Source organism: uncultured Shimia sp., assembly GCF_913054185.1.
Lineage (GTDB): Bacteria > Pseudomonadota > Alphaproteobacteria > Rhodobacterales > Rhodobacteraceae > Shimia.
The window spans coordinates 1-43,858 of sequence record NZ_CAJXIV010000024.1; the positions used below are offsets into that span (position 1 = coordinate 1).

Genomic DNA, 43,858 nt, shown 5'->3' on the forward strand with positions numbered 1-43,858 from the left:
AGCACCGGGCGTTCCGCAAAGACCGATCCGTCGATCGGAGAAATACACGTCAACATGCCGCTCATGGCAACACTCCATCCAGAGGGGGCACGCGGCCCCGCTTTTCTTAGTTCACTAGCCTGCCGGTGGTGCGAGGGGCGTACCCCGCGCGCCGGTCTTAGGCCCGCTCAAATCCGCGGGCAATTTCCCAATCGGTCACAACCGCCTCAAAGGCTTCCTGCTCCCATTCTGCCATGCGCACATAGTGGTCAATCACATCGTCCCCCATGGCGTCGCGCAGCATCTTGGACCCACGTAGGGCTTCCGTGGCACCTTTCAACGTGGTCGGGATCTCTTCGTTGCTGTTTTCATAGGCATCCCCAGTCAGTGGCGCACCCGGATCACATTTTTCTTCAATGCCCTTGATACCCGCAGCCAACATCGCCGCAATCGCAAGATAGGGGTTCATGTCTGCCCCGGGCACCCGGCATTCAACCCGTACCGCCTTGCTGCCATCACCACACAGACGGAACGCCGCCGTACGATTGTCCACCGACCATACTTTGGCAGTGGGCGCAAAGCTGCCTTTTTGGAAGCGTTTATAGCTGTTCACATAAGGTGCTAGGAAAACGGTGATGTCGTCTGCGTATTTCAGCAACCCGCCGAGGTAGTGCCGAGCCAACTCAGACATGCCCAGCTCTGCCTCTGGATCGTAAAACGCTGGAACGCCGTCTTTGGTCCAGAGCGATTGATGCACGTGGCTTGCCGAGCCAACCTTGTCGTGACGCCACTTGGGCAAGAACGACACCGCGTGCCCCTGCTGCCAGCCAATTTCCTTGGCAGCATGTTTGGCCACGGTGTGATTTTCCGCCGCATCCATCGCGCTGCCATAGCGGATGTTAAGCTCTTCCTGCCCAGTTTCAGCCTCGCCTTTGGAGCCTTCAATCGGAATGCCTGATGCATAAAGCGTGTTGCGCATTGTGCGCATCACACCCTCTTCTTTGGTGGTCTGCAGGATGTGATAATCTTCATTATAGCGGCTGATCGGGGTCAAGTCGCGGTAACCGCTCTTGGCCAGTTCATCAAAGCTCTGCTCAAAGATAAAGAATTCAAGTTCGGTCGCAGACACAGCTTCAAAGCCCATCTCCGCCAACCGCGCAATCTGCTTCTTCAACATGCCCCGCGGGGAATGCGCAATGTCATGGTGTCCGTGGTGATCCATCACATCACAGATCACAAGTGCCGTGCCTTCCAACCAAGCCGCTTTGCGCAGCGTGGTGAGGTCCGGCTTCATCAGATAGTCGCCATATCCGGCAGACCAGCTGGTGGAAGCATAGCCTTCTACCGTGTGCATCTCCAGATCGGTGGCCAGCAAATAGTTGCAGCAATGGGTCTCTTCCCAGGCGCTGTCGACAAAATGCTGCGCCAAAAAACGCTTGCCCATCAAGCGGCCTTGCATATCCACAATGCAGGCCAAAACGGTGTCAATTTCGCCGCTGGCGCTCAGCGCGCCCAACTCTTCTAGGGTCAAATTGCCCGACATCTGATGCACTTTCTTTTGGTGTCACCGAAGCCCCAGCGATCAAACCGGGGCTTCGAATTTCTCATAATTAGGAGATCTAAGCCTTAGCGGTACGGACGGCCAGCCGCCTGCATGTCCGCGTTGTACTTTTTGAAGATCTCAACAACCTTGGCCTTGGTTGGGCTCTCAGCTGCAATCTCATCCCAGAACTTCACAGCCGCAGTTTCCACGGTTGCCCATTCATCATCAGGGATCGTGGTCAGCTGCATCTTGTCGCCATTCACACGCAGGTTGGCTTCGCCACCCCAATACCACCACTGACGGTAGTAGTGCGACTGGTCACAGCACACGCGGAACAGGGTTTGCAGATCTTCTGGCAACTCATTCCAACGGCCTTGGTTGGCAAAGAAGCTGCCCGCCCATGCGCCGGAGATGTTGTTGGTCAGGAAGTAGTTGGTCACGTCAGCCCAACCCACAGTGTAGTCTTCGGTGATGCCGGACCATGCGATGCCGTCCAGCTCGCCAGTCTGTACCGCCACTTCGATGTCTTCCCATGGTAGGGTCACTGGCACCACGCCAAACTGACTCAGGAAGCGGCCAGCAGTTGGGAACGTGAACACACGCTTGCCTTTAAGGTCGGCCAGCGAGTTGATTGGGTCTTTTGTGGCAAAGTGGCACGGATCCCAAGAGCCTGCGCTGATGTGCTTCACGCCAACCTTGGAGTACTCTTCGTCCCAAATCTCGTTCAGGCCGTACTGGTTGAACAGCACAGGCACGTCGAGGCTGTACCGTGAGCCAAACGGGAAGTAGCCGCCAAACACGGTGACTTCGGTTGGGGACGCCATGGAGTCATCATCGGACTGCACCGCATCAATTGTGCCCTTTTGCATGGCACGGAACAGCTCACCAGTTGGGACCAGCTGATCAGCATAAAACAGTTCAATCTGCATGCGGTCGCCCGCAATTTTGTTGAACATTTTGATCGCTGGATCAATCACATGTGCGGCCAATGATGGACCTGCATAGGTCTGCATACGCCACTTGATGGTGCTGGATGCCAGCGCCGGTGTCGCCAATGGTGCGGCCATTGCCCCAACACCAGCGGTCTGAAGAAACTTACGTCTAGTTGTCATCTCTTACTCTCCTTGTTGCGTGTGGCCCCGTTGTTGCGGCGCTCTTTAGTGTTTTTATTTTCCGTAAACATAGTTTGGCAGCCACAGTGCGATCTGCGGGAAGATCATGACCAACGCGAGGGCCACAAACATCACCCCAACAAAAGGCACGATGCTGCGATAGATGTCTTTTAGCGTGATCTCTTTGGGCGCCATGGCTCGCATGAGGAACAGGTTGTAGCCAAACGGCGGTGTCATATAGGCGATCTGTGTGGTGATCGTGTAGAGCACACCATACCAAATCAGATCAAAGCCCAGAACCTGCACCAGCGGCACATAAAGCGGCGCCACAATCACCAGCATGGCGGTGTCATCCAGAAAGGTGCCCATGATGATAAAGCTCAATTGCATCAGGATCAGGATCATCCACGGGTCCAGCCCCAACTGATCGGTGAACAGATTGTCGATGGCTTTCACCGCGCCCAGCCCATCAAACACCGCGCCAAACCCAAGCGCCGCCAAAATAATCCACATGAACATGCAGGATATGCCAAGCGTGCTGCGCACCGAGTTCTCAAACACAGTCCGGTTCATGCGCCCTTTGAGCACAGCTGCCACAAAAGCGGTGATGGCGCCAATCGCAGAGCTCTCCACCAGCGAGGTCCAGCCATTCACAAACGGGATCATCATGGTGGCAAAAATCACAATTGGCAGCAGGCCGGCGCGCAACAGACGCATCTTTTCAGCGCGGGTGATATTGCGGTCGGCTTCCGGCAACGCCGGGCCTAGTTCCGGCTGTATACGACAGCGGATCACCACATAGAGGATGAACATCGCGGCCATCATCAGCCCCGGAAACACCCCGGCAAGCCACAGCTGCCCCACTGGCTGGCGTGCAATCATCGCGTAAAGCACCAGCACAACCGACGGCGGCACCAGAATACCCAAACTTGATCCCGCCTGAATAACCCCCGTGACCATGCGTTTGTCGTAACCGCGTTTGAGCAGCTCCGGCAGCGCAATCGTGGCGCCAATTGCCATGCCAGCCACACTCAGACCGTTCATCGCCGACACCAGCACCATCAACAGAATGGTGCCAATGGCCAAACCACCTTGCACAGGCCCCATCCAGACGTGGAACATCTTGTAAAGGTCGTCGGCAATTTTGGACTCGCTGAGCACGTAGCCCATAAAAATGAACATCGGCAGCGTCAGCAGCGGATACCATTTCATCAGCTTCATCGCAGCCGAGAAGCCAATATCGGAGCCCCCTGTGCCCCACAGCAGCACCGCTGCCAGAACCCCAACAAAGCCGATGGCTCCAAAGACACGCTGCCCGGTCATGAGCATCAGCATCATGGTCGAGAACATCAGAATGGCGATCATTTCGTAAGACATTAGTAGTCCACTCCGCGGATGCGCGCGATATCTTTGAGAAGCTCAGAAATCGCCTGCAAGAGCATAAGAATAAAGCCAAAAACCATGATGAGTTTGATAGGCCAAAGAACGGGGCGCCAGGCCGTAGGGCTGCGCTCGATGTATCCAATGATCTCGCTTGCGGCCTCTTTGCCGCCGGTGATGTAGGCCATCACAAGATCTTTGTAGAAGGTGTATGGCTCCACGCCAAAATGCCCCAACGAGTACGCGCTCGAACCGACGGCGCCATGGATCAGGATCACCAAGTAAAATCCCAAGAAGAATACCGTCATCGCGTCGACAATGGCGCGTTGGCGCAAAGTCCACTCGCCGTAAAACAGGTCCATGCGCACGTTGGAGCCCATCTGCACAGAATACGGCCCGCCAAGCACGTAGTAGGCCACCATGGCAAACTGCGCCATTTCCAGCGTCCACATTGACGGCGTCAGGAAGGTCTTGGAGAAAGACGACCACAGCAGGATGCCCATCATGACAAAGATGCCATACATGACAAACCGCCCGACCTTGCGATTAAACCAGTCCACCCCGTGGATGTAGTAGCGAATGATATTTGGCATCACGCAATCTCCCCGGCTTGGCGCAGCTCCGCCATACCTTGAGCAATCGCTGCCTCTAGCGCACCCGTGACTGCTGCGGCCTTGGCATTATCCGCGAGCAAGTCGTTGCGCACTTCCAACATCACGTTGGGCAGCTTGTTGGGCAGAGCATAGGCTCTCAAGGAATGAGTCACACCGTGCTCGGGACCATATGGATCATTGCGGCGCGTGTTGAACGGGCCATCAGCCATGGCACGCAACATCTTATCCGCCAGCCGCGTATCTCGATCATGCAGAATGCCAACCTCTACCGCGCGCTGTTGGCCGTGATACACAGGCGTAAACGAGTGCACAGTCACAATCGCTTTGGGGTGCACCACCTCAATCACTTGCTGCACCGCCTCTTTGAACGGCTGATAGATCTGTGACACGCGGGCCTGACGATCTGTAGCGGACAAATCCACATTGCCGGGAATATCAAACACTTCACTTTTGGCTGGTACGGCATCCTGCGCCTCTGGTGGTCGGTTGCAGTCATACAGCAGGCGCGACACGCCGCCTGCCACAAGTGTACAATCAAACCGTTTGGCCAGCGCGCGTGTGAGAGTCAGCGCACCTGGATCCCAGGCCACATGACTGCGACGCACCTCTTCTGTAAGGCCCAGCTCTCCAAACTCTGTCGGAAAATTGCTGGACGCATGTTCGCATACAAACAGGATATCACAGGGCGCCACTGCGCCCTCAATCACCACTGCCTCTGAATCGTCTAGAGTCATGTTGTCCCTGTCGTGCCATTTTGCATTTGTGAACAAACTTCTTCAGAGTCACCCGTCCTGTCAATAATTATTCTGAAAATTTTTCTTCTCAGACGATTGCTTTGAAACTATGCTTACATTTGTAGCAGTTAGTAAGTGAGCCCTCCGTGAAAGACACCGCACAGGAAACCATAAACAAAATTTATGACAGTTTGACCCGCGCCGAGCGTCAGCTCGCTGGGGTGATTTTGGAGAACTACCCCATGTCCGGCATGGGCTCGATCACCCGACTCGCGGAGAAAGCATCGGTTTCGACGCCAACCGTGGCCCGCATGGTGCAAAAGCTGGGGTACTCAGGCTTCCCCGAGTTTCAGGAGGCACTGCGCCAAGAGGTTGAGGCGCGCTTCTCCAATCCAATTGCCAAGCATGAAAGCTGGGCACAAAGCGCTCCAGAAGCGCATATTCTCAACCGCTTTACCGATGCGGTGATGAGCAATATCCGCCAAACCCTGGCCAACATCGACCCCGCTCAATTTGACGCCCTCACCGGCCTTTTGGCGGATGAAAACCGCGCGCTCTATATCACCGGCGGCCGGATCACCCACGCGCTCAGCGAATATTTGCACCTGCACATGCAGGTCATCCGGGCCCGCGTACGTCACATCCGCTCCACGTCAAATGCCTGGCCGCACGACTTGCTGGATATCTGCGAAGGCGATGTGGTGCTGATCTATGACATCCGCCGCTATGAAAACTCCACGCTGCGGCTTGCAGAAATCGCCAAACGACGTGGTGCAAAAATCGCCTTGATCACCGATCAATGGCAAAGTCCCATCAGCCAGTATGCCGACGTCTCTCTTAAATGTCGGATTGAAGCCCCGTCAGCATGGGATTCCACTGTGGCCATGATGCTGTTGTCGGAAACTCTGATTGCCGCCGTGCAAGAAGCGCGCTGGGACCAAACCGAAAGCCGCATGCATGCGCTTGAAGACATGTTTGACCAAACCAAAATCTTCCGAAAGTTTGTCTGACAATTGCCTAGGCGCGGATGGGCTCAAGCACTCTCCTTAAGGGTGATCTCGACGTACCCACGCCGAATTCTCGCCGCATTCCCAACGCCATGGCTGGTTTTGGCCTTAATAACTTAGGTTAACAATATCTTAATTTTTCCCCTTGGCAGACCATTGTCGCCCCTTTCTCACCGCAATCTCCCAACATACTGGTCCACGTAAGACCGGCGCAAAGTGTCGGCATAGTGTGTGACAGAGCTAGGTTGGTTGAGGACATAGAAACAGCGCCAGAAAGGGCTGGGACAATGAAAATTTTGGCCGTTGATGACGATGAACACATCTGCGAACTGCTGTCCGAAGCGGTTGCAACCAAAACTGAGCACACCATTGTCACTGTGACCTCTGGCCCCGAGGCAATCCGCACAATCGCGAAAGCCAAAATCCCATTTGATTGCTTCCTTCTGGACGTCCAAATGCCAATTATGGACGGCATCACACTGGCCAAAAAAATTCGCAAAACCAAGCCTTACACTCGAACGCCCATTCTGATGCTGACAGCCATGTCACAAAAGAAATACGTCGATGCGGCATTTGAGGCGGGGGCAACCGACTACGTCACCAAACCGTTTGATTTCCTGGAGCTGTTCACCCGAATTTCAATCGCAGAACGTCAGATTGTGGAGCACAAGGAACTGATCAGCACCGTGTCCGAGATGGCGTCCCTTAAAAGAGACCTGATCTTCAACACGGCCCACAGCCTGGGTGAACCCATCGAACTCACTGGCGTGACGCAGCTTATTGGATGTATGGCTTTTGACGCACATGTTTTGGCCATGCCGCGCCGGCAGCGCATGCGCACGCGCGCATTCGGTGTTAAAATCAGCACCATCGAAAGTGCGTACAAGACACTCTCTGCGGTTGCCTTCCGGCACATGCTGACCGACATCGGCAGTGAATTGCTGTCGGTGATGGCGCACACCGACACGCAAGTCACCTACAAGGGTGCTGGTGTATTTGTCGGAACCCTGCCCCGCAGCGCAGGTTACTCCGGCGCCCGTTTGGAAGCTGAATTGAACAGCCGCCTCGACTATGTTCCCTCAACGCACATTGACGGGCTGCAAAATGCAGTTTGCTTTGGGGAAGCTGTGGAGCTGCGCACTCTCACTCGTGGTGGTGCCCTGCATGCGCTGCAAAAAGCCGTCACAAATGTGCACACTCGCGCACAAGCCCCACGCAGCAGTGGTACCGATCTGCGCAAAACCATGCGCCAGCATCCCGCAAGCGGGTTTCAGACAGAACAGGAGCGCCGCGCGTATGAATCGCTTCTGCACGACGCCCTGCATGAAGACAGCCAAACACCCCAATCGGCCGCGACATTTGGCTAACGTCAGGCGCACGCTAGTGGTGCGTGCGTGACAAATCCATACGCGCGACCTGGACGGGCGCGCCATCAACCAGCATCACCGGACCTGCAGCCTCTGCAAACAGACCCAACCGGCGTATCCACCGAGGCCAAATTGCCGGCACCAGACCAAGCACTTGTTTGGTCTCCATCTCTCGGGCAGTGTCGATCAACTTTTTCATCAGCCGCGTTTGCACTTCGGTGCGGTCCTCTGCGGGCACATCCCGCGCCACAAAAACACGGCTCGCATCCAGAATATTTGGATCGATTGGCGCTTCGTCATACAGCAGAGTGGTTGGAATCGACTCGAGCATGCCCTTTTGCGCATCTCGAATCATATAAGAATACATGCCGCACCGCGCGGTGGTTGGCGTCAGCCGCACCCCCGCCAGGACACGCTCTCCTTGATGAACCGCAATCCAGCTGGACGCGGGTGTGTCGTATTGGTCGTACTCCATGCCTGCCACTTCGGGCAGGTCCCAGTTGTTCTGCACTATGAAGGACTGTTTACGCGCCCTCAGCAGATTGACCATCAATTCGCCATGCTTGTGCATGTTCTCGAATGATAGAGTAGTCGTCAGCATTTCCCCAATTTCTCCGGATACTCATTGCCCCAGGTACCAAATGAACTCACTCACACAGTGACACGGCCATTCTGGCCCGCGCCGGATACACACCAAATTACTCTTCACCACACAAAACACGCACAGGAAGCCAAGGCCACCTGCCCACAATGCAGGCTCCCACGAACCATTTTACATCAACCGGAAAACCATACCTGGACCCCAAGCGCCTTCACCGACACAACCTAGCCGCGCACCAGCTCTTAGATCCAAATTCACGCTTAAATCGATTGAGACACAATTTTTAGCTAAACTCTACAAAAAATGTTTACCTTTCAGATTTTGTCGATTGTTTCCGCTCCTAGAACACAGTTTTTACACTTTTAAATGAATGTTATGCGAAAAATTTACTCTCTATCAACCAATTAAGGCGAAACCTTTATTAACGGCGGGAGTCGTTAACGAATAGCTTCGCGAAAATTCCCAGCCCCAAACACCAAAATGCCACCTTGTGACGCCAGGCTTGCACAGAACTGTCACGCGTCACGCTTGAAGGACACCAGGGATTGAGATGCAGCCATACTTCCTAAATTTTCACGTTAAAGGTGAAATCGCCCACACCTTGCTTCTGTCAGAACCAGAGCCTCGGCTTTTGATTGATATCTCGGCCAGGGCTGCAACCGATGCTGAGGCGCCGGGATTTCGCTATCCCCAGCGGGTCTGCTTTACTGTGACAAATAAGGACCTGATTGCCCGGTTCCGCGACACTGTGTCACCAGGCGACGTGATTGAGGCGACGGGTACTTTTGACCAAACCGGGTATGTGCCACACACGCGTGGTCACATCGACACCACGTTTGAGCTGCTGGATTTTGTGCGCAGCGAAGCCAGCGGCAAACTTGAACATGATGGGCGTGTGTTCCAACCCGACACAAATGCCCGTCCCAGCTAGGAAAATCGTTTTCCTGCCGAAACCCGACCATTTTTGAGCCACATTCTGCTGCTTTCTTAAACACAACAGCACCAGCTGCCATTGGTGCGCAAACCGAATACGTCCGGATGTCGCAGAATGCACATTGAACAAACGAACCGCTCCCGGTCAGACACGCCGATACTGCGCCGTATCGCCCGTCGTTTTCGGGTGGTGTTCCCCCGCCGCCAACCGCCGGTGGAACACTCCCGACGCCTTAAGCAACAAATGCATGATTTTGCCAGCGGCGGGGCCGCGTTGTTTTGGCAACGCCAAGGCATTTACGCCGGTGCCGGTTTTCTGTGTGGCTTTTACTTTTCCTGGCCGCTGGCCGCGCTGTGTTATCTCCTCATTCAAGTGGGCGACATCTTTGACAGCATTGTCTGTCACAGGGTTATCAACCGCACCGATCATTCGTTGCGGCACAGCCACAGGCTGCTGAAACTGCTCTTTACTTCAAATGCAATATCAGCGGTTTCCATTGCGACGTTCACTCTTTTGTTGGCCCGATTGGAAGGCCCGGGTGAACACTTCACCTCGCTGTTTTTCCTGTTTGCCGCAGGCCTTTTTGCGGCGGTGAACAATCATCAACTCAAGCAAGTGCTTGCCTTACGTCTGATCACCTACGGGGCGTTGTTCATCTACATCCCCGCGTCAGACATACTTGCGCATGGGGCACCGTTCACGTCCAAGTTGTGGCTACACTTCGCAACCTCCCTTTTTGTGCTGTATTTTGTCCTCGAATGTTCCACCATCTTTTTGCGCATGTACCAGCGCACACTGGATCAGATGGACGAGCTGCGCTCGGAGCGCGACAAGGCGCGTGAAAGCTATGAGATCAAGTCGCAGTTTGTCTCTGTGGTGAGCCACGAATTGCGCACCCCCCTCACGTCAATCACCGGCTCGCTGACTCTCATGCGTGAAACCAACTTGTCCAAAGATCCGGAGAAAGCCGACCGGATGCTCGACATCGCCTATAAAAACAGCAAACGCCTGAGCAAACTGATCAACGACCTGCTCGACATTCAAAAAATGGAAGCCCGCAAGATGGTTTACCACTTTGCACCGGTTGATCTCGGCCAACTGCTCAACGACGCCGCTCAGTCAATTACGCCTTATGCGGATCAATATGAAATTGTGGTGCGCACCGATCCGCCCCCCTTCCCGCTTACCATTCGCGCCGACCATGAGCGCATGATGCAAGTGCTGGACAACCTTTTGTCCAACGCTGTTAAGTTCTCTCATGAAGGCGGATATGTGGAACTCAGCGCCCGTCTGGTAGACGGCTGCGCAATGCTTGCGGTGCGTGACTATGGAGTTGGCATTCCAAATGGCGAGCGCCACCAAATCTTTGGCAAGTTCACCCAGGTCGACAACTCCGACTGTCGCAATTTTGAGGGCACGGGCCTCGGTCTCTCCATTGCTCGTCAGATCATCGAAGACCACGGTGCTTCAATCGATTTTGACAGCACTTTAGGCGAAGGCACCCGTTTTTACGCCATTTTTCCCCTGTGTGACACCGAAGACAACATCAGTATCGAATTGCCACAAGCGAGCGCGCCATAAAGGAGCCAACCATGTTTCCAGATGACCATCAGGACAAATTTGATCGCCTGCGCCGCCACTTCATGTCAGGCCTGCCGCAGCGAGAAGCTGAAATCGAAGAGTACACAGCAACACTCCTGGAACACGGCGCGGACCGCCCTGCTCTCGAAGGTCTGCACCTTGCGGCCCACAAACTGGCCGGTATCTGCGCAACCTACGGGTTGCACCAATTGGGTCACCTAGCGGAGAAAGCCGAAGCTCTCTTGGAACGCGGCACAGCTCACGAACCATGTGACGCCTCGATGCAGGACATTCTTGTTGCCACTGACATGCTGACTGAAGAACTCGGCAGCGTGATTGAAACTGCCTAAATGCGCTCAGCCAGCCTGAGCGACAATGGCCCTTAGTTGATCTGGTAGAGCCACTGGATCAAATGGTTTCTGGATGGCGCCGGCGGCACAGTCCGTGATATCAGAATGGTGCTTGGACGTAACATCCTTGGACGTCATGAAAATCGCAGGCACATCGGCCAACGCGTCTTGCCTTCGCAATTTGGCCAGCGTCTCCAATCCGCTCAGCCCTGGCATCATCACGTCCAGTAACAACAGATCCGGTGCAAACTTTGCGGCATTTTTGATCGCGTCTGTGCCATTGGCACATTGCATCACTTCAAAGCCGCCAAATTCAGCCAAGGCCAAATAGGTGATCTCGCGAATGTCCGCGTCGTCTTCGACGTGCAGTATTTTTCGGATTTCCGTCATTTTTTGCTCCCCTAACATCCCTATGAATTTGACCGTATAGTCAAGATGTATCAAAGGGAAGCACAAGCCCAATACTCGCCTGAAGGGTGAAAATTTGGTGACGTCGCGTGTCAGCTCTCTCCAGCCACTTGAGCCTGTGACCACAACGCCTAAGCTTGCTGAACAGATGGCCATTAGGAGACCCCATGTCGGACCAACCTCTTCTGTCAGAACGCATCGACAATGCGTTGGTGCTGACACTCAACGACCCCGCCCGTCTCAACCCGATCCGCGTGGCCACCCGCGAAGCTCTTTCCAAAGCCCTGGAGCAGGCCGAAGAAGACGCGTCCATCCGCGCCGTGATCTTGACCGGCGCGGGCGGCAACTTCTCCTCCGGTGGCGACATCGCGGCCATGGACGCCCCGGCCCGTCTCAAACGTATCAATTTTGAACACGTGAAACACATGGTGAACCAGATCACCGGCGGCTCTGTTCCGGTGATCGCAGCTGTGGAAGGTTGGGCCGCGGGTGCAGGCCTCGCCGTCGCCATGATGTGTGACACCGTGATCGCAGGCAACTCCGCCCGCTTCATGGCCGCCTTCCCCAAAATTGGCCTGATGCCGGACTACGGCTTGCTGGCCTCTTTGCCCGCTCGCGTCGGCCAATCCCGCGCCCGCCAGATCATGCTCTATGCCAAACCCGTCAGCGCAGAGTGGGCTGAAAGCATCGGCATGGTGGACGAGTTGGTTGAGGACGGCAAAGCGTTGGAAGCAGCACTTGCACTGGCCAAACATGTCGAAACGCTGGGGCCCGAGGCCCTACGCGCCATCAAGGCGTTTGACAGTGGCCGCATGGATCGCGCGATTGATTATGAGCGGGATTTGCAGCCGCTTCTTCTTGGCAGTGACAACGCCCAAGAAGGCCGCGCCGCGTTCTTTGAAAAACGCCCGCCAATCTTCAAACCCAGCTAAGCAAAAGGCCCGCCACTCCAGCGGGCCTTTTTTGTCTAGGCAAAATCGATGTGGTGATAGAGCGGCAATTCGCGAATGCGCTGCCCAGTGGCCGCAAAGATCGCGTTTGCCAAAGCTGGCGCCGCAGGAGGCACCGGCGGCTCGCCAATCCCCCGCACCTGATCGCCATTCTCCAGCCCACGCACCAAAATCTCGGGACATTGCTTCAGGCGCATACCCTCCGCATCCCAATAGTTGGCTTGCTGCGCCATGCCATCCGAATAGGTGATCTCGCTGTTCATGGCATGGCCCAGCGCAAAAATAACACCGCCTTGCACAAGGTTCTCGAAATTCACCGGATCAATCACCGTACCCACGTCGGCGGCCACCCAAACCTTGTCGATGGTGATGCCATCCTCAGTGTTGGTGACCTCAATCACTTCAGCGGTTGGCACGCCAAAGCTTTCAACAAAAGCCACACCGCGCCCCTGGTTTGGTCCCAGCGGGCTGCCCCAGTTGGACATCTCGCCAACGGTTTCCAGCACCTTGCGGCTCACGTCATGCTGCATCAGGCGGATACGCTCTTCCAACGGATCGGCCCCCGCCTCATGGATCAGCTCGTCCAGCAGGCTGTCAAAGAAGAACCCACCGGCCGAAGCCCCAACTGACCGCCAGCTTGAGACCGGTGCCAATTCCGGCACGCGATAGGCCCGCATGCGGAAGTTCTCCAACCCATAAGGGTTGTTCCAGGCCCCGGCCGCAATCTGCATGTCCGGCCCCGGCACATTCATCCCAGCACGACCCATTTGAGATCCAACCACCGATGGCATGGCCACCTGCAAATCGATCGCCGTGACTTTACCGTCTTTCACCGCACCACTGCCACGCGCCATGCCAATGTGGCGCGGGAAATCATGCGCAAAGTCTTCTTCGCGGCTGTAAGTGAGCTTAACCGGCGTGCCGCGCATCTGATTGGCGATCTCCGCCGCCAACTCGATATGTTTGAACTCCAACCGATGCCCAAAGCTGCCGCCCATAAAGTGGTTCACCAGATCAATCTGATCGGACGTATGCCCGGTGACCTTCGCGACCTGATCCTGCAACATGCGCGGGATCTGATGCCCGGTCCAAACCGTGACCTTGTCATCCTCAACCAACACCGTCGCGTTGAGTGGCTCCAACGGGGCATGCGCCACATATGGCACACGGTATGCCGCCTCCACCGCTGTGCCGCCCGCCATGGCAGCCGTCACATCCCCTTCATTGCGCCACTCTTTGTCGAGTTGCTCTTCAGTAAAAGAAGCTTCGATCGCGGTCCAATGGCCATCCTGCTCAGCAGGATACGGCGCGGCGCCCCAGTCAAAGTCAATCGCCTGCACCGCTTGAATGGCGCGCCAGGTGTTGTCAGCTACGACAGCGACCCCGCCACTGACATCCACAACTTTCTGCACGCCGCGCATGCCTTCGGCTGCGCTGGCGTCATAGCCATTCAGCGCCCCGCCCTGGCGTGGGTTACACATCACCGCCGCATGCACCATGCCGTCAATGTCGACGTCAATGCCATAGTCCAAAGTACCGGTGGATTTTGCCACCATATCAAGCCGTTGCATCGGCTTGCCAATCAAGCGCCATTCGGACGGCTTGCGCAGCGTGATCTCTGTCACCGGCTCGACCTTCGCAGCCTCGCCTGCCAAAGCGGTATAGGTCAACTCCGTGCCATCTGGCAGCTGCACCGCGCCATTGGCGGTCTTGAGCTGTGCGACCGGTACGCCACTCACATTGGAAGCCGCCAGTTTCAACGTTTCCCGCGCCACCGCGCCAGCCTCACGCAGCTTTTCATAACTGTCCGGCATAGCAGTGGAGCCACCGGTGATCTGCATGCCCAAAAGCTTGATCATGCCGCCCATGAAACTGCGGGTCGCCTCAGCTGTAAAGCTCTCATCCGTCGCCATAAACGGAGCACCATCCCCCGCCAGCGCGCGGTTCCAATACGCTTTGTCCGGCTTGCCAAAGTCGATCTCAAACTGACCAAACTCGACATCGAGTTCCTCGGCAATCAGTGCCGCCTGCGCATGCGCGACACCCTGCCCTTTGTCGCCATGCGGCGTGATCAGCGTGATTTTCTCACCATCGATCACCACCCAGGGGTTAAACGTGGAGGCCCCATCTGCCAGCCCGTCTTTCAACGGATTCTCAAACGGTGTGCGCACTTTGTAGACCCCAAAAGCCACACCACCCGCCACGGCAACGGCGCCAAAAAGGAACGTACGGCGCGCGATTTTTCCAACCTTGCCCATGCCTTACGCCTCCTGCATTTTGGTGGCCGCGGTTTTCACCGCAGCGCGAATGCGTGGATATGTGCCACAGCGGCACAGGTTGCCACTCATGGCTTCGTCAATCTCCGCATCTGACGGCATCTTGATCTCCGTGAGCAGTGATGCCGCCTGCATGATCTGTCCGGATTGGCAGTAGCCACATTGCGCCACTTGGTGCTCCACCCAGGCTTCCTGCACCGCGTGCAACGCCTCTGGCTGTCCCAATCCCTCAATGGTGGTCACCGCCCCGTCCACATCTGACACTGGCGACTGGCACGACCGCACCGCCACACCGTCAATATGCACGGTGCACGCGCCACAGGCCGCAACCCCGCAGCCGTATTTCACCCCCTTGATACCCAGTTCGTCCCGAAGCACCCACAGCAGTGGCATGTCCTCTTCGACATCCACCTCATGGGATTTTCCATCCACGATCAGTTGCATAAGCTGCCTCCCGTTCTTTGGCGCCATTTGCGTTGTTGAGGATAGGATAAACCCTCATACAAATACTCCACTCGCAGATCGCGCCAAAATCCATGCAAGTTACGCCAGCTCTTTGGCAAGAGGCCAATCCGCTACACCGTAGGGGGACGCTAGTGAAAAGTTTTGGTCACTCCAACACCCACCACAGTGGAGTTACTCCCTGGAAAGTAGGAAACGATGCGCGTCGCCGCCGACCCACCAAACCCATTTGTCGCAACCAAATCCAACGCCCACCCTTTACCGAGATTGGTCCGACCGCCAACCGTCCAGATCGCAACCTTCTCAAAGTTCCCGCTTGAGGCAATGGCGTTGGTTCCGCTGATCGGCACATTATAACTCCCGTAAAGCGAAAACAAAGGGGACGGCACATAGGTAAACCCGAGATTGGCGCCGACGATTGTCCCCGCACCAATTTTTGCGTCGATATAGCTGGGCATCACCGATATTCCGGGGGCCACGTGCAGATCCAAGTCAGATGAGGCGGACCAGGTGATCGGAATATGCGCCGAACCTGCCGGAACAAACTTGACGCCAATAATCTTCTTGGCTACCCGCTCAACCCACTTCAACCGGTCCAACGTCCCTGCGAAACCGATCTTCAAACGAGGACGGTCAACCAACTTATATTTGGCGCCCACCGAGTAACTCATCAAAGTGGTTTTACCGAAAAACTTGTTTGTTACTGTACCTGGCCCGTGCAAATGGGCGTTGCCGCCTGCTGATAATTCCAAGCGGTCGGTCACCCCCCATGCGATCCCAATCCGGCCAAACGTCAGGTTCTCGTCCAAACGCGGTACGCCGGTCCGCGGGTATAGAACACCGGCCCTCAAGGACACGGCTTTCTTGGGCAGTTGGTAGGCACTGCCTAGATGTAACTGACCGCCGTCGCGGTGAACATCAAATTCCAGTGTGCCTTTGGATTGTTGCGCTTGGCTTTCAGACATTCCACCGACCAGGTAGAGGCACGCCAGGGCGGCAAAGGCAAACCGTTTTGCAGTAGTGCCGGATGCGCGCTCCCGCGCAACTGCGCAATCAACATCCTGCCGCTGAATGGCTTTATCTTTTCGCATCTAAATGATTCCCCATGTCTTCTCCTCCCCCCCAAATCATGCATTTGTCACGCCCTGTTGGAGTAAGGCTGGCAAGAAATACCCTACTCCCAACTCAAATTCCAGCCGTTAGCGATACCGGCAGCGGAACCGATAGCGACACCGCCGAAGTTTAACGCTAACATCCTAATTTTTATCGGGTTTTCACCTTTCTAAAAGACATCTCCCCGTCTATAGCCAAGACCATATTTCCACCGTTCAGAGCAGGACAGGAGCTCTTCATGACTGTTACCGTCGGTATCAACGGATTTGGCCGCATTGGTCGTTCCACCCTCATGCACATTGCCGAAGAGGCCCGCGAGGACGTGCGCGTTGTCAAAATCAACGCCACTGGCCCGCTGGACACCGCAGCACACCTGATCCGCTATGACTCTGTACATGGTCGTTTCCGCAACGAAGTGATTGCTGGCAACGGCACCATGGATGTGGGCCAAGGCCCAATGCGCATGTATTCTACCTACGACATGGACGAGCTGGACTGGAGCGGCGTCGATGTTGTTCTGGAATGCACTGGCAACTTCAATGACGGTGAGAAGGCGAAAAAGCACCTGGAGCGTGGCGCCAAAAAAGTGCTGATCTCTGCTCCTGCCAAAAACGTGCAGAAAACCATCGTGTTTGGCGTGAACGACGCACAGCTCGAAGCCAACGACAACATGATCTCCAACGGCTCCTGCACCACCAACTGCCTCGCTCCGGTGGCCAAAGTTCTGAACAATGCGTTTGGCATCGAAGAAGGCATCATGACCACGATCCACGCATACACCGGCGACCAGCCAACGTTGGACCGTCGTCACAGTGATCTATACCGCGCCCGCGCCGCCGGCATGTCGATGATCCCAACCTCCACCGGTGCTGCCAAAGCATTGGGTGAAGTGTTGCCGGAACTCAAAGGCAAACTTGATGGCTCCGCGATCCGCGTGCCAACGCCAAACGTCTCCGCTGTGGACCTGACCTTCACCGCATCCAAAGACGTGACCATCGATGACGTAAACGCCGTTATGGCCGAAGCCGCTGCTGGCGAGATGAAAGGTGTGTTGGGCTACAACGACCTGCCGCTGGTTTCCGTGGACTTCAACCACACCACACAAAGCGCCACCTTTGCCGCTGACCAGACCAAAGTGCTGGGCAAGCGTCTGGTGCGTGTGCTGGCATGGTATGACAACGAGTGGGGCTTCTCTGCTCGCATGGCTGATGTTGCCGGGTTGATGGGCCGCATCTAAGCACCTTACAACTCACAATAACTTGCGCCCTCGGATGGGGTCGGGCATATCTGGTCCGACCACGACACATCCGGGGGCGCAGTGCGTCATGACCAATCAAATTGCCATTTTTCTATTTCTGTTTCTTGTGGCATTGCTTGGGATCGACGTGGTGTTCAACGACAGCGCGGTGTTCCTCCTGTTTGCCAAGAAGTTTTTTGAGCTGATCGAATGGATGGCGTTCTGGCGCTAAGCTCTGCGGTGGCGCCTTTGCCTTGCTCTAACCAACTCCCCGGACATTGTGTGTCAGAAAAAGACTGGCTCAGCTTTTCAGTCGGTAGCCTGTTTTGAGCATCGCATAGGCCACCGCAATTAGCACCGCTGTCACCGACGCAACCACCACCAACCCCAGCAGTGGCACACCATCAGACACACCAATCATGCCGTAACGCGCGCCATCAATCAGGTAAAAGATCGGGTTCACGCGCGTGAAGTTTTGCAAGCTCTCCGGCAGTGCTTCCACGGAATAAAATGTACCCGAGAGGAATGCCAACGGCGTCACAATAAAATTGGTGATCGCCGCCATCTGGTCAAATTTATTGGCAAAGATCCCGGCCACAATACCCACAGCCCCCATCATCGCTCCGCCCAACAACACAAACGTCAGGGCCCAGATGGGATGCGCCACACCCTGCCCCAAAACCAAGGCCAACGCGATAGTGATCGCCACCGCCACACAAAGCCCCCGCGCCACGGCACCGGCAAGGTAGCCCAACACCAACTCCATCGGAGACAGCGGTGGCATCAACGTATCCACAATATTGCCCTGCACCTTGGTAATCACAATAGACGACGACGTATTGGCAAAGGCGTTCTGGATCACCGTCATCATCATGATGCCCGGGATCAGGAAGGTCAGGAATGGCACCCCCATCACCGCACCACGGCTGGGCCCAATGGCGATGGAAAAAATCAACAGGAACAACCCGGCAGTGACCAGCGGCGCCAACAAGGTCTGGGTCCACACCGCCAGAAACCTCAGAACCTCGCGTTTGGCCAACGTACCAAGCCCCAACCAATTCACCCGGCCAAAGCGCCGCACACCCATTTCTGCTGCCTGATCCTGTGCCATCGTTGCCATTTTCCCCAAGTCGCTGTGGTTTTACCTCCCCAGTCCGGCAATTGCCGCGCACCGGAGTGATTCTTCGCCTTGTAACTCGGGCTGGGGTGATTAGAATAGGTGCCTGACCAAGAAATGCAGAGGCGGCCTTTGTTGAGGCCGCTTTTTAGCTGAGGAAGTGACGGATGTCCTGGACCGACGAGCGCGTAGAGCTGTTGAAAAAAATGTGGGGCGAAGGCCAATCGGCCAGCCAGATTGCCAAGGAACTGGGCGGGGTGACCCGCAATGCGGTGATTGGCAAGGTGCACCGTCTGGGTCTGTCCAACCGCGCCACCGGCGGCGCCAAGGCAGACGCCAAACCTAAAGCGGACGCCAAGCCAAAGGCGGCGGCCAAGCCCAAGGCACCGCCCAAAGTCAAAGCAGCGCCCAAAGCGGAGCCCAAGCCGGAACCCAAAACCGAGCCTGCTGTGGCGCCACGGACGGCAACGTCGCTGCGCAAGCAGATCATTCCTGCGGGCCAGCCGCTGCCGCCGCAGCCGTCCGCCAATGAAATCAGCCCGGAAGCCTTGGCCAAGGTCAACGAAGTTGAAAAGACCGCCAAGAAGCTGTCGTTGATGGAGTTGACAGAGCGCACTTGCAAATGGCCTGTGGGTGACCCGGCCACCGATGAATTCTGGTTCTGCGGCCTGCCGGTTCAAGCTGGTAAACCATACTGCGAAGCCCATGTTGGCGTGGCGTTCCAGCCAATGAGTGCCCGTCGCGACCGCAAACGCTAAGGGTAGTAGAACCCAATTGATTTTAGCCCCGACGTCGATTGCGTCGGGGCTTTTTTTGATGCCAATTCCCCGATAAACTACTGCAATAGACCGCCATAGCGATACCAACCCCGCCACCTTTAGGGCTCAAACCAGTATGTTTTCAATTTTTGAAATGGTGACGCTCACATTGATTGGCCTTGTGCACGTGGGGTCTGCGCCGTTTTATCATCATCGCCCATCCGCTTCGCGCTGGCTTCTGGACTTCTCCTCCGGTTTGGGGCTTGGCTATGCCTTTCTTTATCTGTTGCCCAAAATTGGTTACATGACAGTGGCCGTGTCCACACGTGTTCCGGATGCACACCCGCTGATCACCCAGCGATTGTATCTCTATATGATGCTTGGTTTTCTGGTGTACTATCTTGTGGATTTCAAAGGCAGCTCCGCCCGGCCCACCCGCGTAGGTCTTGTGGTCAACACCATCGGTTTCTCGATCTACAACGCACTGGTTGGCGGCACGATTGTGCATCTCAACCACAGCAACGCATTGGTGTACTTGGTCGCCGCGTTGGTATTCTGCCTGCACCTCTTTGGTGTGAATAGCTTTCTGATCCGCATGTATCCCAAGTATTTCGCCCGTTGGATGAAGTGGCTCTTCGTTTTGTCTGTTCTACTTGGGGCCATCGCTGGCGGATACACGGAAAAACACGGCCACTATGTTTCTGTGGCAACCGCTTTGGTTGGCGGCATCATCATCATCCTTTCGGTCCGGCTCAAGCTTCCCGCACGCGCGCGGGTCAACGTCCGATCCTTTCTGGCGGGCGTTGCAACTGCTGCAAGCGCCTCAGTTGTTTACAGTCTCTTGGGCGCCTTCTAAGCAGATCGCGCTGCCTCGCTTACCACCATTTGCGGCGCAAACTGCGCCTGCAATTCACTGGCCCGCGCAAAAAACGCTTCCCGCACCTCAGCCGCATAAGGATTGGCCACCTCAATCGCATGTAACACCGTGGGTGGGTCATCCTGCACCATGCCCACCGCCTCACGTAGCAAGTCAAAGCTCGCCGTGGTCATACGCTCCGGCAGCGGCCCCAAATCCGTGAGCACCTTACCAATCAAATGGGTCAGCCCCTGCACCATCGCCAGTTCCCGATCATGCTCTTCCGCAGTTGTGACGATAACTTCGAGCCCACGCGCCTTCAGGAACGCCGCCACCTTACGCCACAGCTCGCCGCGCTCTGGACACAGCGCAATCTTGCGCCCCGCCACGCCGTCTTTGGCGCTCTGAGGCCCAAACAGGGGGTGCGTGCCCAGGATCTCCACATGTGGCGGCAATAACTCTCGCATGTCGCGCATCGGCGCAACCTTCACCGACCCAACATCCAATACCAGTGTGCCCGGTCGCAAATGCGGCGCCAAAACCCGGCACACATGCGCCATCCGCGCCACCGGCACCGCCAAGATCACGATGTCACATTGCGCGACCTCGGCGAGCCCCTCCATCGGCACCCGCCGCCCATCCGGCAGGCTGGCCCGCGTGTAGCTGGGATCACAGATACGGATTGGACACTCGGCCCAAAGCTCCTGTGCAATCAAGCGGCCAAAGCCGCCAAACCCCACCAATCCAATGGTGGTCTGATTGTCTATTTGTTGTGTCTGTCCCATAGCGGACCTCGTTTGTGAGGCCACGTTTGCGGGGACTAGCTGTCTTGGAAGGTTTCTGTCTCTTCATCCCCGTCAAACGCAGCGGATGAAGATGCCAAAGACCCCGCCACTATGTGGTCAGGGTATAATACGTGCCAAAAAAGATGTTGTTCTTGGTCATGGGGCAAGTGATGGCATGGGCTAGCCTGCGCCGTCAACCCGCTTCCTCTGCCAGTGGTTCGACAACGTCGAGCCACCGCACGTACAGCGCGCACAGCAAAGAAGCTGCCACCACGGCCAGCATCATCGCCATCATCAGCACAGCACCGTTGTCCGGCGTTAACACCGCCCCGGTCAAACTAGTCAAGGCGGCCCCCATCGCGACGCTCATCGCGCCGGACAGGCCAGACGCACTGCCGGCAAGCTTAGGCCGCACCGACATGGCGCCGCTGTTTGTCGACGGCAGCGTTAACCCGTTGCCCATGCCGACAAAAATCACAGCCCCCACATAGGTCACCGGATGCACAAAACCCGTCAGAACAATCGCAAAGCCAACACATAGCCCCACAACCCGCCCGCCAATCATCAACTGCCAAAGCGGCAGCCGTTTTGCCAACCGCCCAGACAAAAACGAGCCCAAGGAAAACCCAACCGCAATAGCCCCCACCGTCATGCCGACTGTCGTAGGGCGTAGGCCAAAAACCGACACCCCAATCAAAACGATTCCGGTGATGTAGATATAAAACGCCCCCACCGACAGGCTGCTGCACATGGCATACCCCCAAAACCGACGCGACTTCAGCAACTCGGGATAGGTGGCAAACTGTTCCCCCATGGTCGCCGCGCGATTGGTGTTGGTCTCTCCCAAGTCGCGCCATGTCAACCAAAGCAACCCCGCTCCAATCAGTGCATAAACCGCAAAGTTCGACCGCCAGCCAAACGCTTCGTGCAGAAACCCGCCAATGGTTGGGCCTGTCATGGGGGCGATGGCCATCACCATCGAAATATAGCCCAACATGCTGGCCGCTTCTTTTGGCTCATGCATGTCGCGCACTACAGCTCGGCTCAACGCAATGCCAACCACACCCGCTGCCTGCAGCATCCGCCCGGAGAGAAAGCCCCCAATGTCCTGCGCCCAAAAGCACCAAATGGAACCGATTGTGAAAACGACCATCCCAGCCAACATTACAGGCCGTCGCCCATAGCGGTCCGACAAGGGCCCGATGATGACTTGCAACACAACCGTCACGGCCAAAAACGCGCCCATCGACAGGTTGGCCACCGCATAGTCCACACCAAATTCATCGGCGATAGCCGCCAGCGACGGCAAAAACATATTCAGGGACAAAACCGACATCGCTGTCAGCAAAATCAACGTGTTCAGATGTGGCGCTGCGCGCTGCTCAGCGTCGCTCAATTGCCGCCCAGCAGGTTCTGCAATCCACGCAGCGCCTCTTTCTCCAATTTGTCTTTGACCGCGTCTTCAGTCGATTGACCTTCCTGCTTTTCCAGCCCCAGCTCTTTTTCCAGTTTCTGCTTCGCTTCGTCCTCCACTGCTTTGATTTCCTTATCAAAGCTATGCTTCAACGCCTTTTCCAAATCCGGGACGATACTAGGATTGCTCCAGCTTCCGGTGATTTTCACCGGCACAATTAGGCTCGGCCCATCGGGCCCACGCAACTGCGGCGAAAACACATAATCAATGGTGCGTAGCCCCAGTCCAACAGTGCCTTTGCCCGTTGCGGCCAACTTTGACAGGCTCATCAACAGATCCTTGTTGGTCAGCACCCCGTCGGCAATGTCCCAACTCGCTACCATGCTGTTAAACACCGTGGTGCCACCGGTCACATCCCCGCGCAGCAGCTTGTCCAGATCCATGCCCGCGATCGTGCCACGCCCAATCTCAACACTGCCGTCACCGCTCATATTGTTCATCAACGCATCCAGTGACTCGCCTGAACTCAAAAACCGGCTCTCAAAATCCGCGTTGCCGGTGAACTTAACCAAATCCGCTGTTGCCGCCAAAAACGGCTGCAACGCAATCTGTGCCACTTTCAAATCCCCACGCATGGAGAACCCACTGCGGTTGTTGGCAACAAAGGTTCCGGTCACAGCCCCTTCATAGGCCTCCATCTCCTGGAGCGTCGCCACAGCCCGCGCGCGGTCAATCTCCACCGTCGCCCGGGTTTTGCCAAAAGTGATACCGTTCAAATCCATCGCTTCAGCCGCAAAACTTATGGTGCCGTCCACCAGCCCCAGCGAGCTGGCATCAATGTGCGCTTTGGACCAGCCCACCGGGGCGACGTCGTCATTTGCCGCACCGCCGCCTTCACCATCGTCCGATACAAACCGCAACGTCTGTGTCGCCACCTGCGCCGCCACTTTGGGCCGCACGCCGTTTAGGTTCACGTCCGCCTGTACTGACAGCTCATTGCCCAGCGCCGTCACCTGCCCGCCGCGCACAGACACCACGCCGTCGCGCGTCAGGGTCACATCCCCCTGCACAGCCAGTGGTCCTTCCAAACCGCCTGTACCCAGCGCCGCCAAAAACGCCGCCGCATCTGCTGCCGCCACATCCAGCTTGCCACTGGCCTCCGGCGCGATCCCGGCGCGTCCAGAAAAACGCGCTGTGCCGCCGCCGGCCTTCATGGCCAGTTCGACCGCAGAAACGCCACCGCCGACCATTTCCAGCGGCGCGGCAATCGTGGCATCCACCTTTACGGGCGCGCCAAACGGGCTGGCCTCAACGGTCACCTCTGCCGCCTGATCCACTCCAGGCCAGGCCATCTGCAGCGAAACGCCAGACAACTCCTGCCGCGCCCCGCCATGCTCGATATAGCGCACCTGCGCATTCGTGATCACCAAGCGTTCCAGCGCAAAACTCTCAAAACCTGTAGCCGTGTCAGGCGCAGACGTTGGCGCAGTCTCGCCACCGGACGACGCACCAGCGGTCTGCCCACCAGCCACAGCCGCGCCCCCACTCAAATCCCAGTTCACCCGGCCATCTGCGGTTTTCTCCAGCAACACATCCGGCGCCACCAACTCCACATTCTTCACCCGAATGTCCCCGCCAATCGCCGCCATCAGATCAACACCAATCACCGCCTTGTCCGCCGTGAACATCGGCCCGCGCTCCGACCAATCCGCATTGCCAAAGCTGACCTTCTCGGTGGTCACCCCCAACACCGGATACCAGCTGATGCCAACTTTGCCCTCAAACGTCAGCGTCCGCCCAGTCACCGCCTTGACCTGATCCGCCGCCAGCTTGGCAATTTTCTCCCCCGGCAACGCCACAATCAGCACCACCGCGCCAATTGCCAAAATCAAAACCGCTGCCACCAATCCCCGGATCACCTTCATCGGAGACCTCCTTTTACTGCCCAATCGGAGCCTAAGCGCCCACGAACACACACGCAATGCATCAAAGCCCCTTCCCCTTTGCCAAACCGCGCACACTGCCCTATATGCGCCCCATGTCCAGCAATCCGCCAGAACTCCGCCCCGACCTCGCCCGCACCACCCTCACAGGGGACGCGCGCCCCGGCCAGCCAACCATCGGCATGGTCTCCCTTGGCTGTCCCAAAGCCTTGGTCGACAGCGAACGCATCCTCACCCGTCTGCGCGCCGAAGGGTATGGCATCTCACCGGACTACTCTGGTGCCGACGCGGTGATTGTGAACACCTGTGGATTTCTGGATTCCGCCAAGGCTGAAAGTCTTCAGGCGATTGGTGAGGCCATTCAGGAAAACGGCAAAGTGATTGTGACCGGCTGCCTTGGCGCGGAGCCCGAGTACATCACCGGCGCGCATCCCAAAGTGCTCGCCGTGACCGGACCCCATCAATACGAGCAAGTGCTCGATGCCGTGCACGGCGCCGTGCCGCCCAGCCCCGATCCTTTCATTGATCTGCTGCCGGCCAAAAACGTGTCCCTCACCCCGCGCCACTACAGCTATCTAAAGATTTCAGAGGGTTGCAACCACAAGTGCAAGTTCTGCATCATCCCGGATATGCGCGGCAAGCTGGCGTCGCGTCCGGTACACGCCATCCTGCGTGAGGCGGAGAAACTGGTTGAGAGCGGCGTGCGCGAACTCTTGGTGATCTCACAAGACACCTCCGCCTATGGGCTCGACCGCAAATACAGCACCCACCCGTGGAAAGACCGCGAAGTGCGCAGCCACATCACCGATTTGGCGCGTGAACTTGGCCAATTCGACGCCTGGGTGCGCCTGCACTACGTCTACCCCTACCCGCATGTGCGTGACCTGATCCCGCTGATGGCAGACGGCCTGATCCTGCCCTATCTGGACATCCCGTTTCAACACAGCCACCCGGACACGCTCAAACGCATGGCCCGCCCGGCGCACACCTCCAAAACCCTGACCGAGATCGCCGCCTGGCGCGAGATCTGCCCGGACATCACGCTGCGCTCCACCTTCATCGTCGGCTACCCCGGCGAAACCGAAGCCGAATTCCAGCACCTTTTGGATTGGATGGACGAAGCCCAACTCGACCGGGTTGGCTGCTTCCAATACGAAAACGTCGACGGCGCCCGCTCCAACGACCTGCCGGACCACGTCCCCGCCGAGGTCAAACAAGAGCGCTGGGAACGGTTTATGGAGAAGGCACAAGCCATATCTGAGGCCAAACTCGCCGCCAAAGTGGGTCAGACCATGGACGTCATTGTCGATGACATTGACGAAGACGGCATCGCCACCTGCCGCACCAAATCTGACGCACCAGAGATTGACGGCAACCTGTTTATTGACGAAGGCACCGATGGGTTGAAGGTTGGGGACATTGTGTCAGTTGAGGTGGATGAGGCTGGGGAGTATGATTTGTGGGGTAGGCAATTATAGTTTGTAGGCCCGCAACTCAGAGTAGTTTTGATCATCCGCGATGAAATTACTTACGAATTCAATCCACTTGTCAGAATAAGTGTAGTCGTCGTGGGCTTGGTGATAAATGCAGTAGTCACGGTTGGTATTCTCAGGTTGAGCCACGCCTGCCCTAGGCCGAGCATCGAACTTTCGCCATGCTTGAGTGTGGTTGTGGGCGGTGAACTTCTTGCCCGAATCTTCGGCAATTTTTTGCGCTGCGACACTCGGTTTGTGCGGATAAAGCTGGTCTGATATCTCCTTTTTGATCAACACGTTTTTAACATCCTCAGCAACTTCGTCAGTTGGGTGCACGAACTTGATATGGGACTTTGACTTGGTCGAGTTCTCCAGAGTGTAGACAACCCTGAAACGATATTCCAAATCGGACAACCTGTGGTCACCGAGTTCCTCTTCAAGTTTTGAATCGATTGCTTCAATTTCTGCAGGAACATCGAATTTCTGCAACTGGGTAACTTGGTCAAATCCGACCTTGGCAAACTGTAGCGAAAACGTAAGCTCGTTTTTGAGAGTTTTTTCTTCTCCAAAAAGTTCACAAAGAGCTTTGTCGAAATTCAAACAACAAGCTTGAAATATGGAAAGGAATTTTAGGTCAGACCTTCTCAGAAGAAGGTGTTCGACCTGATCTCTGATTTCCTTAATGGCCGTTAGATTATCTTTCATCCCTTGTGACAAAGGCACATCGTTGCGCGCGATCATCTGACTGAGAAGGAGTGATCGACCGTCCACCACAATCTCCTCCCCCTTGCTCGCGTAATATTCGTGGAGCAGATATGTCCAAGCGATGTTCGCCAACACGGAGAACACTTCGCTTTTGAACTGCATGGCTGGGCTATTGAATACTTGGACAGCAAGGATCATCGCTTCTCGCGCCCTAATGAGTCGCTCATCTGAATACAGGTTTAGGCCTGTGATTGGGTCATGATGACGTTGCTTCTCTCGAAAGAACTCTACTTCGGATGGACTACAAGGCGCGATCGAGTTGTCTTGTTTTACTTCAGTTATTCTAGCGCCGTTGATTGTTGCGATTCTCCCAACATTGATAAGTGCCTGAATGTCTTGATTTCTTTCATTTTGGGCCAACAGAGCTTTGACTATTTTCTTTTCATAGTCCGTAAGTGCGCCCTCGGATTTCCTAGCTGCCATTTTAATCGCCCATTAGTGGAATCATTAACTGAATTAGACTCTCAAAAGTGAATTAACTCAAGGTCAGCGCCTGACCCTGGGTGGGGGCTGAAAGCGCCCTCCCGTGGGGAGGGTCAGGCGCTGGCTGAACCAGAGGTTCAGCTCAAGGAAGGGCCAATCAAAACTCACTTTGGAAAACCAAAGACCCACAACCCTTTCCCTGCTACGCTCCCCAAAACAGGGAGCCCCACAATGCCTGCTTATCTGATCTACGATGTCGATATCCACGATCCAGAACCCTACGGCCAATTCATGGCGCAGGTGAAACCGCTGGTCGAGAAAATGGGCGGCACATACCTCGTGCGCGGCGGCGCCCATGAGGTGCTCGAAGGCGACTGGACGCCGGGCCGCATCGTGTTGTTTGAATTTCCCGATATGGACAGCGCCCGCGCACTGTTTAACTCACCGGAGTACGCCCCACTAAAGGCCCTGCGGCAAAGCTGCTCCACCGGCAATGCAGTAATTGTCGAAGGCCTCTAGCGGCCTTCACATGGGGCGTTTACCCCTGCTGCATCTCTTTGAACAGTTCCACATTCATGCAGTAGTCCGGCGCGTTGGCGGCGCTGTCGTTCAATTCCTGAAACTTCTGACAGGCCCCCAGTTCCTTGCATTTGGTGCATTGCATCACCGCGCTGCGGTATTCCTTTGCCTTCTCCGGGTTGGCCATGATCACTTCTTCCCAATCCACGCCAACGCGTTTGGACATGCCTGTGACCAAATCGCTGTGCTGGCTCATTTTCTCAAACATCGCTGGCTCCTTTTCCTATTGTGACACGCAGGATCATCCCGCCGCCAATCTCTCAAACAGCTCCGCATGACAGCAGAACTCCGGTGCGCTTTTCTCCGCCCCTGCCTGCTGCCCCAGGAAATTCTGGCACGCCTCGGTGTGCGGACACATGCGGCAACGCGTGACCATGGCGGCGTAGTCTTCCGCGCTCAGGCTCTGATCCATCATCGCCTCACTCAGCGACACCCCCAGCACCCGCGCCATGCTGCGCGTCAGCCAGAAATGTGTCACCGGGTCTCCCAAGGGCTGGACGTTTCCCATTATGTTTGCGCCTCCAACGCAGATTTCAGCCGCTTCAAACGGTCTTTGTGTGTTCAGAGCGCCCCAAGACGCCTATTGCACGCCTTGCAACCGCTTCAACAGCGCGGTGTTCCGGCAATAATGCGGCGTGGCCACAACCGCCCCGCCCTCCTGAAGCCGCTGCGCACAATCCTCCGGCTGACTGCAGTGGGTGCAGCGCAGAACCGCCTCTGAAATTTCGTCAAACTTAAGCGCGCCGCGAATGGCCGCTTCCTGCAAGTCCATGCCAAGACGGCTGGCCGTGTCGTCCAACAGCGCCGCATGGTGGCGCAACTGGGCCGTCCGATCTGAAACAAGGGTCATAAGCGCATCTCCAATGGCTGATCCACGCAGTCTACCAGCAGAGGCGCAACCCTCCTTTGACCTGCATCAATCGCCATTTTGAGATGAATTTGATCGCGCTTAAATCAGCGCTTCAAGGTACGCCCGCACACAGTCCTGCACCCGGCGGAACCGATCTCCGCCAAGCTTTGTACCACCATACCAACGGGTTACGACCACAATGTGATCTGTGAGTTCTTCCCGCTCCAACATGCGCAGGATCACCAAGCCAGCCCCGCTTTCGCCGTCATCACTTTTGAGCGGCGTGCCGTCATCCATCAAAACAGCCCAAGTGTTGTGGGTTGCCTTGGCAAATTTCTTGTGGCGTTTGAGCTCTTTGAGAAAGGCGTCCGCCTCTTTGCGGCTGGTCACTTTGCCACCCGAGACCGCATATTTGCTGCCCCGGTCGGTGACCACATTGGTCAGCTGCAACACGCGTCTACAGCCCCGCCGCCGTCTGTTTCACAATCGCTACGCGCGAGGCGTTGGGTGGGTGAGATCCAAGAAACTGGTTGCCCGGATCAGGCGTCCGCTCAAAGAAGTTCACCCCGATCAGCGGATCATACCCAGACTTCTTGGTGAGGATCGTGCCAAGCTGATCCGCTTCAAGCTCATGGTTCTTGGAGAAACTGCGCGCGCCAACGCCAGCCCCGAGATCCATTGCCGCCTCAACCGCACTGGAGTTACCGCCAGCCGCAGCCACCAGAATAGCCCCCAGCGCCGCACCGGCCATCGCGTTGCCTTGACTACGTGCAATGTGGCCCTTGATGTGGTGCGCCGCCTCATGCCCCATGACAAAAGCCAGTTCGTGATTGTTGCGCGTTTCTGCCACCAAAGGGGCTGTAAAGATGATCAGCGGTCGGCCATTTTTATCCAGAGTCTGATAGGCATTGGAGATTTTGGTCTCTTTGGGGTCCACATAAATTTTGTAGTCGCAGTTCGTGCCCGGCGCAGTCCGCGCCTTACATTCCCGCTCTACAACCGCTTCCATGCGGGCCTTCACCGGTGCCAGCCGCGATGCAGCCTGCCCGGTGGAAATCTGTGGCGCGGGCTTTTGTTGGACTGCCTGTTGCGGTGTTGGACTGGTGGTGGTTGACACACAGCCGCTCAAAAGGGCAGCCACTGCAAGGCCCACAAAGCTGGCTTTCACTGGCATTCTTTGGCGCATGACGTCCCTCCCACAAGTGCCAACTCTATGACACAGGCGTAAATTTATCACCTAAACCCCCAGAGACCAGAGGGAAATGCTTGCGCCCCCTCCCCCATGCGTTACGCTGGGGACATGTTCAGCATCGAGCACGAATTTGACGCCACCGTTGTCACCCTGGTCGACGAAGGCACCGCGCCCCTTGGGGAAGATGTCATCATCAACATGTTTGAGGATTGCGTCACCATTGAGCAATATGATCCCCGCACCGACAGCGTACAAAAGATCACCCTATCCAACACACAGGTACAGGACCTGACCGCGGCGCTGGATTTGCCGGAAGGCGTCTACATGCTCAAGCGCAAATCGGACTAGGTCACAATTGGTCGATGCGAAACACTTTATCGCGCGATGTTGTCCCGCGGATCAAAGACAGGCGTGATTTGGCAAGCCCCAACGCCTTGGCCAACAACTTCTGTACTGCGGCGTTGGCTTTCCCATTTTCCGGCACCACAGTCACATAAACACGCACGCCCTCACTGTCCCGCACCACCTTGTTGCGCGAGGCTTTGGGCGTCACACGCACCGCAATCTCAGCACCCTTATAGGCCAAGTCTGATAGATCATTGCTCATTGCCTTGACCCCATGTCGGTTACAGCGATTTACATTTCACAACCGCCCCGCATAGGGTAGCCCTCGCATGAGATGAGGGGAGATTTACCACATGGCAACCGGGTTCTTTTTTGACGAAAAATGCTTCTGGCACGCAGGTGGCAACTACGCCCTCACCCTACCTGTCGGCGATTTGGTACAACCGCTGGCCGCTGGCGGCCTACCGGAAAGTCCGGAAACCAAACGCCGTCTCAAGAACCTTATGGACGTCACCGGCCTCACTGAGGAACTAGACGTCCGGAGCGCCGCTCCCGCAACCGATGACATGCTCAAGCGTGTGCATCCGGCTGACTTCCTGGCCAAATTCAAAGAGGTCTCTGACGCGGGTGGCGGCGAAATTGGCCTGCGCACCCCGTTTGGCAAAGGCGGTTACGAAATTGCCGCGCTGTCTGCCGGCATCGCGACGGAAGCTTTGCGTGCGGTCACCTCAGGGGACGTGCAAAACGCCTATGCCTTGTCGCGCCCGCCCGGCCACCACTGCCTGCCGGACTGGCCCAATGGATTTTGCCTGCTGGCCAACATCGCCGTGGCCATCGAAGAGGTGCAAGCCCAGGGCCTGGCCAAACGTGTCGCCGTTCTGGATTGGGACGTGCACCACGGCAACGGCACCGAGGCAATCTACTACGATCGCGACGACGTGCTCACCCTCTCTATCCATCAAGAACACAATTACCCGCTGGATACCGGCGACGTAGTTGACCGAGGCAAAGATGCCGGGCTCGGCACCAATATCAATATCCCGCTCCCACCGGGCGCGGGGCACAACACTTACCTGCACGCGATGGACAAAATTGTCCTGCCCGCCTTACACGACTTCAAACCGGACGTGATCATTGTTGCCTGTGGCTTTGACGCAGGCGCGTTTGACCCGCTGTCCAGAATGCTGGCCACAGCAGACACCTTCCGCCAGATGACCAAACAAGTGATGGATGCCGCAGACACGCTATGTGACGGAAAACTGCTGCTTGTACACGAAGGCGGCTATTCCGAAGCCTACGTGCCGTTCTGCGGTCACGCCGTGATCGAAGAGCTTGCAGGCTCCAGCACAACCGCTGAAGATCCTATGGCCGCCTCACTCTCCATACGCCAGCCCAACGCCCGCGTCGAAGCCTTCTTTGCGACGCTGGTGGATGAGATGGCCGAAATTTTCGCCAGCCCGCCCGGTTGAAACCCATCCGTGCCACGCCAACATACCCAAACAACTCCTGAGGGAATAACACATGCCTCACCCAAACCAAGCCGCGCTGGATTTCCTGCTGAGCCGTCGCTCACGCCCGGCCAAAACCTTGATCGGCCCTGCGCCCACCCGCGCGGAACTGGAACCGCTTTTGGAGGCTGCCCTACGCAGCCCGGACCATGGCAAACTTGAACCCTGGCGCCTGATCGTGCTGGAAGACACTGCCCTCACCAAGCTTGCCAAACTGGCCCAAGAGCGCGGTGACGCGCTAAACATGGAGCCGGAAAAAGTCACCAAGGCGCACGACCAATTTGACCGCGCCGATCTGGTTGTGGCGGTGATCGAAGCCCCGGTGATCAGCGAGAAGGTGCCGGAAATCGAGCAAACCTACTCTGCCGCCTGCGTCTGCCTGCAACTTCTAAACGCGGCGCTGGCCGCTGGTTGGGGTGCCAACTGGCTCTCCGGCTGGGCCAGCCATGATCGTGGCTTTGTCGAAAAAGGCCTCGACCTCACCCCGCGGGAACGCGTCGCAGGCTTCATCCACATCGGCACCGAAAAAACCGCGCCGCCCGAGCGCCCCCGCCCCAATATGGAGACCAAGGTCACATGGCTGTCAGCCTAGCAATCACGTCTTTTGGCAAAACCCTGTCACAAATCGGGGACCCGCGCTTTCGCCGGGTCCTCTTCAAGGGCATTGGGCTCACCTTTGTGCTTTTGATCGCGGTCTACACCGCCTTCTTAATGTTCTTGAACTGGATTGGCGCCGGCCAAACCGTGCAGGAACTTTTGGGCAATGTCTCTTGGGTGGGCGACCTGTTCACCTTCGCCTCCCTCTTTTTGATGATCTTTTTGTCGATCTTCTTGATGGTGCCCGTGGCCTCTGCCATCACATCGCTGTTTCTGGACGAAGTGGCGGATGCGGTCGAAGACAAACATTATCCGGAATTGCCTGATGTCGAAGGCGTGTCTTTTTCTGAAGGGCTCAAAGACAGCGTGAATTTTCTGGGATTGCTGATCGCCGCAAACATCTTTGCGTTGGTGCTTTACGCAATCTTCCCACCGTTTTCACTGTTCATCTTTTGGGGGCTAAACGGCTTCTTGCTGGGTCGGGAATATTTCCAGCTTGTTGCCATGCGTCGTGTCGGACGGGCCGAAGCCAAGAAGCTACGCAAGAAACACATCGGCACCATTTGGCTTGCTGGCACACTCATGGCAATGCCGCTGGTCGTGCCTTTGTTGAACCTAGTGATCCCAATCTTAGGCGCGGCAACTTTTACCCATCTGTACCATCAACTGGAGCCGTCACCTCGGCGGGGCCCATCACGTTAAACCAGTCAATATCACGCACGGTGATCACGCCGGACGAGATGATCCAGTACAAAATCACCCACATCACTGCGGCGACGCCTGTGGTGATCCAGGCCTTGGTTTTCAGGTAATGGTGCTCAGGGCTGCTGGCGTGGGTGCCGGGCACAACCTCACCCACGTCGCCCTGCGTTTGCAGGCGAATCGGGATCACCATCAAAAAGGTCATGAACCAAAGCACGGCGTATAAAACGAGGGCTGAAGTGATGGTCATTGCGCGCTCCTGATAAAAAAGGCGGACACGTTTGGCCCGCCAATCCTAGTCTGTTTTGGGGTTGGCCTCTTAGACCTGTTCCAGTTCCACAAGGCAACCGTTGAAATCCTTGGGATGCAGGAACAACACCGGCTTGCCATGTGCGCCAATCTTAGGTTCACCACTGCCCAAAACACGTGCGCCTGTGGATTTCAGATGATCCCGCGCCGCCAGAATATCGTCGACCTCATAGCACACATGGTGAATGCCACCCGACGGGTTCTTTTCGAGGAAGCCGTTGATCGGGCTGTCTTCTCCCAATGGATAGAGCAGTTCGATTTTGGTGTTGGGCAGTTCGATGAACACCACGGTTACGCCGTGATCCGGCTCATCCTGCGGTGCGCCTACGTTGGCACCCAGCGCATCGCGATACTGCGCAATTGCAGCGTCAAGATCTGGCACCGCAATGGCCACGTGGTTCAATCGTCCGATCATATTTGTCTCCTCCCAAAGGGGCATGTATCCCGCTCGCAGCTCTTATGTGCGCTGATATGCGCCGGTGCAAGAGACAGGGCGTCGCGGCTGATCTTAACCTTTCGTTAGGCATGTGTTCTTAGCCTGTTTGTACGTTTCGGTATCTGTAGTTTTCGCTTCGTTGAGGATTTCAAACATGGACGACAAATCGCCTTTCTCACCGCTGACCACCCCATCGGCCGCGCGCCCGCTTCTGGGCATGACTGTTCTTGTGGTGGAAGACAGCCGTTTTTCCTCCGACGCGCTGCGTCTGATGTGTGTGCGTTCCGGTGCCCGCATCCGCCGCGCTGACTGTTTGACTTCCGCCCGACGACATCTGCAAGTTTACCTGCCAACCGTGGCCATTGTGGACATGGGTCTGCCGGATGGCTCCGGCGCCGACCTGATTGAAGAATTGAACAAAGCCACCCCACGGATCGAGCTGATCATCGGCACCTCTGGGGATGATTTTGCCCAAGAGGCCGCGCTGGCCGCCGGTGCGGACGGCTTTATTGCCAAGCCATATGGCACGCTGACCGATTTCCAACAGGCCATTCTGCGCCGCCTGCCCGACGCCTATCGCCCAACAGTGGCCCGTGTGGCGGACAACGAAGCCATCAAACCTGATCCGGTGGCATTCCGCGATGATCTGCTCCACGCGGCGGACACGCTCAAAGAAGCGGATGAGGATTTAATCGACTACGTGGCCCAATTCCTTGGCGGCTTGGCCCGCAGCGCCGGCGACCAACGTTTGCTGAGCGCCGTCAAAGCGGTGGAATGCGCCCGCAAAGAAGGCACAGGCGTACGGGCCAATGTGGCGGAACTCAACGGTCTGGTGGAAAGTCGCCTAACCGAAGCGGCCGTTATCTAAAACGAACACAACCGGAACAACTACTCACGAACACGGGACGGTGAGGCGGGGCCATTTGGTCCCGTCTTGCTTTTTGAGGCTTAGCCCTGCTCCGGATCATTTGCGGCGCGGACCAATCCCGTCAAATCACTCAACCGCTCGCGCTGCTGGCCGCTCCCATCAAAGTTGCTGGGTGACAGCCACGCGCCAAAGGCCGCCTTAAGCGCGGGCCACTCGCGATCAATTGCGGCAAACCAAGCGGTGTCCCGGTTGCGCCCCTTGTAGACAAGCGCCTGTCGAAAAATGCCCTCATAGCTTAGGCCCAAACGCTGCGCCGCCCGCCGAGACGGCGCATTGAGCGCATCACATTTCCACTCATAGCGGCGATATCCGGTATCAAAGGCCCACTGCATCATCAGGAACATCGCTTCCGTTGCGGCTGGAGTACCCTGCATCATTGGCGCAAAGTTGATGTTGCCCACCTCAATGGACCCACGCTCCGGATAAATGCGCAAATAGGAGGCCACACCCGTAAAGGTGCGCTCGGTTTTGCAATAGATCGCATAGAAAAAGTGGTCTTGGTTCTCGACCGTTTCCCGCACCCAGCGGTGATACTGCGCCGCCGAATGGAACGGTCCGTACGGCATGTAATCCCAAACCCAGTCATCCGCTTGATAGGCACGGTACAGAAGCGCCGCGTGAGCCTCTGCATTAAGTGGCTCCAGCCGCACAAATTGGCCGTCCAATACCTCGCCTGATGGCCGTGGTGGCACGGTCCAATCAGGCACGGCAAAGCCCACGGGGCGTGATGTTTGCATGGGTGATCTTCCTTCAGTTGGCCAAGTAGTGGCACAGCGCGTCCCTTGCGCCAAGCCCTTCTGTCTTAAGCCAACAATCCCGGCGCATCCCCCAACTTCATTCCCGGGAACACCACTGTCTCAAGAGCCGATCGGTCGAGCCCAAAGCTCTCGCGAATGGCCCAGGCTGCATACCGCCGCACATCATCGGTCGGCATCAGATCGCGCCCTTGAAACAGGTCTACTTCTTCCAATCCCGCCAGCCGCCCATGCACTGTCTGACCTCGGATCGCGCCACCAGCCATGACCATCATACCACCTGTGCCGTGATCGGTGCCTTTGGTGCCATTCTCAGCCACTGTGCGGCCAAATTCCGTCATCGCCAACACCGTGGTGCGGGCCCAAACTTTCTCGCCTACACCCGCTTTTAATGCCAACAGACTGTCGCTCAGATGTTTGAGCGGCGCTTTCAACGTCCGGCTTTGCGCAGCGTGTGTGTCCCAGCCGCCAATCGAGAAACACGCCACCCGTGCCGCGTCGCGCAACTGCTCAGCTGCAAATTCTGCTACCCGCAAATGCGCTCCGGCACGCCCCCGGCCTTGCGGGCTCATTTGCGCATCCATCATGGTTTCCAGCTCGTCCATCATCATGCTGCTGTCAGCCATCTCAAGCACCCCGCCGCCGCCTTCACCCGCCAGTGCCATGGCTTTCTGCATCGCCTGCGCCATGGCTGGATCGCGCTCCATGGTCATCTCCAGCAACCGCGCGCCCTGGCTGGACAACACAAATCCCACGTCTGGGGACCATGTTTCCACATCCGCTGCGCCTTGGCTCAGCAACATTGGATCCGCCCCTACCGCATAGGCCGTGGTCATTTGACTGTTTGGCATGTGCTGCAACATGCGATTGAGCCACCCGTCCCGCGCGGCACCCGATGGCAGTTGTGTGGTGCCCGCTTCCAGTAAATCCTGCCCGTCAAAATGGCTGCGCTTGTTGCGATACGGGGTCGAGACCCCCTGCACAAACGCCAACTCACCCGCCTGCCACATCGGCCATAGCGGCTTGGCGGCGGCGTGCAACATCATGCCCTCTGACAGTTCCATGCCCGACGGCGCACGCGCGGCCAGCGTCGGCCGCATCAATTTTAACGCAGCAACATCCGGCTGCAACAAATCCAACCCATCCAGACCACCCCGCAGAATAATTACCACGAGCCGGTTCTCGCCACCTGTCGCAGCAAAACTCACCGGCGTCATCAAGGGACTGGCCGCCAGCGAACATCCAACGGCCAATCCGCGCCCAAGAAACCCACGTCGATCCATCACAGTCTTATTCATGACGCTCTCCTCACACCCGTTGAAACGCGGGCGACATCAGCACCAACGCAATTCCTTCGCGCCGGTTTTCTGCCGCTTCGGCCGCAAACCGCGCCGACGCTGGCGCACTTGTCCCAAGTGTAGTCTGCACAAAATCACGCGGGTCCGGCAGCGCGTCCAGAACCTCCGCAGGCACGCCCAACGCCCACTGCAACCGCGCCGCCATGCCCTGCGCGGTGAGCCAATGGGTGTCACCTTCCTCAAAGCCGTCCGGCCCAAAGGGTCGACGCCAAGGTTGGCCCATCGTGCGCAACGGCGTGCCAAGCAGACGCTCCAACTGATGGCTCTTCACCTCCCGAAGCTGTATTTTGGGGACGGCCAGTGCCCGCAAAGCCGAACTGACAAACAACTCCGGTTGTTTAAAATTCCCAGCGCCATTGCCCACTGCAGCCCAAGCCGCAGGGTGCCGCAACATCGCTTCGATAACCTCAGCCAGATCCCCGTCAGTCTCTAAATACCGGGCGCCCATCGACACGAGCAAATCTTCATCCGGTGTGTCGGAGACAAAATGCACCGCCAGCTTGCGTGCGATATGACGCGCCGTATCCGGGTGCCGCGCCAAATCCCGCAATACCGCATGTACATCCGACATCCGCGCCCGCCGCGTCCCATAGTCTTTGCCCAGAATGGTTTCAGCCCCAGGTTCCGCCCGCTTGGAAAGATAGGCCGTTCCCTCTTTCTGGATCGTCGTCACCCCGGTCAACAGCTCCGCAAGCTGGCGTACGTCCTCTTGGGTATACCCGCCTCCCACACCCAGCGTGTGCAGCTCCAAGATCTCTCGCGCGAGGTTCTCGTTCAGCCCAAGGTTTTTTTGCGGCCGCTTCTTCGCAATGGAGCTGTTGGGCCCCACGGAATTATTCTGATCCAGAAAATGCAGCATCTGCGGATGCAGCACAGCGGCAATAAGCATGTCCTCAAACCGTCCACCCACATGAGGCCGAATGGCGTTTGCCACATAGGCGGGCTCGGTATAGCGGTAGATCACGTTTTTCCCCGGTGCGGAAAAATGGTCGTTCCAAAACGCAACCAGCCGCTCGCGCAGGGCGTCGCGGCTCCATACACGGCGCGCCAATGTCGCGCCGATCCATTTTGCACCCTCTTGTTTTGAGGCGCGTCTGGCAGCCTTATACGCCTTTTGCAGCGCCTGCTGCGCATCACTGCCTTTTTCCGCTTTTGAAATCTTGCGACGTGCATTCAACAGCGCCAGCATTTTTTCCCGCATCTCCGCATCACTGGGAAAAGGGAACCGCGGCATTTGCACTTCTTGCGCGCGCAGAAATGCCATCATCTCCGCAACATCTGCTGGTCCCGCCACTTTGGGCGACAGCCCATAACCAAATCGGGTCTGTGCAATATCAGGATCAAAACCCACCGCTGCGGTACTCCTCATTCACCCGGCGCCAAACGCACGCCCACTATCACTTTACCATATAGAAAAGCCCCGACTATGCCGCTTGCGAAAGCCAGCCACTTTTCTACAAAAATCCGCCGATGTCGTTCTTCACAAACGAAAACCGCCCACAACACTGTTGCAGGCGGCTGAAATCTTAAACGCTTAGAGCAGGATCACTCCTGCGGGATCACCCGCAGGCCCAGCTCCATCAGCTGATCGCTGGACGGATCGCTTGGCGCGTTCATCATCAGGTCTTCCGCGCGCTGGTTCATCGGGAACATCATCACTTCACGGATGTTCTGTTGATCAGCCAGCAGCATCACGATGCGGTCCACACCCGCGGCACAGCCACCGTGCGGAGGGGCACCGTATGAGAACGCTTTGTAAAGCGCACCAAATCGCTCTTTCACTTCATTCTCATCATACCCGGCAATATCAAACGCCTTCAGCATCACCTCAGGAATGTGGTTCCGGATCGCCCCAGACACCAGTTCATAGCCGTTACAGGCCAGATCATACTGATAGCCTTTCACCGTCAGCGGGTCGCCGTTCAGCGCCTCAAGGCCACCCTGCGGCATGGAGAACGGGTTGTGCTCAAAATCGATCTTGCCGCTCTCTTCGTCCGCCTCATAGATCGGGAAATCCACGATCCAGGCAAAGGCAAAGCGGTCTTTGTCGATCAGACCCAGCTCTTCGCCAATCACGTTGCGGGCACGACCAGCCACCGCTTCAAACGCCTTAGGCTTGCCGCCTAGGAAGAAGGCTGCGTCACCCACGCCCAGACCCAGCTGCTGACGGATGGCTTCGGTGCGCTCAGGGCCGATGTTCTTGGCCAGCGGACCCGCCGCCTCTTCGCCCAGAACAATCTCACCGGCTTTGATCTTCGCGTTCACCTCTTTCACAGAGATTCCCTGCTCCTGCGCAATGGTGTCCGCAGACTGCTTGCGCCAGAAGATGTAGCCCATGCCCGGCAGGCCTTCGCCTTGGGCAAACTTGTTCATGCGGTCACAGAACTTGCGCGAGCCACCGGTTGGCGCTGGGATGGCGCGCACTTCGGTGCCTTCCTGTTCCAGCAGCTTGGCGAAGATTGCAAAGCCGGAACCGGCAAAGTGCTCAGACACTACTTGCATCTCAATTGGGTTGCGCAGGTCTGGCTTATCAGAGCCATACTTCAGCGCCGCTTCGGCATAGGGGATCTGTGGCCACTCATTTGGCGCGTCCACTTTGCGGCCACCACCAAACTCTTCGAACACACCCGCGATCACTGGCGAGATGGTGTCAAAGACGTCCTGCTGCTCCACAAAGGACATTTCCATGTCGAGCTGGTAGAAGTCGGTGGGCGAGCGATCGGCACGTGGGTCTTCGTCCCGGAAGCACGGCGCAATCTGGAAATACTTGTCAAAGCCCGCCACCATCATCAGCTGTTTGAACTGCTGTGGCGCCTGTGGCAGCGCGTAGAACTTGCCAGGGTGAATACGGGACGGCACGAGGAAGTCACGCGCACCTTCTGGCGAAGACGCGGTGATGATCGGCGTCTGATACTCACGGAAGCCTTTGTCCCACATGCGCTTGCGCATCGACGTCACAACATCCGCACGCATGGTCATGTTCTGCTGCATCTGTTCGCGACGCAGGTCGAGGAAGCGATACTTCAGGCGGGTTTCTTCAGGATATTCCTGATCGCCAAACACCAGCAGCGGCAGTTCGTCCGCCGCGCCCAGAACCTCAAGGTCGCGCACAAACACTTCAACTTCACCGGTTGGGATCTTGTCGTTCACCAACTCAGGATCACGCGCTTTGACGTTGCCGTCGATGCGGATACACCACTCGCTGCGCACTTTCTCCAGATCGGAAAAGACCGGGCTGTCCGGATCGCAGAGCACCTGTGTGATGCCATAGTGGTCACGCAGGTCGACAAACAGAATGCCGCCGTGGTCACGGATGCGGTGCACCCAGCCAGACAGGCGGACGGTTTCGCCCACGTTGGATTTGGTCAAGTCGGCGCAGGTATGGCTGCGATAGGCGTGCATGTGCGGGCCCTCTTTCAGGGTGAATAACTACAGTCGGCCCGATACACCTTTTTGGGCCGACAAAGTCAAGGGAACGGCGCGGGTTTGGGTGGAAAAAGCGGGCCTCTTTGCCCAACCGCAGGGAGGGCTGCGCCTGCCTGCCCCCCGGCAGGCGCATTTGCAACGCAGCAGCGGGACTATCTGTACCGTCAAAATCACTGTCGTTCGGCGCACAAATGGGGTCGAAAGCGCCTACCCAGGCAGGCGCAGCCCTCCCCCCTCATCCATCGCAAACAGCCAAAATCTCGCCGCGCAGGGCGTTGGTCACATGAACCGATTTCGCTTGTCGCAAGTCCACCTCCGCCAAAACCGCCTCTTGCACCAATCCAGAATCCAACAAGCTCTGCCGATACACCCCCGGCAAACATCCCGATGACAGCGCTGGCGTCAGCCGCCCCCCATCCGCCATGGTCAGCACCACATTGCAAATTGTGCCCTCACAGAGTTCTCCACGCTCATTTAGAAACAGCCACTCCTGCACGCCGTCTGGCAACTCAGCTCGCCAGCCGTCATAAACCTCGCGCCGCGTTGTCTTGTGCCGCAAAAGCTCATCGTCGGAGCGCAACCGCGCCGGCGCTATTCGCACCGTCCACTGGTCCGCCGCCGCAGGCAAGGCGGCTGTGGTGATCTCAACATCCCCTTCAGTCCCAAGCGTCAACCGACAGCGCAGCGGTTCGTTGACGCTCAGCACGTCAATTGCGTCCGCAACACGTACAGGATCAAACACAAACCCCAACTCATGCGCCGACCGTGCCAACCGCTCCAGATGCAAATCCAGCCGCGCAATCCCCTCGGGACGCCAGGCAAAGGTCTCGATCAGGCGGGTTCCGGTTGGAACTGTGCAAACCGTGCTTTCCACAGCGCTTCCTCATATTCATCTGGCGCGGTGCTGTCCCAGACAACGCCGCCACCCACATTCAATGTCATCTGCCCCGCTTGTGCCATCAATGTGCGGATTGCCACACTGAACTCAGACCGCCCATCCGGCGCCGCCCAGCCAATTGACCCGCAGTAAATCTCACGCGGCCAGGGCTCCAGATCGCGCAAGATCTCCATCGCCCGCAGCTTTGGCGCGCCCGTAATGGACCCGCAAGGAAACAACGCCTTCAGGATATCACTTGTCCGCACATCGTCCTGCAACTCCGCCGCCACCGTGGAGGTCATCTGATGAACCGTTGCGTAGCTCTCAATCTCAAACAGCTTTGGCACATGCACCGATCCCGGCTTACTCACCCGGCTGATATCATTGCGCAGCAGGTCGACAATCATCAGGTTCTCAGCCCGGTTCTTCTCATCTGTCGCCAGCCAGTCCCGACGCCGCGCATCCTCACGCGGATCATCACTTCTTGGCTGCGTGCCTTTCATCGGACGGGTTTCAATCCGGCCTTTGTCGTCAGTGCGGAAAAACAGTTCCGGCGACCGTGAAAGAATATCCGGCAAGCCATCTTGTCGAATATACGCCCCGTGCCCTACCGCCTGCCGCGCCGCCAGCGCGCCATAAAGCGCCACCGCGTCACCTTCAAACTTCGCCTCCATCGGGAAGGTCAAATTGGCCTGATAGATATCCCCGGCCCCAATGTAGCCATGCACCCGGTCAAACGCCGCCCGATAGGTGGCCGCACTCCAGCGCGCCTCAAAGGGACGCAGATCAAACGTGCCATCCCGCGGCACCGGTCCCGCCATCTCCGGCGCGCGGAACACCCCAAAATTGATCAGCGGCACCCGCCGCGTTTTTGGCAACAGCCGCCGCAGCTTTGACTCCAGCACATACCCCAGCTCATAGCTGACATATCCCGCCAGCCAAAACCCGGCGTCCTGCGCCTGATTGAGCACCTCAAAAGCCATGCCCACGTCATTGGGATCGGTGATAGAGATCACATGTTCTGGCTTTTGAAACAGCGTCGCGCCACCATCCGGCCCATGATCAAATCGAATCTGCACGCCCATCCCCCGGTCGATGTTAAATCCTTGCCTGCCATATACGTTGCATTTTATTAAAAAACAGTGGTCAAATGCGGCACTATAGGCCAAATTCCCGATCCCCCTTGCGCCCGCCCTTCTGATCCGTATAACGCACGACAATTTGCGTATTTGGCGTTTCCTGCCCGCCAAGACATCGCTGCCACCAGCCCGAGGTCCACCATGCCCAAAAGAACCGACATCTCCTCGATCATGATCATCGGGGCCGGCCCCATTGTAATTGGTCAAGCCTGTGAATTTGACTACTCCGGTGCCCAAGCCTGCAAAGCACTGCGAGAAGAGGGATATCGTGTCATCCTGGTGAACTCGAACCCGGCAACGATCATGACCGACCCCAACATGGCGGACGCAACCTATATCGAGCCAATCACACCAGAGATTGTCGCCAAGATCATCGAGAAAGAGCGCCCCGATGCGTTGCTGCCCACCATGGGTGGGCAGACAGGTCTGAACACCGCTTTGGCTGTCGAAGAAATGGGTGTGCTGGAAAAATTTGGCGTGGAGATGATTGGCGCGGACCGCGACGCCATCGAAATGGCCGAAGACCGAAAACTGTTCCGCGAAGCCATGGACCGGCTTGGCATCGAAAACCCCCGCGCCTCGATTGTGACCGCGCCGAAGAAAGACGACGGCTCCGCTGATCTCGACGAAGGCATCCGCCTCGCACTGGAAGAACTCGACGACATTGGCCTGCCGGCCATCATTCGTCCAGCTTTCACTATGGGCGGCACCGGTGGCGGTGTGGCGTATAACCGCGAAGACTACATCCACTACTGCCGCACCGGCATGGACGCCTCCCCGGTGAACCAGATCCTCGTAGATGAAAGCCTGCTGGGCTGGAAAGAATTCGAAATGGAGGTTGTGCGCGACAAAGCGGACAACGCCATCATCGTTTGCGCCATTGAAAACATCGATCCCATGGGCGTGCACACCGGTGACTCCATCACTGTGGCCCCTGCGCTCACGCTGACCGACAAAGAATATCAGATCATGCGCAACGACTCGATCGCTGTGCTGCGGGAAATCGGCGTGGAAACCGGCGGCTCCAACGTGCAGTGGGCAGTGAACCCAGCCGACGGCCGCATGGTTGTGATCGAAATGAACCCACGGGTGAGCCGCTCATCAGCGCTTGCGTCCAAAGCCACCGGTTTCCCAATTGCCAAAATCGCTGCAAAATTGGCGGTGGGTTTCACGCTGGACGAGCTCGACAACGACATCACCAAAGTCACCCCAGCGTCGTTTGAGCCATCCATCGACTATGTTGTGACCAAAATTCCGAAGTTCGCTTTTGAGAAATTCCCGGGCTCCAAGCCAAACCTGACCACGGCGATGAAATCCGTCGGTGAAACCATGGCCATCGGCCGCACCATCCACGAATCCATGCAAAAGGCGCTGGCTTCTATGGAAAGTGGCCTGACCGGGTTTGACGAGGTCGAAATCGACGGCGCAGATGACACGGCTGACGGCAAAGCTGCGGTGATCAAAGCGATCAGCTTGGCCACACCGGACCGCATGCGCACCATCGCGCAAGCCATGCGCCATGGCCTAACCAACGACGAAATCCACAACGTCACCATGTTTGACCCGTGGTTCCTAGACCGTATCCGCGAGATTGTGGACACCGAAGCCGTGGTAGCCGCCAATGGCCTGCCAACAGATGAAAAGGCCATGCGCCAGCTCAAGATGCTGGGCTT

The 43,858-nt window shown here is 57.0% G+C and carries 47 protein-coding genes; 18 read left to right on the forward strand and 29 right to left on the reverse strand.

Features of this window, described 5'->3' with window-relative positions:
- Nucleotides 1-157: 157 nt before the first annotated feature.
- The 5 genes from QZ517_RS07225 to QZ517_RS07245 form a co-directional block, all read right to left on the reverse strand.
- The gene (locus QZ517_RS07225) at nt 158-1,522 is read right to left on the reverse strand and encodes a glutamine synthetase family protein (protein ID WP_283425403.1); all 1,365 of its coding nucleotides are present in this window, start codon (nt 1,520-1,522) and stop codon (nt 158-160) included.
- A gap of 83 nt (nt 1,523-1,605) precedes the next feature.
- Complete coding sequence (locus tag QZ517_RS07230; protein WP_294224346.1) at nt 1,606-2,634, reverse strand: TRAP transporter substrate-binding protein; 1,029 nt, start codon at nt 2,632-2,634, stop codon at nt 1,606-1,608.
- A 54-nt stretch (nt 2,635-2,688) separates the two neighbouring features.
- The gene (locus QZ517_RS07235; protein WP_294224350.1) at nt 2,689-4,011 is read right to left on the reverse strand and encodes a TRAP transporter large permease subunit; all 1,323 of its coding nucleotides are present in this window, start codon (nt 4,009-4,011) and stop codon (nt 2,689-2,691) included.
- Nucleotides 4,011-4,607 carry a TRAP transporter small permease subunit gene (locus QZ517_RS07240; protein ID WP_294224353.1) on the reverse strand — a complete coding sequence of 199 codons (597 nt, stop codon included), beginning with the start codon at nt 4,605-4,607 and terminating at the stop codon, nt 4,011-4,013. Before QZ517_RS07240 ends, QZ517_RS07235 begins: the two co-directional genes overlap by 1 nt.
- A complete protein-coding gene (locus QZ517_RS07245) occupies nt 4,607-5,362 on the reverse strand; it encodes an N-formylglutamate amidohydrolase (RefSeq protein WP_294224356.1) in 756 nt (251 codons plus the stop codon). The genes QZ517_RS07240 and QZ517_RS07245 overlap by 1 nt, the downstream gene beginning before the upstream one ends.
- 146 nt (nt 5,363-5,508) lie before the next feature.
- On the opposite strand from QZ517_RS07245, the gene QZ517_RS07250 reads away from it, so the two are divergent.
- Nucleotides 5,509-6,372, forward strand: coding sequence for a MurR/RpiR family transcriptional regulator (locus QZ517_RS07250; RefSeq protein WP_294224359.1), 864 nt, complete (start codon nt 5,509-5,511; stop codon nt 6,370-6,372).
- A gap of 284 nt (nt 6,373-6,656) precedes the next feature.
- Nucleotides 6,657-7,736, forward strand: a complete 1,080-nt coding sequence (locus tag QZ517_RS07255; protein WP_294224363.1) for a response regulator — start codon at nt 6,657-6,659, stop codon at nt 7,734-7,736.
- A 13-nt stretch (nt 7,737-7,749) separates the two neighbouring features.
- Here QZ517_RS07255 and QZ517_RS07260 read toward each other — a convergent pair whose 3' ends face one another.
- A complete protein-coding gene (locus QZ517_RS07260) occupies nt 7,750-8,337 on the reverse strand; it encodes an acyl-homoserine-lactone synthase (protein WP_294224365.1) in 588 nt (195 codons plus the stop codon).
- 709 nt (nt 8,338-9,046) lie between these two features.
- Here QZ517_RS07260 and QZ517_RS07265 point away from each other — a divergent pair.
- From QZ517_RS07265 to QZ517_RS07275, 3 genes are all read left to right on the forward strand, one after another.
- Nucleotides 9,047-9,268: a hypothetical protein gene (locus QZ517_RS07265; protein WP_294224367.1), complete on the forward strand. Its 222-nt coding sequence runs from the start codon at nt 9,047-9,049 to the stop codon at nt 9,266-9,268.
- A gap of 117 nt (nt 9,269-9,385) precedes the next feature.
- Nucleotides 9,386-10,852: a HAMP domain-containing sensor histidine kinase gene (locus QZ517_RS07270; RefSeq protein WP_294224370.1), complete on the forward strand. Its 1,467-nt coding sequence runs from the start codon at nt 9,386-9,388 to the stop codon at nt 10,850-10,852.
- 11 nt (nt 10,853-10,863) lie between these two features.
- Nucleotides 10,864-11,202 carry an Hpt domain-containing protein gene (locus tag QZ517_RS07275; protein ID WP_294224373.1) on the forward strand — a complete coding sequence of 113 codons (339 nt, stop codon included), beginning with the start codon at nt 10,864-10,866 and terminating at the stop codon, nt 11,200-11,202.
- A gap of 6 nt (nt 11,203-11,208) precedes the next feature.
- On the opposite strand, the gene QZ517_RS07280 is transcribed toward QZ517_RS07275, so the two are convergent.
- Nucleotides 11,209-11,592 carry a response regulator gene (locus QZ517_RS07280; protein WP_294224376.1) on the reverse strand — a complete coding sequence of 128 codons (384 nt, stop codon included), beginning with the start codon at nt 11,590-11,592 and terminating at the stop codon, nt 11,209-11,211.
- Nucleotides 11,593-11,777: 185 nt separating this feature from the next.
- Here QZ517_RS07280 and QZ517_RS07285 point away from each other — a divergent pair, with 185 nt between their 5' ends.
- Nucleotides 11,778-12,542: an enoyl-CoA hydratase-related protein gene (locus QZ517_RS07285; protein ID WP_294224379.1), complete on the forward strand. Its 765-nt coding sequence runs from the start codon at nt 11,778-11,780 to the stop codon at nt 12,540-12,542.
- A gap of 35 nt (nt 12,543-12,577) precedes the next feature.
- Here QZ517_RS07285 and QZ517_RS07290 read toward each other — a convergent pair whose 3' ends face one another.
- The 3 genes from QZ517_RS07290 to QZ517_RS07300 all read right to left on the reverse strand — a co-directional run bounded on the left by QZ517_RS07290 (nt 12,578) and on the right by QZ517_RS07300 (nt 16,389).
- A complete protein-coding gene (locus QZ517_RS07290) occupies nt 12,578-14,818 on the reverse strand; it encodes a molybdopterin cofactor-binding domain-containing protein (protein WP_294224383.1) in 2,241 nt (746 codons plus the stop codon).
- A gap of 3 nt (nt 14,819-14,821) precedes the next feature.
- Nucleotides 14,822-15,280 (reverse strand): (2Fe-2S)-binding protein, encoded by a 459-nt coding sequence (locus QZ517_RS07295; RefSeq protein WP_294224387.1) that lies wholly within the window; start codon nt 15,278-15,280, stop codon nt 14,822-14,824.
- 149 nt (nt 15,281-15,429) lie between these two features.
- Nucleotides 15,430-16,389, reverse strand: a complete 960-nt coding sequence (locus QZ517_RS07300) for a hypothetical protein (protein ID WP_294224390.1) — start codon at nt 16,387-16,389, stop codon at nt 15,430-15,432.
- A 260-nt stretch (nt 16,390-16,649) separates the two neighbouring features.
- On the opposite strand from QZ517_RS07300, the gene gap reads away from it, so the two are divergent.
- Both gap and QZ517_RS07310 read left to right on the forward strand, forming a co-directional pair.
- A complete protein-coding gene (gap, locus tag QZ517_RS07305; protein ID WP_283425419.1) occupies nt 16,650-17,648 on the forward strand; it encodes a type I glyceraldehyde-3-phosphate dehydrogenase in 999 nt (332 codons plus the stop codon).
- A gap of 88 nt (nt 17,649-17,736) precedes the next feature.
- Complete coding sequence (locus QZ517_RS07310; protein WP_294224393.1) at nt 17,737-17,880, forward strand: hypothetical protein; 144 nt, start codon at nt 17,737-17,739, stop codon at nt 17,878-17,880.
- 69 nt (nt 17,881-17,949) lie between these two features.
- Here QZ517_RS07310 and QZ517_RS07315 read toward each other — a convergent pair whose 3' ends face one another.
- On the reverse strand, nt 17,950-18,759 hold the full coding sequence (locus QZ517_RS07315) for an ABC transporter permease (protein WP_294224396.1): 810 nt from the start codon (nt 18,757-18,759) through the stop codon (nt 17,950-17,952).
- Between the two features lie 173 nt (nt 18,760-18,932).
- On the opposite strand from QZ517_RS07315, the gene QZ517_RS07320 reads away from it, so the two are divergent.
- Together QZ517_RS07320 and QZ517_RS07325 are read left to right on the forward strand one after the other, a co-directional pair.
- Nucleotides 18,933-19,523, forward strand: a complete 591-nt coding sequence (locus QZ517_RS07320) for a GcrA family cell cycle regulator (RefSeq protein ID WP_294224399.1) — start codon at nt 18,933-18,935, stop codon at nt 19,521-19,523.
- A gap of 136 nt (nt 19,524-19,659) precedes the next feature.
- A complete protein-coding gene (locus QZ517_RS07325) occupies nt 19,660-20,379 on the forward strand; it encodes a hypothetical protein (RefSeq protein ID WP_294224402.1) in 720 nt (239 codons plus the stop codon).
- On the opposite strand, the gene QZ517_RS07330 is transcribed toward QZ517_RS07325, so the two are convergent.
- The 3 genes from QZ517_RS07330 to QZ517_RS07340 form a co-directional block, all read right to left on the reverse strand.
- Nucleotides 20,376-21,164, reverse strand: coding sequence for a prephenate dehydrogenase (locus QZ517_RS07330; RefSeq protein ID WP_294224405.1), 789 nt, complete (start codon nt 21,162-21,164; stop codon nt 20,376-20,378). The genes QZ517_RS07325 and QZ517_RS07330 overlap by 4 nt on opposite strands.
- Nucleotides 21,165-21,357: 193 nt before the next feature.
- Nucleotides 21,358-22,560: a multidrug effflux MFS transporter gene (locus tag QZ517_RS07335; protein WP_294224408.1), complete on the reverse strand. Its 1,203-nt coding sequence runs from the start codon at nt 22,558-22,560 to the stop codon at nt 21,358-21,360.
- The gene (locus QZ517_RS07340; RefSeq protein ID WP_294224412.1) at nt 22,557-24,503 is read right to left on the reverse strand and encodes an AsmA family protein; all 1,947 of its coding nucleotides are present in this window, start codon (nt 24,501-24,503) and stop codon (nt 22,557-22,559) included. Before QZ517_RS07340 ends, QZ517_RS07335 begins: the two co-directional genes overlap by 4 nt.
- Nucleotides 24,504-24,616: 113 nt before the next feature.
- On the opposite strand from QZ517_RS07340, the gene rimO reads away from it, so the two are divergent.
- Nucleotides 24,617-25,999, forward strand: a complete 1,383-nt coding sequence (gene rimO, locus QZ517_RS07345; RefSeq protein ID WP_294224479.1) for a 30S ribosomal protein S12 methylthiotransferase RimO — start codon at nt 24,617-24,619, stop codon at nt 25,997-25,999.
- Here the strand turns inward: rimO and QZ517_RS07350 are convergent.
- Nucleotides 25,994-27,184 (reverse strand): DUF3644 domain-containing protein, encoded by a 1,191-nt coding sequence (locus tag QZ517_RS07350; RefSeq protein WP_294224415.1) that lies wholly within the window; start codon nt 27,182-27,184, stop codon nt 25,994-25,996. The two genes, rimO and QZ517_RS07350, sit on opposite strands and share 6 nt — an antisense overlap.
- Before the next feature lie 231 nt (nt 27,185-27,415).
- Here QZ517_RS07350 and QZ517_RS07355 point away from each other — a divergent pair, with 231 nt between their 5' ends.
- Nucleotides 27,416-27,703 carry a DUF1330 domain-containing protein gene (locus QZ517_RS07355; protein ID WP_294224418.1) on the forward strand — a complete coding sequence of 96 codons (288 nt, stop codon included), beginning with the start codon at nt 27,416-27,418 and terminating at the stop codon, nt 27,701-27,703.
- A gap of 19 nt (nt 27,704-27,722) precedes the next feature.
- On the opposite strand, the gene QZ517_RS07360 is transcribed toward QZ517_RS07355, so the two are convergent.
- From QZ517_RS07360 to QZ517_RS07380, 5 genes are all read right to left on the reverse strand, one after another.
- Entirely contained in the window at nt 27,723-27,971 is a 249-nt protein-coding gene (locus QZ517_RS07360) for a DUF6455 family protein (protein WP_294224423.1), read from the reverse strand.
- A 33-nt stretch (nt 27,972-28,004) separates the two neighbouring features.
- Nucleotides 28,005-28,271 (reverse strand): DUF6455 family protein, encoded by a 267-nt coding sequence (locus tag QZ517_RS07365; protein ID WP_366766017.1) that lies wholly within the window; start codon nt 28,269-28,271, stop codon nt 28,005-28,007.
- A gap of 72 nt (nt 28,272-28,343) precedes the next feature.
- Nucleotides 28,344-28,613, reverse strand: a complete 270-nt coding sequence (locus QZ517_RS07370; RefSeq protein ID WP_294224429.1) for a DUF6455 family protein — start codon at nt 28,611-28,613, stop codon at nt 28,344-28,346.
- Between the two features lie 99 nt (nt 28,614-28,712).
- A complete protein-coding gene (locus tag QZ517_RS07375) occupies nt 28,713-29,066 on the reverse strand; it encodes a YigZ family protein (protein WP_294224431.1) in 354 nt (117 codons plus the stop codon).
- A gap of 4 nt (nt 29,067-29,070) precedes the next feature.
- Nucleotides 29,071-29,799: a M48 family metalloprotease gene (locus QZ517_RS07380; protein ID WP_294224433.1), complete on the reverse strand. Its 729-nt coding sequence runs from the start codon at nt 29,797-29,799 to the stop codon at nt 29,071-29,073.
- 114 nt (nt 29,800-29,913) lie between these two features.
- Between QZ517_RS07380 and QZ517_RS07385 the strand changes: the two genes are divergently transcribed.
- On the forward strand, nt 29,914-30,153 hold the full coding sequence (locus QZ517_RS07385; RefSeq protein WP_294224436.1) for a hypothetical protein: 240 nt from the start codon (nt 29,914-29,916) through the stop codon (nt 30,151-30,153).
- A gap of 1 nt (nt 30,154) precedes the next feature.
- Here QZ517_RS07385 and QZ517_RS07390 read toward each other — a convergent pair whose 3' ends face one another.
- On the reverse strand, nt 30,155-30,412 hold the full coding sequence (locus QZ517_RS07390; RefSeq protein WP_294224439.1) for a DUF167 domain-containing protein: 258 nt from the start codon (nt 30,410-30,412) through the stop codon (nt 30,155-30,157).
- A gap of 91 nt (nt 30,413-30,503) precedes the next feature.
- On the opposite strand from QZ517_RS07390, the gene QZ517_RS07395 reads away from it, so the two are divergent.
- Genes QZ517_RS07395 through QZ517_RS07405 form a run of 3 tightly spaced genes read left to right on the forward strand, consistent with a single transcriptional unit; the run spans nt 30,504 to nt 32,957 of the window.
- A complete protein-coding gene (locus QZ517_RS07395; protein ID WP_294224442.1) occupies nt 30,504-31,619 on the forward strand; it encodes a class II histone deacetylase in 1,116 nt (371 codons plus the stop codon).
- A gap of 52 nt (nt 31,620-31,671) precedes the next feature.
- On the forward strand, nt 31,672-32,250 hold the full coding sequence (locus QZ517_RS07400) for a nitroreductase family protein (RefSeq protein WP_294224444.1): 579 nt from the start codon (nt 31,672-31,674) through the stop codon (nt 32,248-32,250).
- Complete coding sequence (locus QZ517_RS07405; protein WP_294224447.1) at nt 32,235-32,957, forward strand: EI24 domain-containing protein; 723 nt, start codon at nt 32,235-32,237, stop codon at nt 32,955-32,957. The genes QZ517_RS07400 and QZ517_RS07405 overlap by 16 nt, the downstream gene beginning before the upstream one ends.
- Here the strand turns inward: QZ517_RS07405 and QZ517_RS07410 are convergent.
- The gene (locus QZ517_RS07410) at nt 32,902-33,207 is read right to left on the reverse strand and encodes a DUF1467 family protein (RefSeq protein ID WP_294224448.1); all 306 of its coding nucleotides are present in this window, start codon (nt 33,205-33,207) and stop codon (nt 32,902-32,904) included. The two genes, QZ517_RS07405 and QZ517_RS07410, sit on opposite strands and share 56 nt — an antisense overlap.
- A gap of 69 nt (nt 33,208-33,276) precedes the next feature.
- Complete coding sequence (gene mce / locus QZ517_RS07415; RefSeq protein ID WP_294224453.1) at nt 33,277-33,681, reverse strand: methylmalonyl-CoA epimerase; 405 nt, start codon at nt 33,679-33,681, stop codon at nt 33,277-33,279.
- Nucleotides 33,682-33,856: 175 nt separating this feature from the next.
- On the opposite strand from mce, the gene QZ517_RS07420 reads away from it, so the two are divergent.
- Nucleotides 33,857-34,570 (forward strand): response regulator, encoded by a 714-nt coding sequence (locus QZ517_RS07420; protein WP_294224456.1) that lies wholly within the window; start codon nt 33,857-33,859, stop codon nt 34,568-34,570.
- Between the two features lie 80 nt (nt 34,571-34,650).
- On the opposite strand, the gene QZ517_RS07425 is transcribed toward QZ517_RS07420, so the two are convergent.
- From QZ517_RS07425 to QZ517_RS07450, 6 genes are all read right to left on the reverse strand, one after another.
- Nucleotides 34,651-35,367, reverse strand: a complete 717-nt coding sequence (locus tag QZ517_RS07425) for a GNAT family protein (RefSeq protein WP_294224459.1) — start codon at nt 35,365-35,367, stop codon at nt 34,651-34,653.
- A 65-nt stretch (nt 35,368-35,432) separates the two neighbouring features.
- On the reverse strand, nt 35,433-36,683 hold the full coding sequence (locus tag QZ517_RS07430) for a DUF1501 domain-containing protein (RefSeq protein ID WP_294224462.1): 1,251 nt from the start codon (nt 36,681-36,683) through the stop codon (nt 35,433-35,435).
- Nucleotides 36,684-36,693: 10 nt separating this feature from the next.
- Entirely contained in the window at nt 36,694-38,112 is a 1,419-nt protein-coding gene (locus tag QZ517_RS07435; RefSeq protein ID WP_294224464.1) for a DUF1800 domain-containing protein, read from the reverse strand.
- Between the two features lie 176 nt (nt 38,113-38,288).
- The gene (gene aspS / locus QZ517_RS07440) at nt 38,289-40,145 is read right to left on the reverse strand and encodes an aspartate--tRNA ligase (RefSeq protein WP_294224467.1); all 1,857 of its coding nucleotides are present in this window, start codon (nt 40,143-40,145) and stop codon (nt 38,289-38,291) included.
- A gap of 259 nt (nt 40,146-40,404) precedes the next feature.
- Nucleotides 40,405-41,043: an aminotransferase class IV family protein gene (locus QZ517_RS07445; RefSeq protein WP_294224470.1), complete on the reverse strand. Its 639-nt coding sequence runs from the start codon at nt 41,041-41,043 to the stop codon at nt 40,405-40,407.
- On the reverse strand, nt 41,001-42,125 hold the full coding sequence (locus QZ517_RS07450; RefSeq protein WP_294224473.1) for an aminodeoxychorismate synthase component I: 1,125 nt from the start codon (nt 42,123-42,125) through the stop codon (nt 41,001-41,003). Before QZ517_RS07450 ends, QZ517_RS07445 begins: the two co-directional genes overlap by 43 nt.
- Before the next feature lie 201 nt (nt 42,126-42,326).
- Between QZ517_RS07450 and carB the strand changes: the two genes are divergently transcribed.
- Nucleotides 42,327-43,858 (forward strand): carbamoyl-phosphate synthase large subunit (carB, locus tag QZ517_RS07455; protein ID WP_294224476.1); only part of this gene is annotated, 1,532 nt, incomplete at its 3' end.

Excerpts from the sequence above, each read along its gene's own strand:
- QZ517_RS07225 (WP_283425403.1), bottom strand. The coding sequence starts at position 1,522 with ATGTCGGGCAATTTGACCCTAGAAGAGTTGGGCGCGCTGAGCGCCAGC.
- QZ517_RS07230 (WP_294224346.1), bottom strand. The coding sequence starts at position 2,634 with ATGACAACTAGACGTAAGTTTCTTCAGACCGCTGGTGTTGGGGCAATG.
- QZ517_RS07235 (WP_294224350.1), bottom strand. The coding sequence starts at position 4,011 with ATGTCTTACGAAATGATCGCCATTCTGATGTTCTCGACCATGATGCTG.
- QZ517_RS07240 (WP_294224353.1), bottom strand. The coding sequence starts at position 4,607 with ATGCCAAATATCATTCGCTACTACATCCACGGGGTGGACTGGTTTAAT.
- QZ517_RS07245 (WP_294224356.1), bottom strand. The coding sequence starts at position 5,362 with ATGACTCTAGACGATTCAGAGGCAGTGGTGATTGAGGGCGCAGTGGCG.
- QZ517_RS07255 (WP_294224363.1), top strand. The coding sequence starts at position 6,657 with ATGAAAATTTTGGCCGTTGATGACGATGAACACATCTGCGAACTGCTG.
- QZ517_RS07260 (WP_294224365.1), bottom strand. The coding sequence starts at position 8,337 with ATGCTGACGACTACTCTATCATTCGAGAACATGCACAAGCATGGCGAA.
- QZ517_RS07270 (WP_294224370.1), top strand. The coding sequence starts at position 9,386 with ATGCACATTGAACAAACGAACCGCTCCCGGTCAGACACGCCGATACTG.
- QZ517_RS07275 (WP_294224373.1), top strand. The coding sequence starts at position 10,864 with ATGTTTCCAGATGACCATCAGGACAAATTTGATCGCCTGCGCCGCCAC.
- QZ517_RS07280 (WP_294224376.1), bottom strand. The coding sequence starts at position 11,592 with ATGACGGAAATCCGAAAAATACTGCACGTCGAAGACGACGCGGACATT.
- QZ517_RS07285 (WP_294224379.1), top strand. The coding sequence starts at position 11,778 with ATGTCGGACCAACCTCTTCTGTCAGAACGCATCGACAATGCGTTGGTG.
- QZ517_RS07290 (WP_294224383.1), bottom strand. The coding sequence starts at position 14,818 with ATGGGCAAGGTTGGAAAAATCGCGCGCCGTACGTTCCTTTTTGGCGCC.
- QZ517_RS07295 (WP_294224387.1), bottom strand. The coding sequence starts at position 15,280 with ATGCAACTGATCGTGGATGGAAAATCCCATGAGGTGGATGTCGAAGAG.
- QZ517_RS07300 (WP_294224390.1), bottom strand. The coding sequence starts at position 16,389 with ATGCGAAAAGATAAAGCCATTCAGCGGCAGGATGTTGATTGCGCAGTT.
- gap (WP_283425419.1), top strand. The coding sequence starts at position 16,650 with ATGACTGTTACCGTCGGTATCAACGGATTTGGCCGCATTGGTCGTTCC.
- QZ517_RS07310 (WP_294224393.1), top strand. The coding sequence starts at position 17,737 with ATGACCAATCAAATTGCCATTTTTCTATTTCTGTTTCTTGTGGCATTG.
- QZ517_RS07315 (WP_294224396.1), bottom strand. The coding sequence starts at position 18,759 with ATGGCACAGGATCAGGCAGCAGAAATGGGTGTGCGGCGCTTTGGCCGG.
- QZ517_RS07320 (WP_294224399.1), top strand. The coding sequence starts at position 18,933 with ATGTCCTGGACCGACGAGCGCGTAGAGCTGTTGAAAAAAATGTGGGGC.
- QZ517_RS07325 (WP_294224402.1), top strand. The coding sequence starts at position 19,660 with ATGTTTTCAATTTTTGAAATGGTGACGCTCACATTGATTGGCCTTGTG.
- QZ517_RS07330 (WP_294224405.1), bottom strand. The coding sequence starts at position 21,164 with ATGGGACAGACACAACAAATAGACAATCAGACCACCATTGGATTGGTG.
- QZ517_RS07340 (WP_294224412.1), bottom strand. The coding sequence starts at position 24,503 with ATGAAGGTGATCCGGGGATTGGTGGCAGCGGTTTTGATTTTGGCAATT.
- rimO (WP_294224479.1), top strand. The coding sequence starts at position 24,617 with ATGTCCAGCAATCCGCCAGAACTCCGCCCCGACCTCGCCCGCACCACC.
- QZ517_RS07350 (WP_294224415.1), bottom strand. The coding sequence starts at position 27,184 with ATGGCAGCTAGGAAATCCGAGGGCGCACTTACGGACTATGAAAAGAAA.
- QZ517_RS07355 (WP_294224418.1), top strand. The coding sequence starts at position 27,416 with ATGCCTGCTTATCTGATCTACGATGTCGATATCCACGATCCAGAACCC.
- QZ517_RS07360 (WP_294224423.1), bottom strand. The coding sequence starts at position 27,971 with ATGTTTGAGAAAATGAGCCAGCACAGCGATTTGGTCACAGGCATGTCC.
- QZ517_RS07365 (WP_366766017.1), bottom strand. The coding sequence starts at position 28,271 with ATGGGAAACGTCCAGCCCTTGGGAGACCCGGTGACACATTTCTGGCTG.
- QZ517_RS07370 (WP_294224429.1), bottom strand. The coding sequence starts at position 28,613 with ATGACCCTTGTTTCAGATCGGACGGCCCAGTTGCGCCACCATGCGGCG.
- QZ517_RS07380 (WP_294224433.1), bottom strand. The coding sequence starts at position 29,799 with ATGCGCCAAAGAATGCCAGTGAAAGCCAGCTTTGTGGGCCTTGCAGTG.
- QZ517_RS07385 (WP_294224436.1), top strand. The coding sequence starts at position 29,914 with ATGTTCAGCATCGAGCACGAATTTGACGCCACCGTTGTCACCCTGGTC.
- QZ517_RS07390 (WP_294224439.1), bottom strand. The coding sequence starts at position 30,412 with ATGAGCAATGATCTATCAGACTTGGCCTATAAGGGTGCTGAGATTGCG.
- QZ517_RS07395 (WP_294224442.1), top strand. The coding sequence starts at position 30,504 with ATGGCAACCGGGTTCTTTTTTGACGAAAAATGCTTCTGGCACGCAGGT.
- QZ517_RS07400 (WP_294224444.1), top strand. The coding sequence starts at position 31,672 with ATGCCTCACCCAAACCAAGCCGCGCTGGATTTCCTGCTGAGCCGTCGC.
- QZ517_RS07405 (WP_294224447.1), top strand. The coding sequence starts at position 32,235 with ATGGCTGTCAGCCTAGCAATCACGTCTTTTGGCAAAACCCTGTCACAA.
- QZ517_RS07410 (WP_294224448.1), bottom strand. The coding sequence starts at position 33,207 with ATGACCATCACTTCAGCCCTCGTTTTATACGCCGTGCTTTGGTTCATG.
- mce (WP_294224453.1), bottom strand. The coding sequence starts at position 33,681 with ATGATCGGACGATTGAACCACGTGGCCATTGCGGTGCCAGATCTTGAC.
- QZ517_RS07420 (WP_294224456.1), top strand. The coding sequence starts at position 33,857 with ATGGACGACAAATCGCCTTTCTCACCGCTGACCACCCCATCGGCCGCG.
- QZ517_RS07425 (WP_294224459.1), bottom strand. The coding sequence starts at position 35,367 with ATGCAAACATCACGCCCCGTGGGCTTTGCCGTGCCTGATTGGACCGTG.
- QZ517_RS07430 (WP_294224462.1), bottom strand. The coding sequence starts at position 36,683 with ATGAATAAGACTGTGATGGATCGACGTGGGTTTCTTGGGCGCGGATTG.
- QZ517_RS07435 (WP_294224464.1), bottom strand. The coding sequence starts at position 38,112 with ATGAGGAGTACCGCAGCGGTGGGTTTTGATCCTGATATTGCACAGACC.
- aspS (WP_294224467.1), bottom strand. The coding sequence starts at position 40,145 with ATGCACGCCTATCGCAGCCATACCTGCGCCGACTTGACCAAATCCAAC.